The 56,883-nt window shown below is 50.2% G+C and carries 62 protein-coding genes (2 of these 62 only partly in view); 45 read left to right on the top strand and 17 right to left on the bottom strand.

The window, feature by feature from the left end; translation table 11 throughout:
- Both mdoH and JK154_RS04720 read left to right on the top strand, forming a co-directional pair.
- On the top strand, window positions 1-603 hold the end of the coding sequence (mdoH, locus tag JK154_RS04725) for a glucans biosynthesis glucosyltransferase MdoH (protein WP_211991330.1). The gene continues 1,929 nt to the left of window position 1, outside the view; only the last 603 of its 2,532 coding nucleotides appear in the window; its start codon lies off the left edge, out of view; its stop codon occupies window positions 601-603.
- Between the two features lie 118 nt (window positions 604-721).
- Window positions 722-952, top strand: a complete 231-nt coding sequence (locus tag JK154_RS04720; protein WP_211991329.1) for a YceK/YidQ family lipoprotein — start codon at window positions 722-724, stop codon at window positions 950-952.
- A gap of 10 nt (window positions 953-962) precedes the next feature.
- On the opposite strand, the gene JK154_RS04715 is transcribed toward JK154_RS04720, so the two are convergent.
- Entirely contained in the window at window positions 963-1,334 is a 372-nt protein-coding gene (locus tag JK154_RS04715; protein WP_211991328.1) for a MysB family protein, read from the bottom strand.
- Between the two features lie 223 nt (window positions 1,335-1,557).
- Window positions 1,558-2,481: a Kdo(2)-lipid IV(A) acyltransferase gene (locus tag JK154_RS04710; protein ID WP_211991327.1), complete on the bottom strand. Its 924-nt coding sequence runs from the start codon at window positions 2,479-2,481 to the stop codon at window positions 1,558-1,560.
- A 208-nt stretch (window positions 2,482-2,689) separates the two neighbouring features.
- Between JK154_RS04710 and JK154_RS04705 the strand changes: the two genes are divergently transcribed.
- On the top strand, window positions 2,690-3,739 hold the full coding sequence (locus tag JK154_RS04705) for a rhodanese-related sulfurtransferase (RefSeq protein ID WP_211991326.1): 1,050 nt from the start codon (window positions 2,690-2,692) through the stop codon (window positions 3,737-3,739).
- A 39-nt stretch (window positions 3,740-3,778) separates the two neighbouring features.
- Here the strand turns inward: JK154_RS04705 and JK154_RS04700 are convergent, their stop codons facing one another.
- From JK154_RS04700 to mdtH, 8 genes are all read right to left on the bottom strand, one after another.
- Window positions 3,779-4,351 (bottom strand): YceI family protein, encoded by a 573-nt coding sequence (locus JK154_RS04700; RefSeq protein ID WP_211991325.1) that lies wholly within the window; start codon window positions 4,349-4,351, stop codon window positions 3,779-3,781.
- A gap of 18 nt (window positions 4,352-4,369) precedes the next feature.
- On the bottom strand, window positions 4,370-4,924 hold the full coding sequence (locus JK154_RS04695) for a cytochrome b (protein WP_211991324.1): 555 nt from the start codon (window positions 4,922-4,924) through the stop codon (window positions 4,370-4,372).
- A 371-nt stretch (window positions 4,925-5,295) separates the two neighbouring features.
- Window positions 5,296-6,411, bottom strand: coding sequence for an N-methyl-L-tryptophan oxidase (gene solA, locus JK154_RS04690; protein WP_211991323.1), 1,116 nt, complete (start codon window positions 6,409-6,411; stop codon window positions 5,296-5,298).
- 302 nt (window positions 6,412-6,713) lie between these two features.
- On the bottom strand, window positions 6,714-6,968 hold the full coding sequence (gene bssS / locus JK154_RS04685) for a biofilm formation regulator BssS (protein ID WP_211991375.1): 255 nt from the start codon (window positions 6,966-6,968) through the stop codon (window positions 6,714-6,716).
- Between the two features lie 338 nt (window positions 6,969-7,306).
- A complete protein-coding gene (gene dinI / locus JK154_RS04680) occupies window positions 7,307-7,552 on the bottom strand; it encodes a DNA damage-inducible protein I (protein ID WP_211991322.1) in 246 nt (81 codons plus the stop codon).
- A 72-nt stretch (window positions 7,553-7,624) separates the two neighbouring features.
- Window positions 7,625-8,671, bottom strand: coding sequence for a dihydroorotase (gene pyrC / locus JK154_RS04675; RefSeq protein WP_211991321.1), 1,047 nt, complete (start codon window positions 8,669-8,671; stop codon window positions 7,625-7,627).
- A 219-nt stretch (window positions 8,672-8,890) separates the two neighbouring features.
- Complete coding sequence (locus JK154_RS04670) at window positions 8,891-9,451, bottom strand: lipoprotein (RefSeq protein WP_211991320.1); 561 nt, start codon at window positions 9,449-9,451, stop codon at window positions 8,891-8,893.
- A gap of 274 nt (window positions 9,452-9,725) precedes the next feature.
- Window positions 9,726-10,940: a multidrug efflux MFS transporter MdtH gene (gene mdtH, locus JK154_RS04665; RefSeq protein ID WP_211991319.1), complete on the bottom strand. Its 1,215-nt coding sequence runs from the start codon at window positions 10,938-10,940 to the stop codon at window positions 9,726-9,728.
- Window positions 10,941-11,168: 228 nt separating this feature from the next.
- Here mdtH and rimJ point away from each other — a divergent pair, with 228 nt between their 5' ends.
- The 5 genes from rimJ to JK154_RS04640 all read left to right on the top strand — a co-directional run bounded on the left by rimJ (window position 11,169) and on the right by JK154_RS04640 (window position 15,651).
- Window positions 11,169-11,753, top strand: coding sequence for a ribosomal protein S5-alanine N-acetyltransferase (gene rimJ, locus JK154_RS04660; RefSeq protein WP_211991374.1), 585 nt, complete (start codon window positions 11,169-11,171; stop codon window positions 11,751-11,753).
- A gap of 9 nt (window positions 11,754-11,762) precedes the next feature.
- Window positions 11,763-12,416: a YceH family protein gene (locus JK154_RS04655; RefSeq protein ID WP_211991318.1), complete on the top strand. Its 654-nt coding sequence runs from the start codon at window positions 11,763-11,765 to the stop codon at window positions 12,414-12,416.
- Window positions 12,417-12,418: 2 nt separating this feature from the next.
- The gene (locus JK154_RS04650) at window positions 12,419-13,342 is read left to right on the top strand and encodes a Gfo/Idh/MocA family oxidoreductase (RefSeq protein WP_211991317.1); all 924 of its coding nucleotides are present in this window, start codon (window positions 12,419-12,421) and stop codon (window positions 13,340-13,342) included.
- A 199-nt stretch (window positions 13,343-13,541) separates the two neighbouring features.
- Window positions 13,542-15,077, top strand: coding sequence for a murein biosynthesis integral membrane protein MurJ (gene murJ / locus JK154_RS04645; protein WP_211991316.1), 1,536 nt, complete (start codon window positions 13,542-13,544; stop codon window positions 15,075-15,077).
- 94 nt (window positions 15,078-15,171) lie between these two features.
- Window positions 15,172-15,651 (top strand): cold shock domain-containing protein, encoded by a 480-nt coding sequence (locus JK154_RS04640; protein ID WP_211991315.1) that lies wholly within the window; start codon window positions 15,172-15,174, stop codon window positions 15,649-15,651.
- Window positions 15,652-15,709: 58 nt separating this feature from the next.
- Here JK154_RS04640 and flgN read toward each other — a convergent pair whose 3' ends face one another.
- The 3 genes from flgN to flgA form a co-directional block, all read right to left on the bottom strand.
- Window positions 15,710-16,135 carry a flagellar export chaperone FlgN gene (gene flgN / locus JK154_RS04635; protein WP_211991314.1) on the bottom strand — a complete coding sequence of 142 codons (426 nt, stop codon included), beginning with the start codon at window positions 16,133-16,135 and terminating at the stop codon, window positions 15,710-15,712.
- 2 nt (window positions 16,136-16,137) lie between these two features.
- Window positions 16,138-16,431 (bottom strand): flagellar biosynthesis anti-sigma factor FlgM, encoded by a 294-nt coding sequence (gene flgM, locus JK154_RS04630; RefSeq protein WP_211991313.1) that lies wholly within the window; start codon window positions 16,429-16,431, stop codon window positions 16,138-16,140.
- Between the two features lie 93 nt (window positions 16,432-16,524).
- Complete coding sequence (flgA, locus tag JK154_RS04625; protein ID WP_211991312.1) at window positions 16,525-17,184, bottom strand: flagellar basal body P-ring formation chaperone FlgA; 660 nt, start codon at window positions 17,182-17,184, stop codon at window positions 16,525-16,527.
- Between the two features lie 157 nt (window positions 17,185-17,341).
- Here flgA and flgB point away from each other — a divergent pair, with 157 nt between their 5' ends.
- The 11 genes from flgB to flgL all read left to right on the top strand — a co-directional run bounded on the left by flgB (window position 17,342) and on the right by flgL (window position 27,181).
- The gene (gene flgB, locus JK154_RS04620; protein WP_211991311.1) at window positions 17,342-17,755 is read left to right on the top strand and encodes a flagellar basal body rod protein FlgB; all 414 of its coding nucleotides are present in this window, start codon (window positions 17,342-17,344) and stop codon (window positions 17,753-17,755) included.
- Between the two features lie 3 nt (window positions 17,756-17,758).
- Window positions 17,759-18,163, top strand: a complete 405-nt coding sequence (gene flgC / locus JK154_RS04615; RefSeq protein WP_211991310.1) for a flagellar basal body rod protein FlgC — start codon at window positions 17,759-17,761, stop codon at window positions 18,161-18,163.
- A gap of 11 nt (window positions 18,164-18,174) precedes the next feature.
- Window positions 18,175-18,852 (top strand): flagellar hook assembly protein FlgD, encoded by a 678-nt coding sequence (gene flgD, locus JK154_RS04610; protein WP_211991309.1) that lies wholly within the window; start codon window positions 18,175-18,177, stop codon window positions 18,850-18,852.
- Window positions 18,853-18,878: 26 nt separating this feature from the next.
- Window positions 18,879-20,090 carry a flagellar hook protein FlgE gene (gene flgE, locus JK154_RS04605; protein ID WP_211991308.1) on the top strand — a complete coding sequence of 404 codons (1,212 nt, stop codon included), beginning with the start codon at window positions 18,879-18,881 and terminating at the stop codon, window positions 20,088-20,090.
- Between the two features lie 20 nt (window positions 20,091-20,110).
- Window positions 20,111-20,866 carry a flagellar basal body rod protein FlgF gene (locus JK154_RS04600; RefSeq protein ID WP_211991307.1) on the top strand — a complete coding sequence of 252 codons (756 nt, stop codon included), beginning with the start codon at window positions 20,111-20,113 and terminating at the stop codon, window positions 20,864-20,866.
- A gap of 27 nt (window positions 20,867-20,893) precedes the next feature.
- Entirely contained in the window at window positions 20,894-21,676 is a 783-nt protein-coding gene (gene flgG / locus JK154_RS04595; protein ID WP_211991306.1) for a flagellar basal-body rod protein FlgG, read from the top strand.
- A 53-nt stretch (window positions 21,677-21,729) separates the two neighbouring features.
- Window positions 21,730-22,422: a flagellar basal body L-ring protein FlgH gene (gene flgH, locus JK154_RS04590; protein ID WP_211991305.1), complete on the top strand. Its 693-nt coding sequence runs from the start codon at window positions 21,730-21,732 to the stop codon at window positions 22,420-22,422.
- Between the two features lie 12 nt (window positions 22,423-22,434).
- Window positions 22,435-23,532, top strand: coding sequence for a flagellar basal body P-ring protein FlgI (locus JK154_RS04585; protein WP_211991304.1), 1,098 nt, complete (start codon window positions 22,435-22,437; stop codon window positions 23,530-23,532).
- Window positions 23,532-24,497: a flagellar assembly peptidoglycan hydrolase FlgJ gene (flgJ, locus tag JK154_RS04580; protein ID WP_211991303.1), complete on the top strand. Its 966-nt coding sequence runs from the start codon at window positions 23,532-23,534 to the stop codon at window positions 24,495-24,497. The genes JK154_RS04585 and flgJ overlap by 1 nt, the downstream gene beginning before the upstream one ends.
- Window positions 24,498-24,571: 74 nt before the next feature.
- Window positions 24,572-26,224, top strand: a complete 1,653-nt coding sequence (flgK, locus tag JK154_RS04575; RefSeq protein WP_211991302.1) for a flagellar hook-associated protein FlgK — start codon at window positions 24,572-24,574, stop codon at window positions 26,222-26,224.
- Window positions 26,225-26,239: 15 nt separating this feature from the next.
- The gene (flgL, locus tag JK154_RS04570; RefSeq protein ID WP_211991301.1) at window positions 26,240-27,181 is read left to right on the top strand and encodes a flagellar hook-associated protein FlgL; all 942 of its coding nucleotides are present in this window, start codon (window positions 26,240-26,242) and stop codon (window positions 27,179-27,181) included.
- Between the two features lie 59 nt (window positions 27,182-27,240).
- Here flgL and JK154_RS04565 read toward each other — a convergent pair whose 3' ends face one another.
- Window positions 27,241-28,131: a fumarylacetoacetate hydrolase family protein gene (locus JK154_RS04565; RefSeq protein WP_211991300.1), complete on the bottom strand. Its 891-nt coding sequence runs from the start codon at window positions 28,129-28,131 to the stop codon at window positions 27,241-27,243.
- A gap of 305 nt (window positions 28,132-28,436) precedes the next feature.
- Here JK154_RS04565 and fepB point away from each other — a divergent pair, with 305 nt between their 5' ends.
- From fepB to fepC, 4 genes are all read left to right on the top strand, one after another.
- A complete protein-coding gene (gene fepB / locus JK154_RS04560) occupies window positions 28,437-29,345 on the top strand; it encodes a Fe2+-enterobactin ABC transporter substrate-binding protein (protein ID WP_249215781.1) in 909 nt (302 codons plus the stop codon).
- 95 nt (window positions 29,346-29,440) lie between these two features.
- The gene (gene fepD / locus JK154_RS04555; RefSeq protein ID WP_211991298.1) at window positions 29,441-30,448 is read left to right on the top strand and encodes a Fe(3+)-siderophore ABC transporter permease; all 1,008 of its coding nucleotides are present in this window, start codon (window positions 29,441-29,443) and stop codon (window positions 30,446-30,448) included.
- Window positions 30,442-31,440 carry an iron-enterobactin ABC transporter permease gene (fepG, locus tag JK154_RS04550; RefSeq protein WP_211991297.1) on the top strand — a complete coding sequence of 333 codons (999 nt, stop codon included), beginning with the start codon at window positions 30,442-30,444 and terminating at the stop codon, window positions 31,438-31,440. The genes fepD and fepG overlap by 7 nt, the downstream gene beginning before the upstream one ends.
- Window positions 31,430-32,233 carry an iron-enterobactin ABC transporter ATP-binding protein gene (fepC, locus tag JK154_RS04545; RefSeq protein WP_211991296.1) on the top strand — a complete coding sequence of 268 codons (804 nt, stop codon included), beginning with the start codon at window positions 31,430-31,432 and terminating at the stop codon, window positions 32,231-32,233. Before fepG ends, fepC begins: the two co-directional genes overlap by 11 nt.
- A 33-nt stretch (window positions 32,234-32,266) precedes the next feature.
- Here the strand turns inward: fepC and fes are convergent, their stop codons facing one another.
- Entirely contained in the window at window positions 32,267-33,529 is a 1,263-nt protein-coding gene (gene fes / locus JK154_RS04540; protein ID WP_211991373.1) for an enterochelin esterase, read from the bottom strand.
- Window positions 33,530-33,829: 300 nt separating this feature from the next.
- On the bottom strand, window positions 33,830-37,102 hold the full coding sequence (gene rne, locus JK154_RS04535) for a ribonuclease E (protein WP_211991295.1): 3,273 nt from the start codon (window positions 37,100-37,102) through the stop codon (window positions 33,830-33,832).
- A gap of 570 nt (window positions 37,103-37,672) precedes the next feature.
- Between rne and rluC the strand changes: the two genes are divergently transcribed.
- Window positions 37,673-38,626, top strand: a complete 954-nt coding sequence (rluC, locus tag JK154_RS04530) for a 23S rRNA pseudouridine(955/2504/2580) synthase RluC (RefSeq protein ID WP_211991372.1) — start codon at window positions 37,673-37,675, stop codon at window positions 38,624-38,626.
- Window positions 38,627-38,697: 71 nt separating this feature from the next.
- On the opposite strand, the gene JK154_RS04525 is transcribed toward rluC, so the two are convergent.
- Complete coding sequence (locus JK154_RS04525) at window positions 38,698-39,294, bottom strand: nucleoside triphosphate pyrophosphatase (RefSeq protein WP_211991294.1); 597 nt, start codon at window positions 39,292-39,294, stop codon at window positions 38,698-38,700.
- Between the two features lie 141 nt (window positions 39,295-39,435).
- On the opposite strand from JK154_RS04525, the gene yceD reads away from it, so the two are divergent.
- From yceD to JK154_RS04420, 21 genes are all read left to right on the top strand, one after another.
- Window positions 39,436-39,957, top strand: coding sequence for a 23S rRNA accumulation protein YceD (gene yceD, locus JK154_RS04520; RefSeq protein ID WP_211991293.1), 522 nt, complete (start codon window positions 39,436-39,438; stop codon window positions 39,955-39,957).
- 16 nt (window positions 39,958-39,973) lie between these two features.
- The gene (gene rpmF, locus JK154_RS04515; protein ID WP_073980962.1) at window positions 39,974-40,144 is read left to right on the top strand and encodes a 50S ribosomal protein L32; all 171 of its coding nucleotides are present in this window, start codon (window positions 39,974-39,976) and stop codon (window positions 40,142-40,144) included.
- A gap of 12 nt (window positions 40,145-40,156) precedes the next feature.
- Window positions 40,157-41,191, top strand: coding sequence for a phosphate acyltransferase PlsX (gene plsX, locus JK154_RS04510; protein ID WP_211991292.1), 1,035 nt, complete (start codon window positions 40,157-40,159; stop codon window positions 41,189-41,191).
- 6 nt (window positions 41,192-41,197) lie between these two features.
- On the top strand, window positions 41,198-42,151 hold the full coding sequence (locus JK154_RS04505) for a beta-ketoacyl-ACP synthase III (protein WP_211991291.1): 954 nt from the start codon (window positions 41,198-41,200) through the stop codon (window positions 42,149-42,151).
- Between the two features lie 16 nt (window positions 42,152-42,167).
- On the top strand, window positions 42,168-43,097 hold the full coding sequence (fabD, locus tag JK154_RS04500; protein ID WP_211991290.1) for an ACP S-malonyltransferase: 930 nt from the start codon (window positions 42,168-42,170) through the stop codon (window positions 43,095-43,097).
- Between the two features lie 13 nt (window positions 43,098-43,110).
- Window positions 43,111-43,845 carry a 3-oxoacyl-ACP reductase FabG gene (gene fabG / locus JK154_RS04495; protein WP_211991289.1) on the top strand — a complete coding sequence of 245 codons (735 nt, stop codon included), beginning with the start codon at window positions 43,111-43,113 and terminating at the stop codon, window positions 43,843-43,845.
- A gap of 154 nt (window positions 43,846-43,999) precedes the next feature.
- Complete coding sequence (gene acpP, locus JK154_RS04490) at window positions 44,000-44,236, top strand: acyl carrier protein (protein WP_003857954.1); 237 nt, start codon at window positions 44,000-44,002, stop codon at window positions 44,234-44,236.
- A gap of 85 nt (window positions 44,237-44,321) precedes the next feature.
- Window positions 44,322-45,563: a beta-ketoacyl-ACP synthase II gene (gene fabF, locus JK154_RS04485; protein ID WP_211991288.1), complete on the top strand. Its 1,242-nt coding sequence runs from the start codon at window positions 44,322-44,324 to the stop codon at window positions 45,561-45,563.
- A gap of 96 nt (window positions 45,564-45,659) precedes the next feature.
- On the top strand, window positions 45,660-46,460 hold the full coding sequence (gene pabC / locus JK154_RS04480) for an aminodeoxychorismate lyase (protein ID WP_211991287.1): 801 nt from the start codon (window positions 45,660-45,662) through the stop codon (window positions 46,458-46,460).
- Between the two features lie 10 nt (window positions 46,461-46,470).
- Entirely contained in the window at window positions 46,471-47,493 is a 1,023-nt protein-coding gene (yceG, locus tag JK154_RS04475; protein ID WP_211991286.1) for a cell division protein YceG, read from the top strand.
- Window positions 47,483-48,121 carry a dTMP kinase gene (gene tmk, locus JK154_RS04470; protein ID WP_211991285.1) on the top strand — a complete coding sequence of 213 codons (639 nt, stop codon included), beginning with the start codon at window positions 47,483-47,485 and terminating at the stop codon, window positions 48,119-48,121. Before yceG ends, tmk begins: the two co-directional genes overlap by 11 nt.
- Window positions 48,121-49,128, top strand: a complete 1,008-nt coding sequence (gene holB / locus JK154_RS04465) for a DNA polymerase III subunit delta' (RefSeq protein WP_211991284.1) — start codon at window positions 48,121-48,123, stop codon at window positions 49,126-49,128. The genes tmk and holB overlap by 1 nt, the downstream gene beginning before the upstream one ends.
- A gap of 10 nt (window positions 49,129-49,138) precedes the next feature.
- Window positions 49,139-49,933, top strand: a complete 795-nt coding sequence (locus JK154_RS04460) for a metal-dependent hydrolase (RefSeq protein WP_211991283.1) — start codon at window positions 49,139-49,141, stop codon at window positions 49,931-49,933.
- A 296-nt stretch (window positions 49,934-50,229) separates the two neighbouring features.
- A complete protein-coding gene (ptsG, locus tag JK154_RS04455) occupies window positions 50,230-51,663 on the top strand; it encodes a PTS glucose transporter subunit IIBC (RefSeq protein ID WP_211991371.1) in 1,434 nt (477 codons plus the stop codon).
- 229 nt (window positions 51,664-51,892) lie between these two features.
- Entirely contained in the window at window positions 51,893-52,249 is a 357-nt protein-coding gene (gene hinT, locus JK154_RS04450) for a purine nucleoside phosphoramidase (RefSeq protein WP_211991282.1), read from the top strand.
- Window positions 52,250-52,256: 7 nt separating this feature from the next.
- On the top strand, window positions 52,257-52,640 hold the full coding sequence (locus JK154_RS04445) for a DUF1425 domain-containing protein (RefSeq protein ID WP_211991281.1): 384 nt from the start codon (window positions 52,257-52,259) through the stop codon (window positions 52,638-52,640).
- Window positions 52,640-53,266, top strand: coding sequence for a penicillin-binding protein activator LpoB (lpoB, locus tag JK154_RS04440; RefSeq protein ID WP_211991370.1), 627 nt, complete (start codon window positions 52,640-52,642; stop codon window positions 53,264-53,266). The genes JK154_RS04445 and lpoB overlap by 1 nt, the downstream gene beginning before the upstream one ends.
- Window positions 53,220-54,113, top strand: a complete 894-nt coding sequence (gene thiK, locus JK154_RS04435) for a thiamine kinase (protein WP_349291092.1) — start codon at window positions 53,220-53,222, stop codon at window positions 54,111-54,113. The genes lpoB and thiK overlap by 47 nt, the downstream gene beginning before the upstream one ends.
- Entirely contained in the window at window positions 54,101-55,126 is a 1,026-nt protein-coding gene (gene nagZ, locus JK154_RS04430) for a beta-N-acetylhexosaminidase (RefSeq protein ID WP_211991280.1), read from the top strand. The genes thiK and nagZ overlap by 13 nt, the downstream gene beginning before the upstream one ends.
- Window positions 55,127-55,166: 40 nt before the next feature.
- The gene (ycfP, locus tag JK154_RS04425; protein ID WP_211991368.1) at window positions 55,167-55,709 is read left to right on the top strand and encodes an alpha/beta hydrolase YcfP; all 543 of its coding nucleotides are present in this window, start codon (window positions 55,167-55,169) and stop codon (window positions 55,707-55,709) included.
- A 234-nt stretch (window positions 55,710-55,943) separates the two neighbouring features.
- On the top strand, window positions 55,944-56,883 hold the 5' portion of the coding sequence (locus JK154_RS04420) for an NAD(P)/FAD-dependent oxidoreductase (RefSeq protein ID WP_211991279.1). It continues 365 nt past the right edge of the window; 940 of the gene's 1,305 nt are visible here — the first part of the coding sequence; the start codon lies at window positions 55,944-55,946; its stop codon lies off the right edge, out of view.

Here is a 56,883-nt window from a genome sequence, read left to right as displayed (position 1 = left end):
CAACGTGATGATGACTCCACGCCCTGGAGCGAAGCCTTTATGCGGCACGGTTCACAGCTTCTACTGGGGCTGGTTTGGGCAGTAGGCATGGCATGGCTGGATTTACGCTTCCTCTTCTGGCTGGCTCCTATCGTCTTCTCGTTGATTCTGTCGCCCTTTGTGTCCGTATTCTCCAGCCGTACCAGTATTGGCCTGCGTACAAGACGCTGGAAGTTGTTCCTGATACCGGAAGAGTACTCACCGCCACAAGTGTTGGTTGATACGGATAAATACTTGCAGCTGAATCGTCGTCAGGCGTTAAGCGACGGTTTTATGCACGCTGTATTTAACCCGGCGTTGAATGCCCTGGCATCGGCAATGGCGACCGCAAGACATCGGGAAAGTCATGTGCTGGAAATCGCTCGTGATCGTCATGTTGAACAGGCATTAAATGAAAACCCTGAAAAACTGACCCGCGATCGGCGTTTGGTATTGTTAAGCGACCCCGTTACAATGTCGCGTATGCACTACCGTATCTGGGCTAATCCGGAACGCTATTCATCCTGGGTGTCACAATATCAGCAGGTTGAGCTTAACCCGCTGGCGTTGTCGGCGAAGGAATAGCAGGGCGCAGGTTGGGGCGAGGTTCTGTCCTGAAACACCGCAAAAATACCGACTGACAAGTCGGTATTTTTTTGTCGGTAACCTGTAACAATACCAATAAAGTCAGCAGGATATAAACATGGTAAGAATTATTGTGGTTCTACTGCTCACCGGCGCATTAACCGGATGTGGCAGTATTATCAGCCGGACTGTTTCTGGACAAGGACAGGGTAATCAGTATTACCCCGGTGTTCAGTGGGATATGCGTGACAGCGCATGGCGTTATCTCAGGGTGCTGGATTTACCATTTTCTTTAGTCTTTGATACTCTGCTATTACCGATTGATATCAGTCATGGGCCATACGAATAATGCTTAAGGGTTAGTCCTCCCACTCGTCGGCGGCGCTTTGCCCCTCTTCCGTATCCAGGGGGGGCTCAAGCTGAAATTCGCCCTCATCCCATTCATGCAGCGTATTTTCCTCCTGCCACTCCTGGCTAATTTCCACTTCATCATAGTCGCCGTCAAACACACTCTGTGCTGCTTCACCACTGAGTAATGGCAGACATTCACCCTGTTCGTCATCACTGGCAAAAAACTCGGCCTGCCACATGATTTCACCCTCCTGCATCACATATTTCTGCAGACTGAATTGCTCAATGTCAGCACTCTCTTCATCAAGAGACGGGTTATCGGCAAGAAACAGTTCACGGGCAGCCTCAATGGCCTCCTCAAGGTTGGCATATAATGTCATTACTCTCTCCATATTTGGGGGCTATTAACCAATCATAGACCAGAATTTTGACCCGGCAGGTTTCAGACAGAAAAAGTTATCCACGGTGATTATTTGCTACGGGACCAGTGGCAGATGAATGACATTACTCTGTGATTGGGGAGCGACTTGAAGAGGTTCACCGACCGTCAGTAGCCAAATACCAGCCAGGCCTGTTTGACGGTCAGCGATAATTTTCGATGATTTACTGATAACGATCCGGCATTCCTTCCGGGCGGGTTTTAAAGCGCCGGTGCAACCACATATACTGTTCAGGTGCCATATTGATACATTGTTCAACAATGGTATTCATCCAGCGGGCCGTCTCTTCCGGGCTTTCAAGGGGAGGAGTGCGTTCAGGATGCAGGATGATTAATTCATAGCCTTTACCCTGTGGCAGGCGGCGCGGAACAAAAGGCACAATACTGGCCCCTGATAGTTTTGCCAGGGTATAGGTACCTGTGGTGGTCGCTGCCTGTTCAACGGCGAAGAAGGGCATAAAGACACTGCCACGCGGGCCATAGTCATGGTCCGGTGCATACCAGATGATATTACCCTGCTTCAGGGCACGGATCATTCCCTTCAGATCTTTACGATCCAGCATGCTCTTATTAGAGCGCATTCGCCCTTTGGTCTGTATCCAGTCAATTAACGGATTATTATTGGGACGATAGACACCGATCCCGGGTGTTTTAATCCCAAAGATACGTGCCCCCAGCTCCAGGGTCAGAAAGTGTATACCTATCAGAAGTACCCCCTGGCCTGAATTGATAATTTCCTTCACTTTATCCGCGCCTTCATAGTGGCACCAGCGGTTAATCCGTGAATCAGGCCAAAACCACGCCATACCGGTCTCAATCAGTCCCATGCCGACAGACTCAAAATTGGCCGTCACCAGTTGCTCACGCTTATCCAGGGACATCTCCGGGAAACAGAGTTCAAGATTGCGGCGTACAATATTAACGCGACGCTTCATCAAACGTTTTGCGAGACGACCTAATCCACAGCCGATGGGGAAAAGAACGGGATAGGGCAGCTGTACCAGAAGGTACAATAAGCCAATGCCAAACCAGGTTCCCCAATAGCGGGGATGCAATAGAGCGCGTGAAAATTGGGGTAAGTTCGTCATTTCAAACCTTTCAGACGTCAGTTGGTATTCTGTTTCGTCATCTATTGTGACATTTTTTGCTCTGAAGCCAAAATTTGCCGTGAAAAATGTCTTACGGAACATGTTCTTTCCAGCTATTACATAAAATGTAGTGCAAAAGGCATGGATGTAAATTGTCGCTTTTTACTTTATTATGCAGTCCCTTTTTTATGATTGCCGAGCGAACACCATGCCAGTGTTACACAACCGCATATCGAATGAGGCACTCCGTGAGCGCATGCTGGCCGAAACTGAGCCGCGCACCACAGTCTCATTCTACAAATATTTTACCCTTGAAGAGCCCCAAATTGTGCGTGATGCCCTGTATTTGGCGTTTACGCAACTCAATGTTTTTGGGCGTGTCTACCTGGCTCATGAAGGGATTAACGCACAGATTAGCGTCCCCCAGAGTCAGTTTGAAGCGTTTAAGGCCCTGTTGTACCGTTTTCACCCTGCGCTTAATCAGTTGCGTCTCAATATTGCCCTGGATGATGACGGTAAGTCGTTCTGGGTGCTCCGTATGAAAGTGCGCGAACGTATCGTGGCCGATGGTATTGATGATCCCACTTTTGATGCCAGCGATGTGGGTGAGTATCTCAGTGCGGCACAAGTCAATACCATGCTTGATGACCCGGACGCTGTATTTGTGGATATGCGTAACCACTACGAGTACGAAGTCGGTCATTTTGATAACGCTATGGAGATTCCGGCAGATACCTTCCGGGATCAACTACCGAAAGCGGTTGAAATGCTGCAGGACGATAAAGATAAGAAAATTGTTATGTACTGCACTGGGGGCATTCGTTGTGAAAAAGCGAGCGCCTTTATGCGTCATAACGGTTTTGAAAATGTTTATCATATCGAAGGGGGGATTATTGAGTATGCGCGCCGGGCGCGTGAACAAGATTTGCCCGTTCGTTTTATTGGTAAAAACTTTGTATTTGACGAACGCATGGGCGAACGCATATCTGATGATGTTATTGCCCATTGTCATCAGTGTGGCACGCCTTGTGATAGTCATACTAACTGTAAAAATGATGGCTGCCATTTGCTGTTTATCCAGTGTCCGGCTTGTGCTGAGAAATTTTCTGGTTGCTGCAGTGAGCTCTGTCGGGAAGAGCTGGTGCTCTCACCGGAAGAACAGCGTCGTCGCAGGGCGGGAAGGGAAAATGGTAATAAAATCTTTAATAAATCACGAGGGGCGCTGAATACCACATTAGGTATCCCGGACCCGGAGTGATCAGGAGTGCTCTCACATTTACGTGAGAGCACGGCTGGATTACTGCTGAATGCCTTCCACGGAGATGATGATTTCCACCTCTTCTGATTTCGGTCCCAGGTCGCTGTTGATGGCAAAATCCTTCAGCTTAAAGTGACCTGTTGCCTCAAATCCGGCGCGTTTATTGCCCCATGGGTCATCACCCTGGCCAATCAGCTTCGCTGTCAAGGCGACGGGTTTCGTCACACCATTAAGCGTCAAATCACCGGCTATTTTCAGGGCATCACCTTCTTTTGTTACCCCAGTTGACACGTAGGTTGCCTCAGGGAACTTGCTGGTGTTCAGGAAGTCTTTGCTGCGTAAATGTTTATCACGGTCAGCATGATTCGTGTCGAGACTGCCAGTTTTAATAGTGACATTAATTTTATCTTTTGCTGGATCTTGTTCGTCGTAGCTGAATGTACCGCCAAAATCACGGAACGTACCGTATAACCAGCTATAGCCTAAATGCTGAATACGGAAATTAACAAAGGCGTGCTGGCCCTGATCATCAATTTTATAATCTGCTGCAACAGCAGAACCCGTAGTAAATAACAGAGCAGCTAAGGTTGCACCCAACAGGCTTTTTTTCATTGCAGTATGACTCCATAGTTAATTTGATGCTTTACCCAACATACGTTTGAGGGTGGCATCTTTATCAATAAAGTGATGTTTTAACGCTGCCAGGCCATGCAACAGAGAAATAATCACCAGGCTCCAGGCAAGCCACAGGTGAATATCTCCAGCAAAATCAGCCTGAGTGGCACCATCACTTAATAATGCCGGTATTTCGGCGAAACCAAACAGACTGATACCTTTTCCGTCCGCAGTGGAAATAAAATAACCACTGAGCAGAATGCTAAATAACAACACATACAACAGGACATGCGCGGTTACCGCGGCAATACGGGTTAGTGGTGAATAGCTTTTTAATGACGGTGGTGGGGGGGAAATAAAACGCCAGATGACACGAATCACCATGACCATCATCAACGTGATACCAATACTCTTATGTAAATCAGGTGCCTTATGATACCAGTCGCTGTAATAACTCAGCGTCACCATCCATAAGCCTAATGCAAACATACCATAGACGGTTATTGCCACTGACCAGTGTATTAACACTGATAGTGAGCCATAGCGTTGTGGTGAGTTTCGCCATTGCATAATATCGTACCCAGTTTGTCGATGATTAAACGAACCATAGACTATCCGTATTATTTAAAGCAACTTAAAATGAATGTTAATTAAATATAAATATTTTTTTTCATAAAATTTGACTGAGAGACCATATTGTCTTTCTGTTTTATAGAGAAAGTGTAGTTGTTTATTGTATTTAATGGGTTTATTACTGTTTTTATTAATCTTATTTTTTGTACATATTTATATTTATTTGTATTTTATTGTCAATTTGCGGCTATACAACAATACTGAATTTTCACAGATAAAATTGTCATATGAATAGTTTTTTATAGTAAAAGACAGTACTCATATTTATTAAAAGTGGCGAAAGAATCGCCACCTCAAAAAATTCTGTATTATTTAAAACGGGACAAGGAAAAGGGGGACTGATCGTAATCAGAAGTTTTGCCGAGTGCGAACTGACAGGCAATTTCCCCCAGGACACTGGCAAATTTAAAACCATGCCCACTGAGTCCGGAAATAATTAAGGTATTATCCTGTCCTGGCAGCGTGTCAATAATAAAGTCTTCATCGGGAGTATTGTCATAAGTGCATGACGCACCATGCAAACAGCAGCCAATACCGGGCAAAAATTCACGCAAGAAAGGAAAAACTTCCAGCCCGTCTCCTGCAACATGACCAAAGGGAAGGCGCTGCTCTGGCTGACTAATGACTTGCCCGCCATTATGCCTGGCCACCTTCAGCTCATTATCTTCTGATGGAAAGCCATAGTATTGTTGCCCATCAGGTGTTTCGGCCGTGAATGCCGGGAAGCGATTATTCTCACTGTAGCGGCCGTCAGCCTGATGCCAGGCAAAAATCTTACGTACCGGGGTAATGGGGAGCGTCGGCAGCAATTTTTTCACCCAGGTACCTGCGCTGATCAGCAGCCTGGTACCAGTATAGTTGCCGTCATCCGTAATCACGGTGACATGATCATTCTGATACTGAATATCATTCACCTGGCAGTTAAACCGCTGTGTTGCCCCACCTTGTTTTGCCAGACGAATATACGTCTCGACAGCAATCTCACTCTTAAGAACACCAGAATCAGGCTCAAAAAGACCGATGTAATCTTCAGGGATGACAAGTTCTGGCCAGCGAGCCTTAACGTCTGAGGCACGCATTTCTTCAAGGGGTAAGTCGTATTTCAATGCGCTATTTTTTATATTTTTAATAAACGACGAATCAGTCGGGCCGACATTAATCACCCCAGTCCGATGGAACAGCTTTGCACCACTGATCTCTGCCAGAGCATTCCACAGGGTTTGAGCCCGTAAAACGAGTGGCACGTACTTTTCCCCTTCACCATAAGCATGGCGTATCAGGCGTGTATCACCATGATGGCTGCCCTGGGTATGAGGAGGATGTGCGCTGTCAATCATCAGTACTTTCAGGCCAGAGTTGGCCGCATAACATCCTGCAGCAGCTCCCACGGAACCGCTACCAACGATGATAAGATCATATGTCATGGTGTTCTCTCATATTTAGGGTAATGCCTGTCATGCTTGACGTTATCAAGGGGACTCTTCGTCAGGTTCAGCACACCGCCGTGACGGGATGTCGGGCAAGCGTCACGAAGAACTTGATTTCTTTAAGGGACAGAGGGTAATTAATTCATCAGGCGCATGCAATTTATGCAAGGATAAAATAGCAAAGGAAGATAAAAATGATGCGGGTATGAGGGGACGGTCAACGCCCCCTCAAGGGACGAGTAAAGTGAGTTTTTACTTAATGGGGACTCTGATACTTAGCGTAATCGGCATGGTAAACATCAGTGCTTACGATAGTCACTAACCTGATAATCACTGGACTCAATCTTTGCTATCCCTGCTTCAAGGATAGAGATAAATTGCCTGGCGACATCAGTAGTCAGCCATAATGTTTGCCCGATTTCTGTTTCATCTTGCTTTTGATTATCAGATGTCAGGTAGTGCAGGCGTAGCATCATAGCGTCATAGCTGTCTACCGTACTGATATCCCATCCGATAAGAGGATGAGTTTGAATCACATCTTTATTCTTTTCCATCATAACCCCTTATAACGTGTAAAAAGACAACGACTAGTGAGGTTCATGCAAGATAAAAGTAAACGTACTAAGTATATCTCTTCTCGAAAATAACCGCAGGATAAATAAATTCCCGACAATACTTTCTAACATTATTCACGGCCTGCATACAAATTAATTTATGCCACCTGGCTGTTTTTTATACTAAAAATAAAGGAGAGGAGAATAATAAAAAACGCGGGAAAACAGGGCGGGCATAGCCGCAATGGATAATTTAAATTCAATAGAATAGCGTGAAGACAAACACAGGGAGAGGCAGCCCCCCCCTGAGAAATAACCCAGTGCCACTGGACGCGGTGCTATTCGGCACTGAACCAGTCATCAGCACTTTCCCATGTTTCCTGAAGGATTTCGCTAATACGGGTTTTATCTTCTTTCGCGCCACCAAGCACGGATAACTGATTGCTGGTGGCAAGGCGTACCTGTACCTCGGTTGGGACATCCGGGTAAGCATGTTGGATCCGCCGGGATAATTCCCCTGCCAGCGCTTCAACAGCACCAGAAGGTAAAGGGGTAGTTTTGGCAATGGTGACGTCAATATGCATAATGGCCTCCAATAATGATACTGTATATGTATACAGTATCATTATTCATGGCACAATAGGCACAAGAAAAAATTACGCGTTGACCGACCAGCGCACCGTTTCTCCCGCCAGGAAAGGCACAATATCACCGTCAGGGCTGCTGATTTTTTCGGGTATTTTCTCAGCGGTACGAACTAACTCGATGGTGCCCTCATTAACAGGCAGGCCGTAGAATGCCGGGCCATTCAGTGAGCAGAACGCTTCCAAATGAGCCAATGCATTCATGTCCTCGAATACTGTCGCATAAGCGCCCAGGGCGGAAGGGGCATTAAAACAACCGGCACAACCACAACTTGATTCTTTACGTCCTTGAGTATGCGGGGCAGAATCCGTACCAAGGAATACACGTGAGCATCCACTGGCGACCAGCTCGCGTAACGCCTCCTGATGAATGCTGCGCTTCAAAATAGGCAAGCAATAAAGATGCGGGCGAATACCGCCCACGAGCATATGGTTGCGGTTAAACATCAAATGCTGTGGCGTTATTGTGGCACCAATCAGCGAGTTTCCCTCTTTAACATACTGGGCCGCATCTTTAGTGGTGATATGCTCGAAGACGACTTTAAGAGCCGGGAGTTGCTGGCGTAATGGCTCCAGCACAGTCTCAATAAAGCGCGCTTCGCGGTCGAAGATATCAATATCAGCATGGGTCACTTCCCCATGAATCAGGAGTGGCATACCGATTTTCTGCATTCTTTCTAGGACCGGCATGATGGCTGCGGTACTGGTTACTCCGTGGCTTGAGTTGGTTGTCGCATTGGCCGGATAAAGCTTGGCGGCGGTGAAGACCCCTTGTCTGAACCCTTGCTCGAGCACATCCGGCTCCAGCGTATCGGTCAAATAACAGGTCATCAGTGGCTCAAATTTATGCCCGGCAGGTACAGCATCGAGAATACGCTGGCGATAATGTATTGCGGCTTCAACGCTCGTGATGGGGGGCATCAGATTGGGCATCACAATTGCGCGGCCATAAACCTGGCTGGTATAAGGCACCACGGTTTTTAGCATATCACTGTCGCGTAAATGGATATGCCAGTCATCGGGACGGCGAATTTTTAATACCTGGGGAAATACAGTCATGAATGTGCTCCGGCGCAAGAGGGGGGAATATCAGACATTTACAGGGTTTTCTGCCGGGATATAAGGATAAGGGAAAACGTTTCCGTTTGCATCAACTATACACGTCATAGTTCAAGCCGCAGGTGCGTTGGCTGTCCTCGCTCACCCCGGTCACTGACTGATGTCAGCTCCCGGGGATTTGCTGCGTTGCCGCCTGCCTGCAATGGCAGGGCGTTGAATTTAATCAGTAAATGGAATGATAATTTCCCCCGGTCGAACCTCAATGCCTTTCGCCAGTTTTTTGGCCAGAGACTCAGCCTTGCTGCGATCATTACTGAGCTCATAAGCGGGATTCTGATTAAAGTAACTGCGTAATGACTGGCTCAGATAAGGCATCACCATTTGCAGAATATTTTGCATCTTTTCAGGTTCTATCTGGCTGTCAACAATCTCTATTTCCCGCAGATAAATCGCCCCGGTTTCTTTATCAAAAGCGGGCTTAGTTTTCATCTTCAACTGAATCGTTGCTTTCTGGGAGCCGAAAAGAGAGGAAATATCCAGGTTAGCCTTACCGCTTAATATCACCGTATTCGGTTCTTCACGCCCTATCTGACTGACGAGATCAGTGAGTGTAACCTGGGCATCAGCGACGCCGGGGATCCCGATACTTTTTGCAAAGTGGTTGTGTTTTTCCAGCGCCTGATTGATAGTGTTTTCACTGACCTGGTACTGAGTGAGTGGGTTACATCCGACAAGTAAAGATCCCAATGCCAATATGGCGGTTAAAAAAAACGTTTTCATCTACATCCTCGTTGACTGCATCACCATGAAAAGGCTTTATGCAAGACTTTCATGACCCAGATAACTGGTATTATCCATCGTTGTTAACGCTAAAATACCCTACCTTAACAGACCATCTCCCCGATGTTTTGTTCAGCTTTGGCATTTTTATCCGATACCCGTGATGATTTCGCGAATCTGCGCATCACCGGCACCTGTGGCAACGCAGCATCGACAACCCATTCAAATTATTCTGAAGCGCGGGGCCCCAGAAAAAGAAAGGGGAATGACAGGATTATCCAAGTTTATCTGTTTCCGTTACTGGTGACTTTACATGCTCAGGCAAGAATTGCCACCACAGCAGCATTAGCGTCATGGCACCAATGATCCCGAGTATCGCCCAGGGCAGTTCGGGTTGGTTAAAATCGTGGCCCACATCAAATAACCAGCCGCCACCGGCATAGCCCAGCGCACCACCAAAGGCAAGGCCAAGACGGCTAAAGCCCATGTAGCTCCCCCTGGCGCGGGAGTCAGCCAGTGAGGCGCTGAGTGTCTCACGTGCAGGCTCTGCAATAATAGCCCCAAAATAGAAAACACAAATCAGGGAAAACAGTTGCTGCAGTGAACTGCTTAAGCCCATTGGTACCATGCTGACGGTCATCAGCAATAATCCTGCCATCAGGCGTTGTTCAAGACTAAAACGTTGCTCACTATAACGGGCAATGGGATAAAGCAGCGTGAGGGAAAGGGTAGCTTCAATAGCATACATCCATTTTACCGCCGCAGGGGTGCCGGCGATATTATTCACCATAATTGGCAGCATCAACATCACCTGCACCGCCAGCATATAGTAGCCTGTGAGTGTCAGAACATAGGTAACGAAACGTTTATCTTTCAGTACGATAGCCATCCCTTCACGTACCGGTGTTCTGATTGTTGACAACTTATATGCGGGAAGTAGCCAAAGGTTGAACAAGGCACAGAGAATAAAAATGACCGCACCGATGGCACACACCAGGGAAAAATTGAACTGCAGTAACCAGCTACCAAGCAGGGCACCTGTTACTGCGCCAGCGCTGTCCTGCATCATTAACAGGGAAAAAAAACGACCGCGCTGGGCCGGGCGTACCAGCTTAATCACCAGTGCTGATCGTGGCGGATCAAACAATGTGCCACCGACCCCCGAAATGATGCAGGACAGCCAGAGCAACCAAGGGGCATCAGCGACAGCCATTGAAGCAAAACCCGCCGCCCGTAGTAGCATCCCTGTTATGATCATTGGTTTTGCACCGAGCCGGTCAGCAATCGCGCCGCCAAAAATTCCCAGCCCCTGCTGGACTAACTGCCGTAAACCAAGGGCGATACCTACCACCAAGGCGGCCCACCCCATCTGATCAACAAAGCGAATCGAAATTAAGGGAAAAACGACGAAAAAGCCAAGCACGACCAGCATGTTATCCATCAAAAGAAAACATTTACCCAAACGCCTGGCTTGCGATATACCCGACATTTCCCCTCCCGGGAATATTCATTATTCAAAGACAGATATTTTCGCGCGAACCCTATGTTTTTAATATGGAACACAAGATAATATTTTTTTATCGTTCGGTGGGATTGATTCAAATTTTTCATCGACAACTCAACGGAAATTGACGGAAGCTTGCTACCATCAAGCGACAGGTTAACGGCAGTATCACGACGTGAGTCCAGGTCAGGTGAAATGAAAGGGTGGAGTAATATGTTTGGCTATCGCAACAACGTGCCTAAAGTGCGTTTATTGACTGAAAGGCTGGTGGTTCGACTCGTGTATGAGCGCGACTCATGGCGGCTGGCGGACTATTATGAGGAAAATCGGCGATTTCTCAAACCCTGGGAACCATATCGTGATGAAAGCTACTACTCGAACTCAGGCTGGCAGGCTCGCCTGGCAATGATAGAAGCGATGCACCAGCAACACAGTGCCTTTTATTTTGCGCTAATGGATACGGATGAGAAAGAGATCCTTGGCGTTGCAAACTATTCCAATGTGTTGCGCGGGGCGTTCAATGCCTGTTATCTCGGTTATTCCCTTGGGGAAAAATATCAGGGGCAGGGATTCATGCATGAAGCGCTTACTGCCACTAACCGTTATATGCAGCAGGCACAGTCATTACATCGTATTATGGCCAGTTACATGCCGCACAATCAGCGTAGCGGAAATGTGCTGGGCAGCCTCGGATTTGAAAAAGAGGGCTACGCCAAAGATTATCTACTGATTGATGGGCAATGGCAGGATCATGTCTTAACCGCACTGACGAATAAAGCGTGGCGTTCAGGTCACTAAGGACAAAAAATGAAACATCAGTTCTCTGCTGTAGAAGCTCGTGTTATTGGCAGTCTGTTAGAAAAACAGGTCACCACACCTGAACAGTACCCTATGTCACTTAACGGCATTGTGATGGCCTGTAATCAGAAGACAAATCGCGAGCCAGTGATGACACTGAGCGAACGAGAGGTTCAGGACACGCTGGATGAACTGGTGAAACGTCACTATTTACGTACGGTGACGGGGTTTGGTAATCGAGTGACCAAATATGAACAACGTTTCTGTAATTCAGAATTCGGTAATTTAAAATTTTCTCCGGCAGACGTTGCCATCATTACCACATTGTTATTGCGCAGTGCCCAGACTCCGGGAGAACTCCGTGGGAGGACTGGCAGAATGTTTGAATTTAATGATATGGCACAACTGGAAGCGTCGCTGGAACAGCTTGCCCATCGGGAAGACGGCCCCTTTGTTGTGCGGCTGGCCCGTGAGCCGGGTAAGCGAGAGAGTCGATACCAGCATCTGTTCAGCGGTGCTGTGGATGTGGAAAACGAGGCCCCGGATACGGGGACAGTACCGCCGCAGACTTCAGAACTGGAAGCACGGGTGATAGCCCTGGAAGCGGATGTTGCTGATTTAAAGCAGCAGATTGAAGCCTTGCTGAACCGCCCGGAGGCGTAATTGTGCGTAAACTGCGGATCGGTATTGTTGGCCTGGGTGGCATTGCACAAAAGGCCTGGTTACCTGTGTTAGCCGCTTCGGGAGAGTGGCAAGTCGTTGCCGCTTTTTCTCCGACAGAAGCCACGGCACGACCTGTCTGTGAAGCGTACCGTATCCCTTATGTCACGTCTTTATCCAGCCTTGCGAGCCAGTGTGATGGGGTATTTGTGCACAGCACCACCGCCTCACACTTTGCGGTAGTACGCGAATTGCTGAACGCAGGGGTGGATGTCTGTGTCGATAAACCCCTTGCGGATAACCTCCAGGATGCAGAACAGCTACTCGCACTGGCCAGGGCGAAAAAGCGGACCCTGATGGTTGCCTTTAATCGCCGCTTCGCCCCTCAGTATCAGCGACTGAAACAGCACATACACTCCGCATCATCCCTGCGAATGGACAAGCATCGGTTAAACAGTGTTGGTCCCCATGATTTACGATTCACCTTGCTGGATGACTACTTACACCTGGTTGATACTGCCTTATGGTTGGGGGGACAGGACGCCAGCCTGCAAAGTGGCGTGATTGAAACCAATGACCAGGGGCAGTTGTTATATGCAGAGCACCATTTTCGGCTGGAAAAATTAATCATAACCACCAGCATGCATCGCTGTGCTGGTAGTCAGCGGGAATGGGTTCAGGCGGTGACCAGGGGGGGGCTGTATGAGGTGGTCGACATGCGCCAGTGGCGAGAAGAGTGTGGGGCGGGCATTCTTGAGCGTCCGACGCCTGCATGGCAAAGCTCTCTGGAACAACGAGGTTTTGTTGCCTGTGCCCGCCATTTTATTGATTGTGTTGCTAATCAAACGGTTCCCGACACGGCGGGTGAGCAGGCTATTCTGGCACAACGGGTAGTTGAGAAACTATGGCGAGACGCAATAAAAGAATAAAACTGTAACATCTCTGGCAGTAGCATTTCAGGCGCGTATCGGTAGACTATGCCGCGATAACGTTATCTGTTCGGAAAACATAAAGAGTATTTGTCCGTTAGCGGCTGGGCATGTCTGTGATGTAAAAGAATCCACGACCTGTTACCAGATTACCCGATGCCTGCGATTCAGGCTGATTGCTTGTGGAATCACAAACTAAATGAATTTATTAAAATCACTGGCGGCGGTCAGTTCGATGACCATGGTTTCTCGCGTACTGGGATTTGCTCGTGATGCCATTGTTGCCAGAGTCTTTGGTGCCGGAATGGCAACCGATGCCTTTTTTGTCGCCTTTAAGCTGCCTAATTTATTGCGGCGTATTTTTGCTGAAGGGGCTTTTTCCCAGGCGTTTGTGCCGATACTGGCGGAGTATAAAAGCCGTCAGGAGATGGAAGATACCCGCCTGTTTGTTTCTTATATTGCCGGGTTACTGACGCTGGTACTGGCGGTCATTACCGTTTTAGGCATGCTGGCTGCGCCCTGGGTGATTATGGTCACAGCCCCGGGGTTTACTGATGACGCGGATAAATTCGCGTTAACCAGTAGCCTGTTGCGAATCACCTTCCCCTATATTTTGCTGATTTCAACGGCATCACTGGTCGGCGCTATATTAAATACCTGGAACCGATTTTCGGTGCCGGCATTTGCCCCGACCCTGCTGAATATCAGTATGATTATATTTGCTCTGCTGGTGGCTCCGCACATGAACCCGCCCATATTAGCGCTGGCCTGGGCGGTCACCGTGGGTGGGGTACTACAACTGGCTTACCAGCTCCCTTATTTAAAGAAAATTGGGATGCTGGTCTTGCCGCGGATCAACTTCCGGGACAGTGGATCGTTACGGGTCGTTAAGCAAATGGGGCCGGCAATTGTGGGGGTCTCCGTTAGCCAGATTTCACTGATAATTAATACTATTTTCGCCTCATTTTTGGCGTCTGGTTCGGTTTCCTGGATGTATTATGCTGACCGTCTGATGGAGTTCCCGGCGGGCGTTCTGGGTGTAGCCCTGGGCACAATACTGCTGCCCTCACTGGCTAAAACATACTCAGCAGGTGACCACGAAGGCTATAACCGTTTGATGGACTGGGGATTGCGACTCTGTTTTTTACTGGCGCTCCCTTGTTCGGTCGCGTTGGGTATCCTGGCTAAACCGCTTGTGATCTCACTGTTTCAGTATGGCAGTTTCAGCGCGTTTGATGCACTGATGACGCAGCGGGCGTTAGTGGCTTATTCCATTGGTCTGTTAGGCCTGATCGCTGTAAAAGTATTAGCCCCGGGGTTTTATTCACGACAAAATATCAAAACACCGGTAAAAATTGCTGTTGCCACTATTATTCTTACTCAGCTGATGAATCTGGCATTTATTGGTCCACTGAAACACGCAGGATTGTCGCTTTCTATCGGGCTGGCGGCGTGCCTCAATGCGGCGTTACTTTACTGGCAGCTACGTAAGCAGGATATTTTCAGACCACAACCAGGCTGGAAGCTGTTCCTGTTACGCCTTATCATCGCCGTGGCGGTGATGTCGGTGGCCCTGATCGGCATGCTGATGCTGTTACCTTCCTGGGATACGGGGTCGATGCTCTATCGTCTGTCGCGCTTAATGCTGGTGGTGGTGGTGGGCGCAGCCTCTTATTTTGCGACCCTGATGTTGCTGGGCTTCAAATTAAAAGATTTTGCTAAACGTACAGTATAATAGTCTGAAAAGCAGGTGGGCATAACCAGGCGGTGTTTGCCCACGATTCATATACAGTAAAGATAAATAAGCGCGTTAATTAGGTGGTAGCACAATGAATGGAACAATCACAACCTGGTTTGAAGATAAAGGGTTCGGATTTATTAAAGACGATGAAGGCAACAACCGTTATTTTCATATTATCAAAGTGACGAATCCTGAATTGGTTAAGAAAGGTGCGGCGGTGACTTTTGAACCGGGCACCAATAATAAAGGGTTATCCGCCTTCGGGGTTAAAGTACTAGCCGCCAGTAAATATATTTTTATTGCAGGTGAACAGATTAAAATTACCGCGATTAAATCCTTTCGGGTTTACAGCGAAGAGGTTCCCGCTGAAGCCAGGATTGACAAAGAAAATACGGTATTATCGGTAGGGTTGCTAATGAATAATATTCGCCCCAAAGAGGGAAATCAGCCTGGCGAAATGCGCAACATGCAAAAACTGTCTGTCACCACGTTTCAGAACCACGAGTTTATCTTTTCAGAAGATGAGATAGATATTGCAGAGACGGTAAAAATCCTTAAAGCACTGTAAGCCAGGTTAACGGAGGCTGGTCGCAGATTGTGACCAGCGCCATAAGGGCGAGGCAGAGTCAGTAGGGGAATTTTTTATTACCGTGATTGACACCCGACTTGGCCTGGCCATCGGCACCATAAAACTGGGGTGCCTGATGCGGTTTGAGAATAGCCAGAGCCTGCTCAGTATGTTCTCGCTGGGATGCAAGTAACCAGCCACTGTGTTGGTTGATATTACTGAGTCGTTTAATTTGTTGCCCCATAGCCAGCCATCTTGTTTCCTGCTCAGGGGGGAGCGTGCCATGGGATTTTTGTTCCTTCTGGCGTAACGTGTCGAGATAGTCGAGCGTCGCCAGGAGCGAGCTTTTATCTTCGGTAATTCGCTGCAGTGTGCTGCCATTAATTTGGCCTGCACAAAGCTGTTGCTGCTCTGCATTCATCACCGTTTCCAGTGAATCCAGTACGCCAGCCATCTGGTTCAGGATCTCTGTCAGACGTGTCACGATTATTTACCTGACAGTGTATTACGAGCTTCCTGCAACAACGCATCGGCAATCTTACCGGTGTCCATCTTGACTTCACCATTACGGATTGCTGTTTTTAAGGCTTCCACACGGGCCAGATTAATATCACTATCACTGGGTTGCATCAGCTTCGCCTGGGCATCGCTAATCTGCACATGGGTACTGTTTGTTGACGTGGACTTCCCCGGACGGTTCTGTAGTGTCGGGTGATCATTGGTTTCACGCTGTTGTACGGTGCTGACCGGATTTAAAGGAGATGTACGATCAATGCTCATTCTATTTTCCTCACCGAGGGTCTTGCGGCTTATAGCCAGTTATTATCTGTACTGGGAATACTATCGGCAACAGCTGTGTAATCTTTAAAAAGATTACAGATTAATCAGAATATTCCCATCAGTATCTACTTTCCCGCTCACAATCTGTCCAGAATCCATGCGCACACGGCCATACTGGCCCACGGCAACATTGTTCAGTGCCCGGCCTTCGCTATTGACACTGAAACCATCACCATTGGCAATAACCCTAACTTGTTGTCCTGCTTTCACCCGCCAGGCCTGACGTATCATTGATCGGGTTAAGGGCATGCCAGGCGTAATATCGCGCAGAGCCACCCCGTTAACGGCTTGCTCTGTGAGGGTAATCGTTTGGTTAGGTAATGTATCGAGACGCCCGCGGTTTAACGTTATGCTCCCGATATCTAATGGCGTGCCGCGCAAAATTGAACGGGTGGCGACCACATACTGACCCATGGCGGTAACCTGAACCTGAATAAAACGTTTTTCACTGCCACAGCGCATCATCACACTCATTAAACCCCACAGTCGGCTATTGCCAGGGGTTGAAAACTCAGGGGATGCACAACTCAGCAGATGGGCCGGGTCCGTTTTGAGCTCAACACGCACGTCATCACTGACACCCGCTAAACGTTGCTGAAAATAAGGTAGCAGTAATGCATTAAGATCAGCTGAAAAACTGATCTGGCTGACCATCATCGTGGCAAAAACAATCCCGAGTTTCAGGTAGCGCATTATCATTCTCCTTTTTCCGACAGAGTGATTTTACCGGGCAGTTGATTTTGCCAATGCAACAAATAGCAGGGTATTTTGCGTCTATTCTTCCCATCGTGTAGGGGGCAGGCGCTTTAAGCTTTGGCATATTCCTTATTCTGTGAAAAATGGAGGGAAAATGCTCGATAAACTAGACGCCGCACTCAGATTCCAACAAGAGGCGCTTAATTTGCGTGCCCAGCGTCAGGAAATTCTCGCCGGGAATATTGCTAATGCCGATACGCCAGGATTCCAGGCGCGTGACATTGATTTTGCCAGTGAGATGAAAAAAGTATTAGCCCGGGGGCGTGTTGAAGGGGGCGGTCTTGCTCTGACAACCACGGCTGTTGGCCACATTCCTGCTCAAGCCCATTCGTCTCCTGCGCTGGATCTTCTCTACCGCATTCCTGACCAGCCCGCACTGGACGGTAATACCGTCGACATGGACCGTGAGCGCACACAGTTTGCAGATAATACAGTGGGTTATCAATCTAACCTGACAGTACTCGGCGGGCAAATTAAAAGCATGATGTCGGTGCTGCAACAAGGATAACCCATGGCCTTACTGAATGTCTTTGATATTGCGGCTTCAGCCATGACCGCACAGTCCAAACGTCTGAACGTGGCGGCGAGTAACCTCGCCAACGCGGACAGTGCGACGGGGCCTGATGGTCAGCCTTATCGCGCAAAACAGGTGGTTTTCCAGGTTGATGGTGCGCCAGGTGCAGCCACCGGTGGGGTTAAAGTGACGCAGGTGGTGGAAAGTAATGCCCCCGATAAGCTTATCTACCAGCCGGGTAACCCATTGGCGGATGCGAATGGGTATGTGCGTATGCCAAATGTGGATGTGGTCGGTGAAATGGTCAACAGCATGTCGGCTTCCCGTAGCTATCAGGCCAACGTAGAAGTGCTTAACACGGCCAAAAGCATGATGCTTAAAACACTGACGCTGGGCCAATAAAGGATACGTAAATGTCTATTTCCGTGAAGGTCAATGATACCGCGGCTAACGGTACCCAAGATGTGACTGGCGCGAGCAGTATGGTTGGAAATAATGCTGCCGATTTACAAGGCAGTTTTTTGACCCTGCTTGTTGCACAGTTAAAGAACCAGGACCCGACCAATCCAATGCAGAACAACGAGCTGACCACCCAGCTGGCGCAAATCAGTACGGTCAGTGGCGTTGAAAAACTCAATACCACCCTTGGCGCTATCTCCGGCCAGCTAAACAATAATCAGTCAGTTCAAGCCAGTAGCCTGATTGGTCACGGGGTGATGATACCCGGTGACAAAGTGCTGGTGGGCAAAAGCACAACCACGCCTTTCGGTGTGGATCTCGTGCAGGCGGCAGATAAAGTCACAGCCACGATTAATGATAAAGATGGAAAAGTGGTTCGCACCATTGAACTGGGCGGCCTCAGTGCGGGGGTCCATACCTTTAACTGGGATGGATCACTGGACGATGGTTCTGCAGCAGCTGACGGGGCTTATACCGTTTCTATCAATGCAACCAATGGTGGCAACCAATTAGTGGCACAGCCACTGAACTTCGCCATGGTCAATGGTGTGGTTCGCAGTGACGGCAATGTCCTATTAGATTTAGGGACTTACGGTAACAGCACGCTAGACCAAATCAGGCAGATTATTTAAACCTTTAACTTTAGCAGGAGCAAGACATGGCGTTTTCTCAAGCGATAAGCGGCCTGAATGCTGCAGCCGCAAATCTCGATGTGATTGGTAACAACATAGCCAACTCCGCCACCTATGGTTTTAAGTCCAGTTCAGTGGCTTTTTCCGATATGTTTGCTGGTTCAAAAACAGGGCTGGGCGTAAAAGTTGCTGATGTCATGCAGGATTTTAATGACGGCATAACGACCAATACCGGCCGGGGCCTGGATGTCGCCATTAGCCAGAATGGTTTCTTCCGTCTGATGGACAGTGCCGGGCAGGCACTCTACAGTCGCAACGGGCAGTTCAAGCTCGATGAGAACCGTAACCTTGTTAACATGCAAGGCTTACAGTTAACTGGCTACCCAGCCACCGGGGTTCCACCGACGATTCAACAGGGGGCGAACCCTGTTGCGCTCTCCGTGCCGAACACCCTGATGCCAGCGCGTTCGACAACAACGGCAGAGATGCAGATTAACCTTAACTCCATGTCCCAAATACCAGACATTGATAAGTTTGATCCGACGAAAACTGACAGCTTTAACAAAAAGACATCCCTTACTGTATTTGACAGTCAGGGTAACGTGCATGATATGAACCTCTTTTTTGTTAAAGATAAAACAGCTAATAGCTGGAATGTTTACGCCCTTGATAGCAGTGTACCGAATAGCGAGCCGCAACTGGCGACAACCCTTAAGTTTGATAATAACGGTAACCTGCAAGATGACGGCAGCATTGGAAACATCACCACGGGCGTTACGGATGGTGCTAATGCAGCAACCTTCACCCTGGATTTCAGAAATTCAATGCAGCAAAACACCGGTGATAACTACGTGCTGGGGGCGAGTCAGAATGGCTACAAGCCGGGCGACCTTGTCTCTTATCACATTAATAATGACGGTTCGTTAGTGGGGCAGTACTCCAACGAACAGAGCCAGTTACTGGGGCAGATTGTTCTGACCAACTTTGCAAACCCGGGTGGTCTGGAGTCCAAAGGGGATAATGTCTGGGCGGAAACACGTGCTTCAGGAACCTCGTTATTGGGCACTGCAGGTAGCGGCAACTTTGGTTTACTGACCAGTGGTGCACTGGAAGCGTCCAACGTTGATCTGAGCAAAGAGCTGGTCAATATGATCGTTGCCCAGCGTAACTACCAGTCTAATGCTCAGACTATCAAAACGCAGGATCAGATCCTCAACAACCTGGTTAACTTACGCTAAGGTTCTGACGGGGAGTCTCAATGGATCACGCTATCTATACAGCCATGGGGGCGGCAAGCCAAACCCTCAATCAACAGGCTGTGACAGCCAGTAATTTAGCGAATGCTTCTACCCCTGGGTTTCGCGCGCAGCTCAATGCATTGCGTGCGGTACCTGTGGAGGGGCAGTCATTACCGACACGAACGCTGGTAGTTGCCTCAACGCCTGGAGCGGACATGACACCAGGACAGCTTGACTATACCTCGCGTGCGCTTGATGTGGCGGTACAGCAGGATGGCTGGCTGGTGGTGCAGGGACAGAATGGCCAGGAGGCTTATACCCGCAACGGTAATATTCAAGTCAGTCCCGGCGGGCAGCTAACCATCGCTGGCCGGCTGGTGATGGGCGATGGAGGCCCTATTGCCGTACCAGAAGGTGCTGCGGTGACAGTTGCTGCGGATGGAACCCTCTCGGTACTGAATGCCGGTGATGGCCCGGAAACAGTAGGTCCTGTGGGCCGGCTGAAACTTGTCAGTGCCAGTGCCCAGGAAGTGGTTCGTGGGGATGATGGGTTATTCCGGCCGAATCAGACAACCCAGGCGACTCGTGGTGCCGTATTGCCAATGGATGAAACGGTACGCGTGCTTTCTGGTGTGCTGGAAGGGAGCAACGTGAAACCCGCGGAAGCCATGACCGATATGATAGCCAATGCCCGGCGCTTTGAGATGCAGATGAAAATCATCTCTGGGGTGGATGAAAACGCCCAGCGTGCCAATACGTTATTGTCTGTGACCTGACATCAGGCTAACTAATACAGGATTACTATGATCAGTTCTTTGTGGATTGCCAAAACAGGGCTTGATGCACAGCAAACCAATATGGATGTGATTGCCAACAACCTGGCAAACGTTTCCACCAATGGTTTTAAACGTCAACGTGCCGTGTTTGAAGATTTGCTTTATCAAACGGTACGTCAGCCAGGGGCGCAGTCTTCTGAGCAGACCACCTTGCCATCCGGCCTGCAGATAGGCACCGGTGTTCGTCCAGTGGCGACCGAGCGTCTGCATAGCCCCGGTAATTTGTCACAAACCAATAACAGCAAAGATGTTGCCATTAAAGGGCAGGGCTTCTTTCAGATTATGATGCCCGATGGCACTGCGGCCTATACCCGGGATGGTTCATTCCAGATGGATCAAAATGGTCAGTTAGTGACGTCCAGCGGTTTTCAGGTTCAGCCCGCGATCACTGTGCCTGCGAATGCGTTGAAACTGACCATTGCACGGGATGGTATCGTGAGTGCGACAGTGCCAGGTCAGACATTGCCGGTGCAGATTGGCCAGCTGAACCTGACGACTTTCGTCAACGATGCCGGGCTTGAAAGTGTCGGTGAGAACTTATATGTGGAAACCCAATCCTCGGGTGCACCGAATGATACTACGCCGGGTTTAAATGGCTCAGGGTTGTTGTATCAGGGCTATGTTGAAACGTCTAATGTCAACGTAGCAGAGGAACTGGTGAACATGATCCAAGTACAGCGTGCTTATGAAATTAACAGCAAGGCGGTCTCCACCACTGACCAAATGCTGCAAAAACTGGCACAACTATAAGCTGTTAGCCAGGGTGAATTTGCCCTGGCTGCCGTGACCTGAAGATGAGAGTAATGCAAAACACGATGGTGTTACGTCCCGCAATATTGAGTCTGCTGCTCGTGGGTGGCTGTGCTTTTATTCCCCAAAAACCACTGGTTGAAGGCGCGACCACTGCACAACCTGCCCCGGGACCCGCCCCGATAGTGAACGGCTCCATCTTCCAGAGTGCGCAGCCCGTCAACTATGGATATCAGCCGCTATTTGAAGACCGTCGCCCACGTAACATTGGCGATACGTTGACGATTCAGCTACAAGAAAATGTCAGTGCCAGTAAGAGCTCTTCAGCGAATGCCAGCCGCGATGGTAAAACGAATTTTGGTTTTGATACCACCCCTCGTTATCTTTCGGGACTGTTTGGCAATGAGCGTGCCGACGTGGATGTCTCCGGGGGGAATACATTCAATGGTAAAGGTGGGGCCAATGCCAGTAATACCTTCAGTGGCACACTGACTGTCACAGTAGACCAGGTGCTGGCGAACGGTAATTTACATGTGGTTGGTGAAAAGCAAATTGCCATCAACCAGGGAACGGAATTTATTCGTTTCTCTGGGGTAGTTAACCCACGCACCATCAGCGGCAGTAATACCGTCGCTTCTACCCAAGTTGCGGATGCACGCATTGAATATGTCGGTAACGGATATATCAATGAGGCTCAGAATATGGGCTGGCTGCAACGTTTCTTCCTTAATGTATCACCGATGTAAGTGAGGATCTCCATGGTTAAATATCTGCTCGGACTCATGCTCTTATTGCTGGCCTCTTGTGCGTTAGCCGACAGAATCCGCGACCTTACCACGGTGCAAGGGGTTCGTGATAATGCCCTGATTGGCTATGGTTTGGTGGTCGGGCTGGATGGCACGGGTGACCAGACAACGCAGACACCTTTTACCACCCAGAGCTTGAATAACATGCTCTCTCAGCTGGGCATCACTGTACCCACCGGCACCAACATGCAGCTAAAAAATGTGGCCGCGGTGATGGTGACAGCAAAATACCCTGCTTTTGCACGTTCGGGACAAAATATTGATGTTGTGGTCTCGTCCCTGGGAAATGCCAAGAGCCTGCGCGGGGGAACCTTACTGATGACCCCATTGAAAGGGGTGGACAGCCAGGTTTATGCCCTGGCCCAGGGTAATGTGCTGGTCGGCGGTGCCGGGGCATCCGCTGGGGGAAGCAGCGTCCAGGTTAACCAACTCAATGGGGGACGTATCACCGGTGGGGCGATTATTGAACGCGAGCTACAGAGCTCCTTTGGTCGCGATAATACCCTGAATCTGCAGTTAAACACGGATGATTTCACCCTAGCACAACAGATAACTGACACCATTAATCAGGCCCGGGGTTATGGCAGTGCGACGGCCCTGGACAGCCGAACAATTCAAATTCGCGTCCCGAGTGGGGGGAGTTCCCAGGTGCGTTTCCTGGCGGATATTCAGAATCTACAAGTGAATATGCCGATTCAGGATGCCCGTGTGATTATCAACTCTCGTACCGGTTCCGTTGTGATGAACCGTGAAGTGACCCTCGATACCTGTGCGGTGGCACAAGGTAATCTGTCGGTGACGGTGAATCGTCAGGATGTGGTCAGCCAGCCGAACACGCCATTCGGTGGTGGACAGACGGTAGTCACCCCCCAAACCCAAATTGATGTGCGTCAGAACGGTGGTTCTGTCCAGCGAGTCAATGCCAGTGCGAACCTGAATAACGTTATCAGGGCGTTGAATGCGTTAGGGGCAACACCCATCGATCTGATGTCGATTCTACAGTCGATGCAAAATGCGGGTTGCCTGCGGGCGAAACTGGAAATTATCTGATGCTAAATGATACCGGGCTGATGACAGGGGCGGCGTTTGATGCCACTGCACTTAATCGCTTAAAAAACCAGGCGGGCCAGGATCCCCAGGGGAACCTGAAAGAGGTTGCCAGGCAGGTTGAGGGGATGTTTGTGCAGATGATGCTGAAAAGTATGCGTGATGCGCTGCCCAAAGAGGGATTATTCAGTAGTGAATCAACACGCATGTACACCAGTATGTACGATCAGCAAATAGCCCAGCAGCTCAGTGAAAAAGGGTTGGGCTTTGCGGATCTTCTGGTGAAGCAAATGTCAGACAGTTCCGGTGACAGTGCTGGTGATAGTACCCCGGGCACCGAAATGGAACAACAGATCCCCCAGCGTTTCGAGCCGCAAAAGGTGAGTAACTATCAGTCACAAGCGCTGGCGCAGATTGTCCGTCAGGCTGTACCGCGCCCGCCGGGTAATGATATGCCACTCAGCGGCACTAGCCGGGACTTTCTGGCACAGCTTTCACTACCGGCGAAATTGGCCAGTGAGGCCAGCGGTATTCCCCACCACCTGATTCTGGCACAAGCCGCGCTGGAGTCCGGTTGGGGCCAGCGTCAGATTCGTACCGAGCAAGGTGCACCAAGCTTTAATATCTTCGGGGTGAAAGCCTCAGGGGAGTGGCGTGGGAAGGTGACGGAGATTACGACGACAGAATTTGAAAATGGTGAGGCGAAGAAAACCAAAGCCCGTTTCCGGGTTTATAACTCATACCTCGAAGCGCTTTCCGATTACGTTAATGTCTTGACTCGTAACCCTCGTTATAGCGCTGTGACCAATGCGGCATCGGCAGAGCAGGGGGCTCATGCCTTGCAAAAAGCCGGTTACGCGACTGACCCGGATTATGCCAAAAAACTGACGGGTATGATCCAACAGTTAAAGTCGATGAGTGACAAGGTGAATAAAGCCTATAGTACGGATTTATCAAATTTATTCTAAAACACTCAAGAACAGCATTTATCTGCCGATAATTGTCGTCAGAACCTGTGACACTCCGCGCGTAAGGAATTTTCATGTCCGGCTTAATTAACAGTGCCATGAGTGGCCTGAATGCTGCCCAGGCGGCGCTGAATACGGTAGGTAATAACATTTCCAACTATAACGTGGCTGGCTATAACCGCCAGACAACGCTTCTTTCCCAGGCCAAAAGCTCCCTGACTGCGGGTGGCTATGTGGGGAACGGCGTATACGTTAATGGTGTACAGCGGGAGTATGATGCGTTTATCACAAACCAGTTGCGTGCGGCACAGACGCAAAGTGCAGGGCTGACAACCCAGTACCAGCAAATGTCTAAAATTGACAATATTCTGTCTGGCACCACGAGTTCCCTGGCAACAAATATTCAGGACTTCTTCAAAAGTATTCAAACACTGACCAGTAATGCGGAAGATCCAGCAGCCCGTCAGACCCTGCTGGGTAAGTCTGAAGGCCTGGCGAATCAGTTTAAAGTTAACGACCAGTTCCTGCGTGATCTTGATAAACAAGTCAATATTTCAGTCACCAGTAGTGTGGATCAAATTAATTCCTACGCCAGCCAGATAGCTAATCTGAACGATCATATTTCTCGCCTGACGGGGATTGGGGCTGGCTCCCAGCCAAATGACCTGATGGATCAACGAGACAAACTCGTCAGTGATTTAAACAAAGTCGTCGGTGTTGAAGTCAGCCTTCAGGATAGCGGGACTTATAACGTTTCTATGGGAAATGGCGTGAGCCTGGTGCAGGGCAGCTCCGCGTTTAAGCTTGCTGCTGTGGGTTCCAGTGCGGATCCGAATCGTCTTACCCTGGCCTATGTTGACGCAGGAGCCGGTAACGTTGAAATCCCTGAGAGCCAGGTCACCAAAGGATCACTGAGTGGTTTGCTGAAGTTTCGCTCCGAAGATCTGGATAATGCCCGTAATCGCCTGGGGCAAATGGCTCAGGCATTCGCCACCTCTTTTAATGACCAGCACACGAAGGGTTTCGACGCGAACGGGGAAGAGGGGAAGGACTTTTTTGCAGTCGGGCCGGTAACGGTATTGAGCAACAGTAAGAATACGTCACAGGCGACGATGACGGCATCCCGAATAGACAGCACGGCGGTTCAGGCCAGTGACTATAAAGTCGAATTTAACGATGGTGACTGGACAGTGACCCGTCTGTCTGACAATGCCAAAATCCCATCCGGTAAAGTGACCGGGGATAATGGCAGCGTGAGCCTTAAATTTGATGGCTTAAAAGTCGATGTCAGTGGCGAGCCCCAACAGAATGACAGCTTCACTGTGAAACCTGTCGCTGATGTGATTGCGACGATGGGGGTACGGATTAAGGATGAGAGTCAAATTGCCTTAGCCAGTGACCCGAAAGCCGGTGAGAGTGACAACCGCAACGCCCAGGCTTTGCTTGATTTACAGAGTGCCAAGGTGGTGGGGGGGAATAAAAGCTTTAACGATGCTTACGCCAACCTGATTAGTGATGTGGGCAATAAAACAGCCAGCCTGAAAGTGATCAGTACCACCCAGGATAATGTCACTATTCAGCTCAGTAACCAGCAGCAGTCCATCTCTGGTGTCAACCTCGATGAAGAGTATGGGAATTTGCAACGTTTCCAGCAGTACTACATGGCGAATGCCCAGGTACTGAAGACAGCCTCAACATTGTTTGATGCACTGCTTAACATTCGCTGATAGGGAGCATTAACGATGCGTATTAGTACTCAGATGATGTATGAACAAAATATGCGCGGTGTGACCACCGCCCAAAGTTCCTGGCTGGCCTCCGGTGAGCAGCTTGCCAGCGGTAACCGGGTAAATCGCCCCTCGGATGACCCTATTGTGGCGGCCCAGGCCGTCGTGTTGTCCCAGGCGCAATCGCAAAACAGCCAGTATACGCTGGCCCGCTCATTTGCCACCCAGAAAGTATCACTGGAAGAGAATGTCCTGGGGCAAGTGAGTAGCGCCATTATCAGCGCTCAAGGCAAGATCGTAAACGCCAATAATGCCTCTCTCAGCGACAGTGACCGCGCTTCCATTGCAACGGATCTTGAAGGGGTTCGTAACCAATTACTGAACCTGGCTAACAGCACCGATGGTAATGGACGTTATATTTTTGGTGGATATAAAACCGAAAGTGCGCCATTCGATGACCAGACCGGTGGGGTAAAGTATGTCGGTGGGGATACCTCTATTACTCAGCAAGTCGACAGTGCACGTACCATGACCGTCGGTCACACTGGGGATAAAATTTTTACCGTCACGGACAAATCGAGTGACGATGGTTCCAGGACCGATTCCAGTCTGTTCGACATGCTCGACAGCGCGATTAGCGCCCTCAAAAAACCGCTCGACACACTCAATGATTCTGAGCTCGACGCGGTGAATAAAACCAGCCGTGGCCTGAGCAAGTCCCTGGATAATGTGCTGACAGTACGTGCAGAGTTAGGCACCCAACTGGCCGAACTGAGTAGCCTGGATGACCTGGGGAGTGAGCGTGCACTGGGACAGGATACGCAGATGAAAACCTTGACTGGGGTTGACTGGAATTCGGTAATCTCTGACTACATGATGAAAAAAGATGCCTTGCAGGCCTCTTATAAAGCCTTCAGTGATATGCAAGGCATGTCATTGTTCCAGATGAATAGCTAACGCTATTGCTCAATTGTGGGTTGTTCTGACTGGGAGTGCCCCGAAGAGGGCGTCTCCCGTTAGCCAGCAAGCAAATCACTGATCCTGTTTTCAAGACGGCCTATGCCGGTTATCTCAATCGTCACGAGATCACCGGGCTTGAGGAAACGTGGTGGGGTGAAGCCAATACCCACCCCTTCAGGTGTACCTGTGGCAATGATATCGCCGGGGTGTAGCGTTATCCCTGCTGAAATTGTCTCAATCAGTGTGGGCAGGTCGAAAATCAAATGACGGGTATTTGAACTCTGCCGTAACTCACCGTTGACCCAGCACTTGAGGTCAAGATTATTCCCCTCGATTTCATCGGCGGTAACGGCCACCGGCCCCATCGGGCCGAACGTATCAAAGGACTTGCCCAGGTGCCATTGTTGATGACGTTTTTGCCAGTCCCGGGCTGTGACGTCGTTGATAATGGTGTAACCCCAAATGTGGCTCATGGCTGCTGATTGAGTGATGCCCCGTCCCCCTTTACCGATGATGACAGCCAGTTCAGCCTCATAATCCAGGGCTTCACTCACCCCTGAGGCATTCCAGATAGCGTCCCCATGGGCGATGACGGTCTCGGGTGTTTTGGAAAACACGATAGGGCTGGCTGGGACAGCATTAAGGTCCGTCTGGCCGGCATCGAATCCACTGTGGGTGAATTCCCTGGCATGATCCGTATAGTTCTTACCCACGCAAAAAATATTACGGGCGGGTCTGGGAATAGGGGCGAGCAGTCGTACTGAAGCCAGATTCAATGCCGGGGCAGAGGTTTTGAGTGTGGCTAAAGGCACTTCACTCGCGATGAGTTCAACGAGATCAGACACTTTACGATTGTCCGGGTAGGAGAGGGGGATAACGGTATCTTCACCAGACAGTTGCCCCACACGAGGCAGGCCGGATTTGTCGAGATAAGTCAGTAGTTTCATCTTGGGTCCTGTTTAAGTCTCGTATGACTGAGTCATTCCACCGCAGGCATATATTTGCCTCCGGACTTTCCCTGATGCCGTGTATAACGCAATAACAGTGTATACCGGTTTGTGTCCGCGCCTTCTGTGCGCGGACAGCGGTTTCAAGCCTGCGGGCGATCCCCACCCGATGACCGATGAACTAAATATTTGAACTCTCTCAGCCTTTGATGTAAATAAGAATCATTATATAAATGAATGAAAGGGATTCTGTGAATTACGCCTCTGTCACTCGTCGTCTGACGCTGCTGTTTTTTAGTTTCGTTATGGTTGCAGGTTCGCAGGCCAGTGGAGCAGACTGGCCACGTAGTATTACCGACAGCCGGGGCGTTCACCAGCTGGAAAGTCAGCCTGAACGTATTGTCTCCACCAGCGTGACGTTAACAGGCTCATTATTAGCCCTGGGGGCACCGGTGGTTGCAAGTGGTGCCACAATGCCGAATAACCGCTTTGCTGATGGGCAGGGGTTCCTGCGTCAGTGGGGGGAAGTCGCCAGGTCTCGGGATCTCACTCGTCTTTATATCGGTGAGCCCAATGCAGAAGCCATCATGGCGGAAATGCCGGATCTTATTCTGATCAGCGCTACAGGTGGCGATTCGGCATTAGCACTGTATGACCAGCTTTCCGCCATCGCTCCGACCCTTATCGTCAATTATGATGATAAAAGCTGGCAAACTTTACTGACTGAACTGGGTGAAATTACGGGCTATGAAGCCCAGGCCGCGCAGAGGATCCATGAATTCGACCTTGAGCTGGCCAGGCTTAAACAACATATTAAGCTACCTCCTCAGCCAGTTAATGCCCTGGTCTACAGTCCGGGGTCCCACCGGGCGAATTTATGGACTTCGGAATCAGCTCAGGGTCAGCTTCTTGAGCAGATAGGCTTCACTTTAGCCCGGCTTCCAGAGGGTATTCCAGTACTGAAAAGTCAGGGAAAACGACAGGATATTATTCAGCTAGGGGGAGAACAGCTGGCCTCGGGGTTAAACGGGCAAAGCATGTTACTGTTTGCCGGGGATGATAAAGACGTGGCGGCCATCTACAGTAATGCGTTGTTGTCCCAGTTACCGTCAGTGGAGAATAAACGAGTATGGGCCCTGGGCGTGGAAACTTTCCGCCTTGATTATTATAGCGTCATGCTGATACTGCAGCGCCTCAATGCGTTATTTGGTTAGTGTTCTGCCAGCCCGGAGCTGGTCTACTTTTGTCATGTAATACGTGGTAGCATAACTAAAGAAACAATTATCATTATCGAATACTGGACCGTGCTATGTCTACGCCAGCTCCGTCAGGTCGTCCTTTGGCTATAGCCGGATTACTGTTGTTGTTTGTGATTGCCGTTGCATTAAGTTTACTGGTGGGGGCCCGGCAGCTCCCTCCTTCAGTGGTGCTGGACGCCTTGTTCAGCCAATGTCATAGCCCGGACTGCACGATTGTGCTGGATGCCCGTTTACCCCGGACTTTAGCTGGCATCCTGGCCGGGTCTGCGTTGGGCGTCTCCGGGACGCTCATGCAAACGCTGACGCGTAACCCCCTGGCTGATCCTGGTCTTTTGGGGGTAAATGCGGGGGCCAGTTTTGCTATTGTATTAGGGGCTGCGGTATTTGGTTTTGCTACCCCACTGACCCAGCTTGCGATGGCGCTATGTGGGGCTTTGGTGGCAGCCGTACTGGTGACGTTTACCGGTAGTCAGGGGGGCGGGCAATTGAGTCCGGTACGCCTGACCTTAGCTGGGGTAGCGCTGGCCGCGGTACTCGAGGGGCTATCCAGTGGTGTTGCTTTACTCAATCCGGATGTTTACGACATTCTACGTTTTTGGCAGGCCGGTTCCCTGGACATTCGGACGTTTACTACCCTGTACATTGTCACTTTACCCATTGTTTTATCCTTAATTATTGCTTTACTGCTGTGTCGTTCACTGAATAATTTGAGCCTCGGTGTTGATACGGCCAGTGCGCTTGGAAGTGGGGTATTACGTACCCAGCTCTTTGGCCTGCTGACCATTACGCTATTATGTGGCAGTGCCACCGCATTGGTCGGACCGATTGCCTTTGTTGGCCTTATGGTGCCCCATGTTTCCCGCTGGCTGGTGGGGGCTGATCATCGGTGGAATTTACCGGTGACGTTGATTGCCACCCCGGTTTTGCTGTTGTTTGCCGATATTATTGGACGAATACTGGTTCCCGGGGAGTTAAGAGTCTCCGTCGTCAGTGCTTTTATCGGTGCTCCCGCGCTAATCTTTCTGGTTCGTCGACGTAACAAGGCCCTGTCATGTTAACCCCTTCATCCCGTCTGCTGCTTAAATCCCTGTCACTGGGGATGATGGGGTTGCTGCTTGCCCTGTGGAGCTTACGCAGTGGCACGGTCACTCTGAGTTTTGAACAGGTTTTTCAGGCTCTCGAGGGAGAGGGGTCCCGCAATATTACGATGCTGGTGACGCAATGGCGTCTGCCCCGAGTGACCATGGCCATTGTTATTGGCGCAGCCCTTGGGATCAGTGGCGCGATTTTTCAATCCTTGATGCGTAACCCCTTAGGGAGCCCCGACGTCATGGGATTTAATACCGCGGCCTGGAGTGGCGTGCTCGTGGCCATGGTCTTTTTTAATCAGCAAGTGACGGCGGTATCTCTTGCAGCCATGGCAGGAGGGATAATCAGTGCATTGCTGGTATGGATGCTGGCATGGCGCAATGGTATTGATACATTTCGGCTGATTATTATTGGTATTGGTATCCGTGCCATGCTGGTCTCATTTAATACTTGGCTACTGCTATACGCCTCTCTGGAAACCGCACTTTCCGCCGGGTTATGGAATGCAGGTTCGTTGAATGGCATTACCTGGGGCAAAACATTGCCAGCTGTTCCTGTGATTCTGGTGGCGATGATTGCCGGGGCCTTGATGGTAAGGCGCATGCGGTTACTTGAAATGGGAGATGATAGCGCGACAGCTTTGGGGGTGGGGGTTGAGCGTTCACGGATGGTGCTGATGCTTATCGGGGTTGTTTTAACCGCTGCCGCCACGGCGATAGCGGGCCCTATCTCATTTATAGCTCTGGTTGCACCTCATATCGCAAGGCGGGTCAGTGGCACCGGGCGGTTTGGGCTGACGCACTCAGCCTTGTGGGGGGCCTTGCTACTGCTGGCCGCGGATCTCTGTGGTCAGCGACTGTTCATGCCTTACCAGCTTCCTGTCGGGGTTATTACGGTGAGCCTTGGCGGGATCTATCTCATTGTTTTGTTGATTAGGGAGTCACGTAAAAATGCCCCATAGTACCGCACGTTTAACGGGGGAAAACCTGAGATTAGGTTATGGGAAGAGCATCATCGTCAACGGATTAACGGTGACGATCCCTGACGGGCATTTTACCGCTATCATCGGCCCCAACGGGTGTGGTAAATCCACCCTGCTGCGGGCCTTAAGCCGCCTGATGAAGCCCCTGGCAGGACAGGTGTTACTGGATGGCACCTTAATCTCCAGGCTCCCGGGTAAGGAAGTCGCGCGACGGGTGGGGATACTTGCCCAAAGTGCTACCGCCCCGGGCGATATTACGGTTCAGGAGCTGGTGGCCCGGGGACGTTACCCCCATCAGCCGCTGTTTAGCCGCTGGCGGCAGTCTGATGAAGACGCAGTAGTACGTGCAATGCAGGCCACGGGGATCCAACAACTGGCCAGCCAGTCTGTTGATACCCTTTCGGGTGGGCAACGGCAGCGTGCATGGATAGCCATGATCCTTGCCCAGGAAACGGGGATTATGTTACTGGATGAGCCCACCACATGGCTCGATATCAGTCATCAGATTGATTTGATGGAACTGCTCTCGGACCTTAATCAGACGAAGGGTTATACCATAGCGGCGGTACTCCATGATTTAAATCAGGCCTGCCGTTATGCCAGCCATTTGATCGCGCTACGTGACGGGAAGATTGTTGCTGAGGGTGCGCCTGAGGAAATAGTCACCTCACAGCTGATTGAGCAAATTTATGGTGTTAAGAGCATGATAATTGACGATCCTGTTGCCGGCACTCCCCTGGTTGTCCCCCTGGGCAGGCCAAGGGGAGAATAGATTTTGCTCATGTGGGAAGCGTCAGCCCCATTTTCAGCGGGATGATAAACTGGCAGCCTGTACCCCCGAGGATTGCCAGAGGGTCATTAACCCTGCGGTTAGCCCCCCACGCCAGCACAGGGCATCATGCCCGCCTTCGATCTCGCAGCTGATCCGTTGTTTAGCGTGTGCCAGTAGCGGATATAGCTGTCGGTTCACGTGTAGAATAAGGGGTTCACGCCTGCCTGCCTGGAGGACAATTCGTAATCCTGAGGCAGAAAGTTTCCCCTGACTGAGCGCCTCGATAAGCTGCCCCTGATGCTTCCCTTGCCGGTCTGGCCACCAGAATGATCCAGACTGGCTCAGTACACAACCAAAACGTTCAGGCCAGTTCAGGCCTGCATACAAGGCCGCTAACCCCCCGAAACTTTGTCCGGCGACCAGGGTCTGCTCTGGTTTATCCGTAAAGGCGACTGAGGATTTCACCAAGGGGAGCAATTCTTCCTGTACAGCCAGCCAAAAATCGGCATAGCAAGGGAGCTCAAGACTACGATGGGCTTCATCAATCACATCAATGAGGATATATACCGCGGGTGGCAGATGCCCCGTTTGTGTCAGGGTGGTAATGGGCTGCCATATGGGCATTGACTCAGCCCAAAACTGGCCATCCAACAGAATAGCGAGGGGTTTATCCTGTCCTGTATCTTCCCCCGTGGTGTAGACCCAAATACGCCGATGATTCTCCAGGCGCTGGCTATGCCATACAAAACACGCTGGGGGCTGACAGGAGGGGGCATTATCGTCCCAGCCGGGCTGGGGAGGGGCATCGGGTAAGGAAAGGCCACTAAAAGGATGTCCCCGACCGCCTGACCAGCTGAGGGAATTCAGGGGATCGGCAATCGCCTGCGGAAGCAGTTTTTTCCAGCCTTGCCTGATGGCCAGCGGGTTAATATGTGGATCACCGGGCACGTATTGACCAAAGTCAGAGGCCTGTGATGACGGTATAAAGCAATAGCTTCCCCGCCACTCAGCAGGGAGTATGGTTTCCCACCGCCACACATCAGTACCGCTCACCCTTTGCATACACTGGGGTGGCGTGTCGTGATGATGGTCTGTTACCCCGGTGATATAAAGCCATACTCGTATGGTATCCGAAGTTTTTTCAGAACCTTGAGGATCTCGCCACAAAAAGGTGACTCGATAACCCTGCTCTTCCCGCACCCAGGCTGGCCCTTGTTGTTTTTTCCACCATAATTCGCTGCCGAATTCACCTGCTGTCACTGTCCTCTCCTGATGATGGGATACGGTATAAAATATAAATATCGGCTGTGGTTCCCTGCATATTTTGCCGGGCAGGTCTCAGTCAGTGGGCGTTATACCCTCACTATTTATTGCATCTGTCCCCACTCGGGTCAATCAAACAGCCTGCTGCATTGTGTGGGGTAACAATACATCAGGTGCTGGAACATGGTACACAGAGGCCCGCCGGTGATCATTATCGCCGTAGCGGATAGTATCATCATGTCAGAGCACAGATCAGGTTGTGGTGATACGGCTATTTCAGAAATAAAAAAAACCGGTCACTTAACATGACCGGTTTATCAGGAGGATTAAAAATTAATCCACTTTTTGAGGGCGGGTTGCCGGTGCAGTAGCCTGATGGGTTGCGCTATTACCACCGGCGGCACCTTTACCGTTAAAGATAAATGCTGGTCGCACCCAATCACTTTGCTGTACTGCATCCGAAGTGTAAGCCGGGGCAGGGGCACGAGTCATAGGCGCTGTTGCATGGTTCGTTGCTGCGCTTGTCACTTGCTGTGCTGCTGGTGCCACTACGATGGCAGACTCTGGCTCAGGTAATTGAACGGGTTCTTCAATCGGTTCCGGGCGAGTGGCTGGCGCAACAGCGACAACGCGCTCTGTCACCTGCACAGTTTCTGTTGCCACAGGTGCCGGTTCTGCTGTTTCAGCCACGGGCAGTTCAGTGGTTGCTTCAACAGCAACGGGTACTGGTACTGCTTCATGTGCGATTGTCGCCACTTCAACTGGAACAGGTTCAGCGACGACATCAACAGGTGTGGCTTCACTTGATACGGTGGTCACGTCAACAGCATCTGGCTCAACAGGGGCAGATACGTGAGCCTCGGTTGTCTCGCTGGTAACACTGACCGGTGCCGCGGCTTCCACTGCGACTACTTCAGTGGCCACTGGCAGAACGTCAGCTTCTACAACAGGTGTCTCTGTGCTCACTGGTGCTTCATTAACAACCGGAGCAACCGATGTTACCACGGGTTGTTCAACGGCTTCCGGTCGTGCTTCTTCAACCTGTGGTACGTGATTTTCAAGTTGATCACGGCCCCGGTTGATCGGGTAATGAATACATACCTTGCCTGACGCCAGCTCTGGAGAGGCGCAAGCCATCGCTAAAGGCATCGGTGAAACAGTAGGATAACGCTCATCACGATAACGGCGACGACGCTGGCCACTCACTCGCAGATGGCGAGGAGAACGGCGTGAACGGCGTGGCATATTATTGTTTTCACGGTTATCACTGTTTTCTTCTGCTACAGGCGACGTCACAGGGGCAGGGGTATTAACGACTGCCGGCAACGGTGCCTCAACAGCAGCCGGGGTGGCTACGGCTTCAGCAGGAGACTCTGGCGATTCATAACGAACCTTCTGAGCCAACTGACGTGGCTGGCGGCGGGTAAGAACAACCGGGGTACGTTCTTCTTGCTCGGTCTCCGCTTCACTCACTTCCACATCGCGTTGCAGTGATTTGACTTCTTGCTGGGCCTGACGTTTATCATCCGCACGACGACGGTTACGGTCATTGCGGCGTGGTGCTTGCCCTTCCCGTGGTTTAGTCTGTTTTTCCGTCTCGTCAGTTACTGCGTCACGAACAACATCCTGGACTTCCTGCGGAGCATTGGCACGACGATTATTACGACGGTTGTCCTCACGGCTTTCACGAGGCTCACGTGTATCATTATTATTACGGTCTTCCCGGGTACGGTTATTACGTTCCCCACGATCCCGGCGATTGTTAGGGCGACGAGCATTGCGGCGATCGTTACGAGGCTCACGTACTGCTGTGGTTTTCTCTTCTGGCTGCACTTCTTCAACCACGGCTTCTTTATCAGCGGAGAAGAATTTTTTCAGTGCCCCCATCAGGCGAGAGAGTAGACCAGGTTCCGCATTGGTTGCTGAAGCCACTGGTGCAGGTTCAGTTTTGAGCGTCGCTGTTGCTGGTGTTGTGGCAGCCAATGGCATTGGCGGAACTTCCGGCATGGCAAAAGTCGCCAGCGCAGGTTGCTCAGGGCGTTTACGTTCAGCGTATTCCTCTTCAGATGGCAGGGCCATCTCCTCTTCATGCAGTTTGGGCAGCATGTAACTGAGGGTTTTTGTTTCTTCGCCTTTACGTACACGCAGAACAGAATAGTGCGGTGTCTGCATCTGATCGTTTGGCACGATAATGGTACGCACCCCACCTTGACGAGTCTCAATGGCGTGAACGGCTTCGCGTTTCTCATTCAGCAGGTAAGAAGCAATGGGAACGGGAACAATGGCATGAACTTCCTGGGTGTTCTCTTTCAGGGCTTCTTCTTCTATCAGACGTAAAATCGACAGAGAGAGGGATTCGTTATCCCGAATCGTCCCGGTACCGCTACAGCGTGGGCACACATGGTGACTGGATTCACCCAAAGATGGGCTCAGGCGCTGGCGTGACATCTCCAGCAGACCAAAGCGTGAAATATGGCTGATCTGAATGCGAGCACGATCCTGGCGAACGGCTTCACGCAGGCGGTTTTCAACCGCACGCTGGTGGCGTACCGGGGTCATATCAATAAAGTCGATGACAATCAGACCACCCAAGTCACGCAGGCGCAACTGGCGGGCAATTTCATCCGCCGCTTCGAGGTTGGTATTGAACGCTGTCTCTTCAATATCGCCGCCACGTGTGGCACGTGCTGAGTTAATATCGATGGCAGTCAGAGCTTCGGTGGTGTCGATAACAATCGATCCCCCTGAAGGCAGGCGGACTTCACGCTGGAATGCTGACTCAATCTGGGATTCAATCTGATAGTGGCTGAATAACGGGATTTCGCCCGTATAGAGTTTAATTTTACTGCTGAAATCCGGGCGACCGAGGGCGGAGATATGCTGACGTGCCAGTTCAAGAACTTGTGGGTTGTCGATCAGAATCTCACCAATATCCTGGCGCAGGTAGTCGCGAAATGCGCGAACAATGACGTTACTTTCCTGATGAATCAGGAACGGGGCAGCGCGGTTTTCAGCCGCTTTTTGGATAGCTTCCCAGTGTTTCAAACGGAAGCTTAAGTCCCACTGCAGTGCTTCGGCGGATTTACCCACACCAGCGGTGCGAACAATCAGACCCATGCCATCGGGTAATTCCAGAGATGACAGCGCTTCTTTTAATTCAGTACGGTCATCACCTTCGATACGACGAGAGATGCCGCCGGCACGTGGGTTATTGGGCATCAAAACCAGGTAACTGCCCGCCAGACTAATAAATGTGGTCAGCGCAGCGCCTTTGTTACCGCGTTCTTCTTTGTCAATCTGGACGATAACTTCCTGACCTTCACGAAGTACATCTTTGATATTAGGACGACCGTGTGAGGCGTAACTGGCTGGGAAATATTCGCGGGCAATCTCTTTGAGGGGAAGGAAACCGTGTCTTTCTGCGCCGTAATCAACAAAAGCCGCTTCCAGACTGGGTTCAATACGGGTAATTTTGCCTTTATAGATGTTTGCTTTTTTCTGCTCGTGTCCCGGGCTTTCAATATCCAGGTCATACAGACGTTGCCCATCTACAAGGGCGACACGCAACTCTTCTTGCTGAGTGGCGTTGATTAGCATTCTTTTCATCGTAACTTACTCATTATTCTTACATTAGTATTAGTGCTGTGGGCAAAAGTAACGCTAACCGGGAATGAACCGATGGCCTCGTGACTGATCGCGTAGTCGTCAACCTCACGGTTGTCGCCGGCTGAGAGGCGCAAAGTGTCGGTAGCCTGTATTTTCATACGGAAATACAGCGCAATTATCGTGGGAATAACCTTAGAAAATTAATTAAAAGTTAACTCCATTTACCGGTCAGGCTGCAACCCGCAGCCCGCTAACTGCCTGAAAATACGATACGTCTTATGCCATTGCTGCGCAGGTGAACGTTCAGGCAAAACAGGTGTTCCGTAAATTTCTTGTAAATCCAAGTTTCAACAACGGAAAACAGACACATTATTCCATTGCTACCCTGGTTATAGCAAGATGACTTTTTCCAATACTGGTCAGTTTGTTGCCGTTTTAACTGACTTTTTTCTCTTCGTGTGGAAACGACAAAATAAAGTGCTGTTAAGCTGCCCCAAACAGATCAGATAATAAGTTAAGCACATAAAAATGAGTGGCGCTATGCGTCCGGGCTATTTAGAATCGCCGATCATGAAAACAGAGACTCCAGCAGTAAAAATTGTTGCTATTTCAGCCGATGAGGCGGGGCAACGTATCGATAACTTTTTGCGTACCTACTTAAAAGGGGTTCCGAAAAGTATGATTTACCGCATCTTGCGTAAAGGTGAAGTGCGGGTGAATAAAAAACGTATCAAGCCTGAGTATAAACTGGCTGATGGTGATGAAGTGCGTATCCCCCCGGTACGGGTTGCAGAACGGGAAGAGGATGCAGTTTCACCGCACTTGCAGAAGGTCGCTGCACTGGAACAGGTCATTTTGTATGAAGATGACCATATTCTGGTACTGAACAAGCCTTCGGGCACTGCCGTGCATGGTGGCAGTGGTTTGAGCTTCGGTGTGATTGAAGGTTTACGCGCCTTGCGTCCGGAAGCCCGCTTCCTGGAGCTGGTTCACCGCCTGGACAGGGACACGTCAGGCGTGCTCCTGGTTGCCAAAAAACGCTCGGCATTACGTTCCCTGCATGAGCAATTGCGGGAAAAGGGCATGCAGAAAGACTATCTTGCTTTGGTACGTGGTCAGTGGCCGTCACACATTAAAAGCATCCAGGCACCGTTACTGAAAAATATTCTGCAAAGTGGTGAGCGCATCGTCCGGGTAAACAGTGAAGGTAAGCCCTCTGAGACCCGTTTTAAAGTTGAAGAGCGGTATCAGGTCGCCACGTTAATGCGCTGTAGCCCGATAACGGGACGCACACATCAAATCCGTGTTCATACCCTGCATGCCGGACACCCCATCGCTTATGATGATCGTTATGGTGAGCGAGAATTCGACAAACAACTGGCTGGTACCGGACTTAACCGCCTGTTTTTACACGCAGCGGCTCTGCGTTTCACCCATCCGAATACCGGTGAAGTATTACGCATTGAAGCACCGCTGGATAACCAGCTGAAGCATTGTTTAAAAGTCCTGCGTAATACAAAGTGAGTTTACCTCCTGTCGCTAACCCGCCTGGCGCTGGTTAGCGTCTTTTTTGTGGTTTACCCGCAAGCCACAGATTATTGAGAAAGCGAATCCTGTAGTGGGTTACACCCTTCATTGCGAAGCATCGTGCAAAGACGGATTAACGGCAGCCCGATTAGCGTATTGGGGTCCTTTCCGCTCAGTGAGTCAAATAAGGTTATTCCCAGCCCTTCACTTTTAAAACTTCCCGCACACTGTAATGGCTGCTCTTTCTCAATGTAGTTGCGGATTTCTTGTTCGGTGAGCTGACGAAAATCAACGCTGAAGGTTTCACAACAGCTCTGACACGTTCCCGTTGCGCTATTCAGCAGCGCGAGGCCAGTATAAAAAGTTATCCGTTTTCCCCTGGCCGCCAACAATTGTGTGACCGCGTTTTCGACCGTGTGGGGTTTGCCCACGATCTCTTTATCCATGATGCAGACTTGATCAGAGCCAATAATCAGGTGCTGTGGATAGGCGATGGCCAGAGCCCGGGCTTTTGCTTGCGCCAACCGTATCACCAATGCTTCAGCTGCTTCACCCGCAATAGCGGTTTCATCAATATCCGGTGCGACGGCAATAAAGGGCAGGGCGAGTTTTTGTAATAAGCTTTGACGTGCGGCTGAACCGGATGCAAGAACAAGAGATTTCATATTTTTTTCATTAAAGATAGCGAATTGGATAAAGGCATTTTAAACTGTGTCACCGCGAAGTGTGCGAATAAATAGCAAAGGCTTCCCTGAAAAGCCTTTTTCTTTGACTCTATGGCATTACAAAGTTAATATGCGCGCCCTATGCAAAACGTAAAATTACCCCTGACGCTTGATCCGGTTCGTACCGCCCAAAAACGCCTTGATTACCAGGGTATTTATACCCCCGATCAGGTTGAGCGTATAACTGAGTCTGTTGTCAGCGTGGACAGTGATGTAGAATGTACGATGAGATTCGAGATCGATAACCAACGCCTTGCCGTTTTAACCGGTGATGTGAAAGTGACGGTCACGCTCGAATGTCAACGATGCGGGAAACCGTTTGTTCACCACGTTCACACAACGTATTGTTTTAGTCCTGTACGTTCTGACGAACAGGCTGAAGCACTCCCGGAAGCGTATGAACCAGTTCAAGTTAATGAATTTGGTGAAATCGATCTGCTGGCGTTGGTTGAGGATGAAGTTATCCTCTCTTTGCCTGTGGTTCCGGTGCATGATTCTGAACACTGTGAAGTGTCCGAGGCGGACATGGTGTTTGGTAAACTGCCTGCAGAGGCAGAGAAACCAAATCCATTTGCCGTATTAGCCAGTTTAAAGCGTAAGTAATTGAGGAGTAAGGTCCATGGCCGTACAACAGAATAAACCAACCCGTTCCAAACGTGGCATGCGTCGTTCACATGACGCTCTGACCACCGCTACACTGTCCGTAGATAAAGTTTCTGGTGAAACTCATCTGCGTCACCACATCACTGCCGACGGTTACTACCGCGGTCGCAAGGTTATTGCTAAGTAATCTGGCAATATCTTGAGACGTCTAACCCTTGCGTTAGATGCCATGGGTGGGGACTTTGGTCCCTCCGTGACAGTGCCTGCAGCATTGCAGGCACTGGACTTCGACCCTACGCTCGAACTTCTTCTGGTCGGTTCTCCCGACGCAATAAACCCATTACTTGCAAAAACTGATTTTGAGCAACGTTCGCGTTTGCAGGTTATCCCTGCTGAGTCAGTTATTGCCAGTGATGCCAGACCCGCACAGGCGATCCGCCACAGTCGCGGTTCTTCAATGCGTATCGCACTGGAGCTGGTAAAAGAGGGGCGGGCAAGTGCCTGTGTCAGTGCCGGGAATACAGGGGCACTGATGGGGCTGGCAAAATTGTTGCTTAAGCCCATTGACGGTATTGAACGGCCCGCACTGATGACGCTACTCCCGCATCAGCAGAAAGGCAAAACGGTGGTGCTGGATTTAGGCGCTAATGTGGATTGCAGCAGCACGATGTTGGTTCAGTTTGCCATTATGGGTTCTGTGATGGCAGAGGAGTTACTGGAAATTGCCCACCCGCGGGTGGCATTACTTAACATTGGCGAAGAAGAAACAAAGGGGCTTGCGAGTATTCGGGATGCCTCAGCAGAATTAAAGACGATGCCTTCTGTTAACTACATCGGTTATCTTGAAGCGAATGAATTGCTAACGGGAAAAACGGATGTTCTGGTCTGTGACGGTTTTGTAGGAAATGTCACATTGAAGACAATGGAAGGTGTGGTCAGAATGTTTCTCACTTTGCTTAGATCACAGAGCGAAGGGAAAAAACGATCGTGGTGGCTTATTTTATTGAAGCATTGGCTGCAGAAACGCCTTTCCAGGCGATTTAGCCATCTTAACCCCGATCAGTATAATGGCGCCTGCCTGTTAGGATTGCGCGGCACGGTCATTAAAAGCCATGGTGCCGCTAATCAGCGAGCGTTTGCTGTTGCGATTGAACAGGCAGTGCAGGCGGTGCGGCGGCAAGTTCCTGGCAGAATTGCTGCCCGCCTGAAATCTGTATTACCCAAGAGTGACTGAACAGACATGTATACGAAGATTATTGGTACTGGCAGTTTTCTGCCTGAACAGGTACGGACTAACGCTTGTCTGGAAAAGATGGTTGATACCTCTGACGAATGGATTGTCTCCCGGACAGGAATTCGCGAACGTCGTATCGCCGGGCCAGACGAAACCGTTGCCACTATGGGCTATGCTGCGGCCACCCGCGCGCTCGAGATGGCAGGTATCGATAAAAACGATATCGGTCTGATTATTGTTGCAACCACGTCTGCGGCCTATGCTTTTCCGAGTGCGGCTTGTCAGATTCAGGCTATGCTGGGCATCAAAGGCTGTCCGGCATTTGATGTGGCGGCAGCTTGTGCAGGTTTCACCTATGCCCTTAGTATTGCGGATCAGTATGTGAAATCCGGGGCGGTAAAGCATGCCCTGGTGATCGGTTCGGACGTATTAGCCCGCACCTGTGATCCCACTGACCGTGGCACCATTATTATTTTTGGTGATGCCGCAGGCGCGGTTGTTCTTGGACAATCCCAGGAGCCTGGCATCATTTCAACACATTTACATGCAGACGGCAGCTACGGCGAATTGCTGACTTTACCCAATGCTTCTCGTGTCGATCCTGAAAGTCCGATTTATCTGACAATGGCGGGCAACGAAGTCTTTAAAGTTGCCGTGACTGAACTGGCGCATATTGTTGACGAAACGCTGGCCGCCAATAACCTCGATCGTGCAGCAATTGACTGGCTGGTTCCTCATCAGGCTAATCTGCGCATCATTTCCGCAACGGCGAAAAAGTTGGGGATGCCGATGGATAATGTTGTCGTAACGCTTGACCGACACGGGAACACTTCTGCGGCTTCCGTTCCCGCAGCGCTTGATGAAGCGGTGCGTGATGGCCGCATTAAAGCGGGACAGTTGGTTCTGCTTGAAGCCTTCGGTGGTGGTTTTACCTGGGGTTCTGCACTGGTTCGTTTTTGATTAAAGGAATGACACGATGACTCAATTTGCAATGGTGTTTCCAGGACAGGGTTCTCAGGCGGTTGGTATGCTTTCTGAACTGGCAGCCAGCAACCCGATTATTGAACAGACATTCCAGGAAGCGTCTGACGCGCTGGGCTACGATTTATGGGCATTAGTCCAGAATGGCCCGGCAGAAGAGCTGAATAAAACCTGGCAGACGCAACCGGCGCTATTAACCGCATCGGTAGCTTTGTGGCGTCTTTGGCAGCTGCAGGGTGGAAAAAAACCTGCATTAATGGCTGGACATAGCCTTGGTGAGTACTCTGCACTGGTTTGTGCCGGTGTTATCGATTTTGCGGATGCCGTTCGTCTGGTAGAATTACGTGGCAAACTGATGCAGGATGCCGTTCCGGAAGGTACTGGCGCGATGTCTGCGATTATTGGTCTGGATGACGAGTCAATAGCCCAGGCTTGTATTGCGTCAGCACAGGGGCAGGTCGTTTCCCCGGTTAACTTTAACTCACCAGGGCAGGTCGTGATTGCCGGCAATAAAGAAGCCGTAGAACGTGCCGGCGCTGCTTGTAAGGCGGCGGGGGCCAAACGTGCACTGCCGTTACCCGTGAGTGTGCCATCCCATTGTGCACTAATGAAACCGGCGGCTGACAAACTGGCTATTGCGCTTGAAAATATTACCTTCAGTGCGCCCGCCATACCGGTGGTGAACAATGTTGATGTAAAATGCGAAACCTCCCCGGAAGCGATTCGTAGTGCTTTAGTTCGTCAGCTTTATAGCCCGGTACAGTGGACCAAGTCCGTGGAATTTATCGCCACTCAGGGCGTTGACCGCTTAGTGGAAGCGGGACCTGGTAAAGTATTGACTGGATTAACAAAACGTATTGTTGATACGCTAACGGCAACGGCAATTAACGAGCCGGCGACTTTGTCAGCGGCGCTTTTGCAATAACACGAGGAATACCATGAGTTTTGAAGGAAAAATTGCGCTAGTGACGGGTGCAAGCCGCGGTATAGGCCGGGCTATCGCTGAAACACTGGTTGCACGGGGTGCAAAAGTGATCGGCACTGCAACCAGCGAGAGCGGTGCACAGGCCATCAGCGACTATTTGGGTGACAAGGGTAAAGGCTATATGCTGAACGTTGTCGACCCGGCCTCTGTGGACTCGGTACTGGAAAGTATTCGTAAAGAATTTGGTGAAGTGGATATTTTGGTGAATAATGCCGGTATCACTCGCGACAACCTCCTGATGCGTATGAAAGACGATGAGTGGAACGATATTATCGAAACCAATTTGTCATCGGTCTTCAGACTGTCAAAAGCGGTACTGCGCGCTATGATGAAAAAACGTCATGGCCGTATTATCACTATCGGTTCTGTGGTGGGTACCATGGGAAATGCGGGTCAGGCCAACTACGCTGCGGCGAAGGCTGGTCTGATCGGCTTCAGTAAGTCGCTGGCGCGTGAAGTGGCGTCACGCGGTATTACAGTGAATGTCGTTGCTCCGGGCTTTATTGAGACGGACATGACACGTGCGCTATCTGATGATCAGCGTGCGGGTATTCTGGCGCAAGTTCCTGCGAGTCGCTTAGGTGACGCAAAAGAAATCGCCAGCGCTGTTGCATTTTTAGCCTCTGACGAGGCCGGGTACATCACTGGTGAGACCCTGCACGTCAATGGTGGAATGTATATGGTTTAACCAGGATGAAAAATATTTGCGTTATTTGGGCGAAAAGCCACAAAATAGCGTAAAATCATGGTTTGACCAGCAGAGATTTGGTTGCATCTTTTTCAACATTTTATACACTACGAAAACCATCGCGTAAGCGAGTTTTGATAGGAAATTTAAGAGTATGAGCACTATCGAAGAACGTGTTAAGAAAATCATTGGTGAGCAGCTGGGCGTTAAGCAGGAAGAAGTCGTTAACTCAGCTTCTTTCGTTGAGGACCTGGGCGCTGATTCTCTTGACACCGTTGAGCTGGTAATGGCTCTGGAAGAAGAGTTTGACACTGAGATTCCAGACGAAGAAGCAGAGAAAATCACCACCGTTCAGGCTGCCATTGATTACATCAACGGTCACCAGGCGTAAGTGAGCATCTCCAGGCGGTCATTCGACCGCCTGTATTTTATCTGAATTATCTCACTAGTCATTAATCCCTCCCTGGAGGACAACCGTGTCTAAGCGTCGTGTAGTTGTGACCGGACTGGGCATGTTGTCTCCTGTCGGCAATACCGTAGAGTCTACCTGGAAAGCTCTCCTTGCCGGTCAGAGTGGCATCAGCCTGATCGACCATTTTGATACTAGCGCCTATGCAACGAAATTTGCTGGCTTAGTAAAGGACTTTAACTGTGATGACATCATCTCACGCAAAGAACAGCGTAAGATGGATGCCTTCATTCAATATGGAATTGTTGCGGGCTGGCAGGCCATGCAGGATTCTGGCCTTGTAGTAACGGAAGAAAATGCATCCCGTATCGGTGCCGCTATTGGCTCGGGTATTGGTGGCTTAGGCCTTATCGAAGAAAACCACACGGCATTAGTTAAGGGTGGTCCACGTAAGATTAGTCCGTTTTTCGTTCCCTCTACCATCGTTAATATGGTAGCTGGCCATCTGACAATTATGCTTGGTCTGCGTGGGCCGAGTATCTCTATTGCAACCGCTTGTACCTCTGGGGTGCATAATATTGGTCAGGCTGCTCGGATCATCGCTTATGGTGATGCTGATGCGATGCTGGCCGGTGGCGCAGAAAAAGCCAGTACGCCTTTAGGTGTTGGCGGTTTCGGTGCGGCTCGTGCGCTGTCTACGCGTAACGATGATCCGCAAGCTGCCAGCCGTCCCTGGGATAAAGACCGTGATGGTTTTGTCCTGGGTGATGGTGCCGGTGTTGTGGTCATAGAAGAGTATGAACACGCGAAAAAACGTGGTGCAAAAATTTATGCTGAAATCGTCGGTTTTGGCATGAGTAGTGATGCTTACCATATGACTTCACCACCGGAAGACGGTGCTGGCGCAGCATTAGCAATGGAAAATGCATTGCGTGATGCGGGTATCGATGCCGGAAAAGTGGGTTATGTGAATGCACATGGCACCTCAACTCCAGCAGGCGACAAAGCAGAAGCCCAGGCCGTTAAGCGCGTCTTTGGTTCTGATGCCAGTCGTATTCTGGTGAGTTCAACCAAATCGATGACCGGACACCTGTTAGGTGCCGCAGGGGCGGTAGAGTCTATCTTCACTGTCCTGGCCTTGCGTGATCAAGTGGTTCCGCCAACAATCAATCTCGATAACCAGGATGTCGGTTACGATTTAGATTTTGTTCCACATGAAGCACGTCAGGTCAACGGTCTGGAGTACACCCTGTGTAACTCCTTTGGCTTTGGTGGTACCAACGGTTCCCTTATCTTTAAAAAGATATAAACCGTATCAAATAAAAGAGTCCGGGTGCGGACTCTTTTATTCCAACGCTCCCTTCTTTGCCCCCGCGGTATTCTCACCCTCGACTAAAGGTCATGTATGCATCTCATTAATGGTCAGTGGCAGAGCAGAATTGATGTCAACGATCGCGCGGTCCAGTTCGGCGACGGGTGCTTTACTACCGCACGGGTTGTGGCAGGAAAGGTTCGTTACCCTCAGGCGCATTTGGAACGTTTACAGCATGCCTGTGAAGCATTGCTGATAACCCTGACGGACTGGCAGGCCCTTGAGCAAGAGATGGCCCAGCTTGCCCGCGAAGTGACTGACGGAGTTCTGAAAATCATTCTTTCCCGTGGTGCCGGTGGACGGGGCTATAACCCCCTGACTTGTACTGCCCCAACGCGCATACTTTCTCTTTCCCCGCGGCCAACGTTTTATGACGCGTGGCGGGAGCAAGGGATTTGCCTGGCCCTGAGCCCGATTCGGCTCGGGTACAATCCAATGCTTGCTGGAATTAAGCACCTTAACCGGCTCGAACAGGTGCTGATCCGCTCCCGGCTTGAACAGACGGATGCCCAGGAAGCACTGGTTCTTGGCAGTGATGGGCGGCTGGTAGAATGTTGTGCGGCAAACCTATTCTGGCGTAAGGGGCGGCAGGTTTTTACTCCTTATGTGGATCAAGCCGGGGTCAATGGTACTATGCGCCAGCATATTATGGCCTGTCTTGAAAAAAGTCCCTGGCATTGTGAAGAGGTGGCTGAAGGTCCGGAAACCCTCGCGAATGCGGATGAGGTTATTATTTGCAATGCCCTGATGCCGGTGATCCCTGTCAGGCAAGCCCAGGCATGGCACTATGATATCGGTGCGTTGTACCATTATTTAGCCCCATTATGTGAGTAACTGATTATCTATGAAAAAAATCTTTCTCGTCTTTGTGCTTATCCTGATTGTGCTGGGAATAGTCGCAGGCACAGGCATAATGAAAGTTCGCCAATTGGCTAACAGCCCGATAGGTATTCAGCAAGAGATCCTGTTCACCCTGAAGCCGGGTACTGGGCGGCAGGCCCTGGGCACTCAACTCTATGAAGAGAAACTGATTACACGTCCACGGGTATTCCAGTGGTTATTACGTGCTGAACCAGAACTGGCGCAATTTAAAGCCGGGACATACCGCTTGACGCCTGGTATGACTGTCAGCACCATGATGCAATTGCTGGCCAGCGGCAAAGAAGCCCAACTCCCGATTCGCTTTGTTGAAGGTATGCGGTTAAGTGATTTGCTAAAGCAAATACGTGACACCCCCTATATTCAGCACACGCTAAAAGATGATAGCTATGAGACCGTTGCCAGCGCGCTGAACATTGAAAACCCGGATCAGATAGAGGGCTGGTTCTATCCCGATACTTGGATGTATACCGCCAATACGACTGATCTGGCACTCTTAAAACGAGCCCACCAAAAAATGGTCAATACGGTGGCGGAGACCTGGAATACGCGAGCGAAGGGGCTACCCTACAAGAACGAAAATGAACTCGTGACTATGGCCTCGATTATTGAAAAAGAGACCGCCCTGGCGCAAGAGCGGAAGAATGTGGCTTCGGTATTTATGAACCGTTTGCGTGCAGGTATGCGGTTGCAGACCGACCCGACGGTTATTTATGGGTTAGGGGAAGGGTATAACGGCAGGCTGACACGTAAAGACCTCGATACACCCACACCTTACAATACCTATGTGATTAGTGGCATGCCACCAGGGCCGATAGCCTTGCCGGGTAAGGCTTCATTACAGGCTGCCGCGCATCCGAATGAATCACCTTACTACTATTTTGTGGCGGACGGAAAAGGCGGTCACACCTTCAGTACCGATCTGACGAACCATAACAGGGCCGTTCAGGTTTATATCAAATCACTCAAGGATAAAAATGGACAGTAAATTTGTTGTTATCGAAGGGCTGGAAGGCGCAGGTAAAACTAATGCCCATAATGTGGTGGTAGCGACCTTACAAGAACTCGGTATTAACTGTCTGGCGTTTACGCGTGAGCCGGGGGGGACACCATTGGCAGAACGCCTGCGTGAGCTGACACTGAACAATCGTGGGATTGGTGATGAGAAGGTCACCGATAAAGCCGAGCTGTTAATGTTTTATGCGGCCCGTGTTCAGTTAGTGGAAACGGTGATTAAACCCGCCCTCGAAAAAGGCCAGTGGGTCATTGGTGACCGCCACGATCTTTCAACCCAGGCTTACCAAGGTGGCGGTCGCGGTATTGATAAAAACTTACTCACCGCATTACGGAATACGGTACTGGGGGACTTTTACCCGGATTTGACCCTCTATCTGGATGTGACACCAGAAGTTGGGCTGAAACGTGCCCGTGTTCGTGGAGAACTGGACCGGATCGAACAAGAGTCTCTGGATTTCTTTAACCGTACACGCAAGCGTTATCTGGAGCTTGCAGAAGCAGATAGCAAGATTCGAGTGATTGACGCCACCCAGTCGCTGGAACAGGTTTCACAACAGGTTCGTCAGACAGTGATTGACTGGTATCAGGAGCAAATCTGATGAAATGGTATCCCTGGCTACGTGCGCCTTTTGAACAGTTGATCAACCAGTACAAGTCAGGGCGTGGGCACCATGCCTTGCTGGTTTATGGACTGCCAGACATGGGGGATGATGCCCTGGTGTACGGGATCTGCCGCTGGCTTATGTGTCAGCATCCCCAGGGGTATAAAAGTTGTGGCGAGTGCCATAGTTGCCAGTTAATGCAGGCGGGCACCCACCCCGACAGCTACTTTATTGAACTGGAAAAAGGGAAATCGACCCTGGGTGTGGATGCCATTCGTGAGATAACAGAAAAACTGTACAGTCATTCACAGCAGGGGGGCAGTAAAGTGGTGCGTATTGCTCAGGCCGATAAACTGACAGAAGCGGCAGCAAATGCATTACTGAAAACCCTTGAAGAGCCTCCTGCCAATACATGGTTTTTTCTGAACTGCCGTGAACCGGCGCATCTCCCGGCGACGTTACGTAGCCGCTGTTTAACCTGGCACCTGGCGATACCGGATGAGTCATTTTCCCGTGCCTGGCTGGCCCGGGAAAGTAAGCGTTCTCCTGAGGAGCTAACGGCGGCGCTACGCTTGAGTAGTGGCTCCCCGGCGGCTGCATTGAAGTTACTGGAACCAGTATGGTGGACGCAACGAGAAAAGCTCTGTAGCAGCCTGGAAAAGGCCTGTGATTCAGGCGATATGCTGTCACTATTGACGGAGCTGAATCATGATGATGCCCCCCGGACAGTGCAATGGCTCTGCTTTTTGCTAATGGATGCCGCTAAATACCAACAAGGTGTCAGGGAAGGGCTAAGTCATAGTGATAAACTCCCCCTGGTAATAAAGCTGGCCCGGCAGGTATCTCCCGCCATACTTCACAGCCTGCTGTACACCTGGTTCCACTGTCGGGATACCTTACTTAACGTGGTCGGGGTTAACCGTGAACTGATCCTGACAGAGACACTACTCACCTGGGAGCGTCTGATGCAACCCGGCACGCCGCTTCCTTCACATTCTATTTAAGAGTAAATATATGTTTTTGGTCGACTCACATTGTCATCTCGATAGTCTTGATTATCAAACACTGCATAAAAACGTGGATGAGGTGCTGGAAAAGGCCGCTGCCAGAGAGGTTAAATTCTGCCTTGCAGTGGCGACGACGCTGGAAGGATACCAGGCCATGCGTCAGCAAATAGGGGATCGCGATAATGTGGCTTTTTCCTGTGGAGTACATCCACTCAATCAGGATAACGCATACCCGATAGCGGATCTGCGTCGTTTAGCTGCCGAACCCGGCGTGGTGGCCATGGGGGAGACCGGGCTGGATTATTTCTATACGCCAGAGACTAAAGCCCAGCAGCAGACCTCATTTCGCTACCATATTCAGGTTGGCCGCGAGCTCAAGAAGCCGGTAATCGTCCATACCCGTGATGCCCGTGCAGACACATTGTCTATCTTAAAAGAGGAAAAAGTGTGGGACTGTGGTGGGGTGTTACACTGTTTTACCGAAGATAAAACCACGGCGGAAGCCTTGCTGGATATGGGGTTTTATATCTCTTTTTCTGGAATTATCACGTTCAGGAATGCTGAGGCACTGCGTGAAGTGGCCCGTTATGTACCACTCGACAGACTATTAATTGAAACGGATTCACCGTATCTGGCACCGGTTCCGCATCGGGGGAAAGAGAACCAACCAGCAATGGTGCGGGATATTGCAGAGTATGTGGCCGTCCTCAAGGGGGTATCCACGGAGCAACTGGCTGAAGCGACGACGCATAACTTTAGCCGCCTGTTCGGTGTCTCTATGGCGCATTTGCAGTCAGCCTGATAATGAATTATTTTACGCAGCGTAATAATTAATAAGTGTACTGAGCAGGCTGATCGCTGTTTCACCCGCGGGCTTTGCTCGGTTTTTCGTCAGTTTAGCCTCTAATCTATTCATTTATGGTTGTTTTTATCTGGCCTTAAGAAAAAGTGTGACGCCCATCAAACAATGACGCCGCTATTTATTTTACCCTTCGTAATAAATACAGGGGCACACAGATGCCCTGCAAAAAAAAGCAGTTATATCCTGCTTTTTTGCATTTCTATACTAAAAAAGTTCACTCAGGAGCACTCTCAATGATGTTTAAACATGCATTTGCCAACCTGCAAAAGGTGGGTAAATCGCTTATGCTGCCCGTTTCCGTGCTACCCATCGCCGGGATATTGTTAGGCGTAGGTTCTGCAAATTTCACGTGGTTACCGCTTGTTGTCTCCCATGTTATGGCAGAGGCCGGGGGATCTGTCTTTGCCAATATGCCCCTTATCTTCGCTATAGGTGTGGCATTAGGCTTCACCAATAATGATGGGGTTGCTGCCCTGGCTGCGGTCGTCGCCTATGGCATTATGGTGAAAACGATGACTGTCGTTGCGCCGCTGGTCATGCATATGCCCACCCATGAAATCGAATCTATGCATCTGGCGGATACCGGGGTGCTTGGGGGGATCATTTCGGGGTCGATTGCCGCGTACATGTTCAATCGTTTCTACCGCATTAAGTTGCCAGAATATCTGGGCTTCTTTGCGGGCAAACGCTTTGTGCCGATCATCTCCGGTCTGGCTGCCATCTTTATGGGGGTCGTGCTCTCCTTCATCTGGCCACCGATTGGTACTGCTATTCAGAAGTTTTCTGAGTGGGCGGCTTACCAGAATCCGGTTGTAGCATTTGGTATTTATGGCTTTGTTGAACGCTGCCTGGTGCCTTTTGGCCTGCATCACATTTGGAATGTACCTTTCCAGATGCAGATTGGTGAATATACCAATGCGGCGGGGCAGGTGTTCCACGGTGATATCCCACGCTATATGGCGGGTGATCCTAAAGCCGGCATGTTGTCCGGTGGATTCTTGTTTAAGATGTATGGTTTACCGGCAGCAGCTATTGCTATTTGGCACTCCGCCAAGCCTGAAAACCGTGCCAAAGTTGGCGGCATCATGATCTCTGCGGCACTGACCGCATTCCTGACAGGGATAACTGAGCCGATTGAATTCTCGTTCATGTTTGTCGCCCCAATCCTGTACTTCATTCATGCGGTGCTGGCAGGACTGGCATTCCCTATCTGTATTCTGTTAGGCATGCGTGACGGGACTTCATTCTCACATGGTTTAATTGACTTTATTATCCTGTCTGGTAACAGCAGCAGACTGTGGTTGTTCCCGATTGTGGGCGCCGGTTATGCGGTGGTTTATTACACCTTGTTCCGGGTATTGATCAAGGCCTTTGACCTGAAAACTCCGGGTCGTGAAGATGCGACGGCAGAAAGCAAGGTTGCTATGACCGGTGAAATGGCACCGGGCCTGGTGGCCGCATTTGGGGGGAAAGACAATATTACTAACCTGGATGCCTGCATAACCCGTTTACGTGTAAGCGTCGCGGACGTGGCTAAAGTGGACCAGGCTGAACTCAAAACATTAGGGGCAGCAGGGGTTGTGATTGCAGGGTCGGGAGTGCAGGCAATTTTCGGCACCAAATCTGATAACCTGAAAACTGAAATGGATGAGTGGATCCGTAATAATTAATCCACCATGATGCTCAGGAGGGGGTAACCTCTCCTGAATCAATCCCCATATTTGACCTTTCTCGCACACGTATTATCTCTCTCCTTTAACGCTCAGTGTTATCTGCGCCATAACTGATATTTTTTATACGGAAACGGCGCTTCAGCTAAAGAAAATGTGACTGGAGGTTGAGTCATTACTCGCCCTCGCTCATACTCTTGGCATCGCTCTTTTAATTCAGGAACCTCCCATGGCCGAAGAAACTATTTTCAGTAAAATTATTCGCGGTGAGATCCCCGCAAATATTCTTTATCAGGATGACCTGGTGACAGCATTTCGTGATATAGCCCCCCAGGCTCCAAGCCATATTCTTATTATTCCCAACGTGCTGATTCCAACGGTGAATGAGGTAACGGTTGAGCATGAGGCTGCTCTGGGGCGGATGATCACGGTCGCGGCGAAAATAGCTGAACAAGAAGGGATAGCCGAAGACGGATATCGTTTGATAATCAACTGTAATCGTCACGGGGGGCAGGAAGTTTATCATATTCACATGCACCTGTTGGGTGGGCGGCCACTGGGCCCGATACTTGCGGCAACAGCGTGATACCCGCATGCGTAAAACTCTGGGTATTTTATTGCTTGCATTACTGATGAGTGGTTGCTCCTCGCGTCCCGGTATTCCGGTGAGTGATTCACAATCCCTGGTGATGGAAGGCGCTGTTCTGGCAGGCGGTATCCGTGCCAGTAATCCATCATTGTCATATCAGGATGGGGCCACGGTTGCTTATAGCTCATTGTTTAATGAGCAGTCACATCCAGTGACCCTGTACTACCGTTTTTACTGGTATGACGAAAAGGGGCTTGAGATCCATCCCACGGATAACGTTCGGGCGTTAACGCTCGAACCACAGTCGGGGAAACGCGTTCAGTCCACAGTATTTTATCCTAATGCCAGCAAAGTCCGCCTTTTTCTCTCGTTAAGGAGTGAATTTTGATAATCGGAAGATATCGTTATCTGACTGTTGCCGTCATGGCTCTGGTGCTTAGTGGCTGTTTGAGCACCCAACCCCCGGCCCCCGTTGATGAAACTCATCCCACGGTGGAACAACCACCGGTAACGCCGCCACCAACCGTGCCACCTTTACCGGATATTTCAACGGGTCCTGAGGCTGAACCGACTATTCCGGCCGTGCCGAGAGTACGCACCTACGCCTGGAGCAGCGCGGTGAATCCTTTAATCAGTAAAATGCTCCTGACGGATGGCGTCACTGCAGGCGGGGTATTGCTGGTTGATAGCGTAAATAACCAGACTAATGGTAGCCTCAACGCCAACAGTGCCACTGAAGCCCTGGTTGATGCGTTGTCCCATAATCGCACTTTCGTCCTGGTTTCTGCCCAGCAACTGGCTGTTGCGAAACAACAACTTGGGCTTTCTCCTCAGGATAGCCTCGGGAGCCGCAGTAAAGCTATCGGCATTGCCCGCAATGTTGGGGCGCAGTTCGTGTTGTATAGTAATCTGAGTGGCAATGTGACAACCCCCACCCTTAAGATGCAACTCATGCTGGTGCAGACGGGTGAGATTATCTGGTCCGGTCAAAGTGTTGTTCAGCAAACCGACTAGTACGCCACTTGATGTGGTAATTGGACGATACCTTCCGGCGGCTGATGTCGCCGGTTCTCTTTCTGCTCTCAAAGGACTTAGCGGGACCAGTTTTCGGCTGGATACTGAGCAAGGGCGGTTTAACGCTCGAAAGTTACCTGAACAACGCCTGCCGGGGTTGTCCCTTCACCGCTATCACAAGATCCTGAAACAGCTCCCTGCCCATATGGGGCCACAACCTTATGCCCTGGTTGAAGGCTGGCTGCTCAGTCACTGGCTGGTGGGGGAAACGTGGTCTGGGCCATTGCCCACCAGTGAGCTGGCGGTATTATTGTCTCGTTTGCATCGACAGCCCCTGTTTGGCTGGCGGGTGAGAATCGCGCCACTACTCAGCTATTACTGGCAGCACAGCGCCCCTGATCGGCGTACGCCATACTGGCTCAGAATGCTGAAGCGACTACTGGCGCGGGGAGAACCTTCCCCTTTACGTTTGGCACCACTGCACATGGATGTACATGCCGGGAATATTATCCGGCAAGGGCAAGGGCAAGGGCAAGGGCAAGGGCAAGGGTTAGGGCTGATTGACTGGGAGTATGCAGGGGATGGTGATATTGGCCTCGAACTGGCGACCTTACTGGCGGGTAATGAGTTTGATAGCCCCGATTTTTTACCCTGCTATGCCCGCTGTGCCCATATTGGTATTGGCGAACTGTCTCGTCAGGTAGCCCACTGGCAGCCCTGGGTTACACTTTTAATGGCCTCATGGTACGAGTGCCGCTGGCAACAAACACATCAACCACACTTTGTCACGCTGGCCAGTCAGGCGTGGAAGAAGATGAAACATCAGGAGAACATATGGGTCCGGTAATGTTGGACGTGGCAGGTTTTGAACTGGATGCGGAAGAGCGTGATATTCTTGATCATCCATCAGTGGGTGGGTTGATTCTGTTCACCAGAAACTATCATGATCCTGAACAACTACGTGAATTAGTGCGCCAGATTCGTGCCGCATCACGACAGTCACTGGTCATTGGGGTGGACCAGGAAGGAGGGCGCGTCCAGCGTTTTCGGGATGGTTTTACACGTTTACCTGCCGCCCAGTCATTTGCTGCCTTATTAGGCGTGGAGGCGGGAACTCAGCTTGCCACCGAAGCCGGCTGGTTAATGGCCAGTGAAATGATTGCCATGGATATTGATATCAGCTTTGCTCCGGTGCTGGACATCGGTCATATTAGCGCGGCCATCGGGGAACGATCCTACCATGCTGATCCACAGAAAGCCCTGCAAGTTGCGACGGGTTTTATTGATGGCATGCATGCTGCAGGTATGTGTTCTACCGGTAAACACTTTCCCGGGCATGGCGCGGTGAGTGCTGACTCCCACAAAGAGACCCCCCGTGATCTGCGTCCAGAAACGGCGATCCGCCAACATGACATGGGCATTTTTTCTGCTTTAATTAACGCGAATAAGCTGGATGCGATCATGCCGGCACATGTTATCTACCCGGAAGTGGATGACAAGCCCGCCAGTGGTTCAGCCCACTGGTTAAAGACGGTTTTGCGGGGGGAACTCGGCTTCAAGGGGATCATTTTCTCAGACGATTTGTCCATGGAAGGGGCTGCCGTTATGGGCAGCTATGCTGAACGGGCCCGGGCCTCTTTGGATGCGGGGTGCGATATGGTACTGGTCTGCAATAACCGAAAAGGTGCGGTGAGTGTGTTAGATAACCTGTCGGTGGTCAAAGTAGAGCGTCTTGCAAATTTGTATCATAAGGGTTCACTTTCGCGTCAGGCGTTACGATCATCCGCGCGCTGGAAGCACGTGAGCCAGCAGCTGGAAGCCCTGAATGAACAGTGGCAAACAGCGAAAACAAGCGCCTGATTGCCTGATCAACGGTCTGTCATTATGCGGTGGAGATGCAATGATTATTTATTTACACGGTTTTGACTCAAACAGTCCTGATAACCATGAAAAAGTAATGCAACTGCAATTTATCGATCCCGATGTGCGACTGATTAGCTACAGCACACTGCATCCAAAACATGATATGCAGCATCTGTTAAAAGAAGTGCATAAAATGCATCAGTTAACGGATGATGAGTGCCCATTAATCTGTGGCGTTGGTTTAGGGGGGTTCTGGGCTGAACGTATCGGCTTTCTTTGTGACATGCGCCAGGTGGTGCTTAATCCTAATCTCTATCCCCATGAAAATATGGAAGGGAAAATAGATCGCCCGGAAGAGTATGCGGATATTGCGACTAAATGCGTGAATAACTTCCGGGAGAAGAATCGTGATCGCTGCCTGGTCATTTTGTCCAGGGAAGATGAGTTACTTGATAACACGCGTTCAGCACAGGCTCTCCAGCCTTTTTATGAAATCATCTGGAATATAGATCAAGGGCATAAATTTAAGCATATCTCACAGCATCTGCAACGCATCAAGGCTTTTAAAACACTCGGATAATCTGGTAAGTCAGGGTTGTTTTTTAACCTGAAAAAATACCTCAGGGCTCGTTGATTACGAGCCCTTTTTTTATTTTCAGCAATAATAATTTGATAAAGATCAATTTTGGTGTGACCATTTTCCCCTTCGTGTTATTCTTCTGTCGACAGGGTAATAACCATTATAACCCATTGTTAAATAAGGGCTATTACGATAACTTTTAATTAACAATTGGTTAATCTTTTGGGGGTCAAATTGACTACTTCATTGAAAAAAATAGTGATTGTTGGTGGTGGGGCGGGAGGCCTTGAGTTAGCGACACAGTTAGGTAAAAAATTAGGCCGTTCCAAGAAAGCTGAGATCACGCTGGTTGATCGTAACCATAGCCATTTATGGAAACCTTTGTTGCATGAAGTGGCCACCGGGTCGCTGGATGAAGGCGTGGATGCGCTGAGTTATCTGGCTCATGCGCGTAATAATCACTTCCATTTCCAGTTAGGTTCAGTCACGGACCTGGATCGGGAAGCGAAGATGCTGACGATTGCGGAACTGCGTGATGAGAAAGGTGATCTCCTGGTCGGCGAACGCCAGCTACCTTATGACACTCTGGTCATGGCGCTTGGAAGTACCTCTAATGACTTTAATACTCCGGGTGTTAAAGAAAACTGTATTTTCCTTGATAATCCACACCAGGCACGACGTTTCCACACAGAGATGCTGAATCTGTTCCTGAAATATTCAGCGCAGGGAAATACGAGTGAAACCGTGAATATCGCGATTGTGGGTGGCGGGGCCACTGGGGTTGAACTCTCAGCAGAGCTGCACAATGCGGTTAAACAGCTACACAGTTATGGCTATAAAGGGCTGACCCGTGATGCACTCAACGTCACCCTGGTTGAAGCGGGTGAGCGTATTTTGCCTGCTCTGCCGCCGCGTATTTCAGCTGCCGCACACAGTGAGCTCACTAAACTGGGTGTGAACGTATTGACACAAACCATGGTCACCAGCGCCCAGGCGGATGGTTTGAACACCAAAGACGGTCAATTTATCAAAGCGGATCTCATGGTCTGGGCTGCGGGTATCAAAGCACCTGACTTTATGAAGGAGCTGGCAGGGCTGGAAACCAATCGCATTAATCAGCTGGTAGTTGAGCCCACCCTGCAAACAACCCGTGATCCGAATATCTATGCGATTG

Origin of the sequence: Citrobacter sp. JGM124 (genome assembly GCF_018257795.1) — a bacterium.
Classification (GTDB): Bacteria; Pseudomonadota; Gammaproteobacteria; order Enterobacterales; family Enterobacteriaceae; genus JGM124.
Note: the sequence above shows the minus strand (reverse complement) of the source record. Positions and strands in the feature narration are given on the sequence as shown.

Bases quoted from the DNA above. Each gene is read 5' to 3' on its own strand.
- JK154_RS04695 (WP_211991324.1), bottom strand. From the start codon at position 4,924: ATGCAATGGCGAAACTCACCACAACGCTATGGCTCACTATCAGTGTTA.
- JK154_RS04700 (WP_211991325.1), bottom strand. From the start codon at position 4,351: ATGAAAAAAAGCCTGTTGGGTGCAACCTTAGCTGCTCTGTTATTTACT.
- fepC (WP_211991296.1), top strand. From the start codon at position 31,430: ATGCCCCATAGTACCGCACGTTTAACGGGGGAAAACCTGAGATTAGGT.
- flgA (WP_211991312.1), bottom strand. From the start codon at position 17,184: ATGCGCTACCTGAAACTCGGGATTGTTTTTGCCACGATGATGGTCAGC.
- JK154_RS04585 (WP_211991304.1), top strand. From the start codon at position 22,435: ATGGTTAAATATCTGCTCGGACTCATGCTCTTATTGCTGGCCTCTTGT.
- rimJ (WP_211991374.1), top strand. From the start codon at position 11,169: ATGTTTGGCTATCGCAACAACGTGCCTAAAGTGCGTTTATTGACTGAA.
- fepD (WP_211991298.1), top strand. From the start codon at position 29,441: ATGTCTACGCCAGCTCCGTCAGGTCGTCCTTTGGCTATAGCCGGATTA.
- flgM (WP_211991313.1), bottom strand. From the start codon at position 16,431: ATGAGCATTGATCGTACATCTCCTTTAAATCCGGTCAGCACCGTACAA.
- flgB (WP_211991311.1), top strand. From the start codon at position 17,342: ATGCTCGATAAACTAGACGCCGCACTCAGATTCCAACAAGAGGCGCTT.
- fepB (WP_249215781.1), top strand. From the start codon at position 28,437: ATGGTTGCAGGTTCGCAGGCCAGTGGAGCAGACTGGCCACGTAGTATT.
- nagZ (WP_211991280.1), top strand. From the start codon at position 54,101: ATGGGTCCGGTAATGTTGGACGTGGCAGGTTTTGAACTGGATGCGGAA.
- JK154_RS04565 (WP_211991300.1), bottom strand. From the start codon at position 28,131: ATGAAACTACTGACTTATCTCGACAAATCCGGCCTGCCTCGTGTGGGG.
- pyrC (WP_211991321.1), bottom strand. From the start codon at position 8,671: ATGACTGTATTTCCCCAGGTATTAAAAATTCGCCGTCCCGATGACTGG.
- JK154_RS04715 (WP_211991328.1), bottom strand. From the start codon at position 1,334: ATGACATTATATGCCAACCTTGAGGAGGCCATTGAGGCTGCCCGTGAA.
- fabD (WP_211991290.1), top strand. From the start codon at position 42,168: ATGACTCAATTTGCAATGGTGTTTCCAGGACAGGGTTCTCAGGCGGTT.
- acpP (WP_003857954.1), top strand. From the start codon at position 44,000: ATGAGCACTATCGAAGAACGTGTTAAGAAAATCATTGGTGAGCAGCTG.
- rne (WP_211991295.1), bottom strand. From the start codon at position 37,102: ATGAAAAGAATGCTAATCAACGCCACTCAGCAAGAAGAGTTGCGTGTC.
- ycfP (WP_211991368.1), top strand. From the start codon at position 55,167: ATGATTATTTATTTACACGGTTTTGACTCAAACAGTCCTGATAACCAT.
- JK154_RS04670 (WP_211991320.1), bottom strand. From the start codon at position 9,451: ATGAAAACGTTTTTTTTAACCGCCATATTGGCATTGGGATCTTTACTT.
- holB (WP_211991284.1), top strand. From the start codon at position 48,121: ATGAAATGGTATCCCTGGCTACGTGCGCCTTTTGAACAGTTGATCAAC.
- JK154_RS04445 (WP_211991281.1), top strand. From the start codon at position 52,257: ATGCGTAAAACTCTGGGTATTTTATTGCTTGCATTACTGATGAGTGGT.
- JK154_RS04600 (WP_211991307.1), top strand. From the start codon at position 20,111: ATGGATCACGCTATCTATACAGCCATGGGGGCGGCAAGCCAAACCCTC.
- flgD (WP_211991309.1), top strand. From the start codon at position 18,175: ATGTCTATTTCCGTGAAGGTCAATGATACCGCGGCTAACGGTACCCAA.
- yceG (WP_211991286.1), top strand. From the start codon at position 46,471: ATGAAAAAAATCTTTCTCGTCTTTGTGCTTATCCTGATTGTGCTGGGA.
- flgL (WP_211991301.1), top strand. From the start codon at position 26,240: ATGCGTATTAGTACTCAGATGATGTATGAACAAAATATGCGCGGTGTG.
- flgE (WP_211991308.1), top strand. From the start codon at position 18,879: ATGGCGTTTTCTCAAGCGATAAGCGGCCTGAATGCTGCAGCCGCAAAT.
- flgJ (WP_211991303.1), top strand. From the start codon at position 23,532: ATGCTAAATGATACCGGGCTGATGACAGGGGCGGCGTTTGATGCCACT.
- tmk (WP_211991285.1), top strand. From the start codon at position 47,483: ATGGACAGTAAATTTGTTGTTATCGAAGGGCTGGAAGGCGCAGGTAAA.
- fepG (WP_211991297.1), top strand. From the start codon at position 30,442: ATGTTAACCCCTTCATCCCGTCTGCTGCTTAAATCCCTGTCACTGGGG.
- fabG (WP_211991289.1), top strand. From the start codon at position 43,111: ATGAGTTTTGAAGGAAAAATTGCGCTAGTGACGGGTGCAAGCCGCGGT.
- mdtH (WP_211991319.1), bottom strand. From the start codon at position 10,940: ATGTCGGGTATATCGCAAGCCAGGCGTTTGGGTAAATGTTTTCTTTTG.
- pabC (WP_211991287.1), top strand. From the start codon at position 45,660: ATGCATCTCATTAATGGTCAGTGGCAGAGCAGAATTGATGTCAACGAT.
- ptsG (WP_211991371.1), top strand. From the start codon at position 50,230: ATGTTTAAACATGCATTTGCCAACCTGCAAAAGGTGGGTAAATCGCTT.
- JK154_RS04525 (WP_211991294.1), bottom strand. From the start codon at position 39,294: ATGAAATCTCTTGTTCTTGCATCCGGTTCAGCCGCACGTCAAAGCTTA.
- JK154_RS04705 (WP_211991326.1), top strand. From the start codon at position 2,690: ATGCCAGTGTTACACAACCGCATATCGAATGAGGCACTCCGTGAGCGC.
- yceD (WP_211991293.1), top strand. From the start codon at position 39,436: ATGCAAAACGTAAAATTACCCCTGACGCTTGATCCGGTTCGTACCGCC.
- dinI (WP_211991322.1), bottom strand. From the start codon at position 7,552: ATGCATATTGACGTCACCATTGCCAAAACTACCCCTTTACCTTCTGGT.
- JK154_RS04720 (WP_211991329.1), top strand. From the start codon at position 722: ATGGTAAGAATTATTGTGGTTCTACTGCTCACCGGCGCATTAACCGGA.
- murJ (WP_211991316.1), top strand. From the start codon at position 13,542: ATGAATTTATTAAAATCACTGGCGGCGGTCAGTTCGATGACCATGGTT.
- JK154_RS04640 (WP_211991315.1), top strand. From the start codon at position 15,172: ATGAATGGAACAATCACAACCTGGTTTGAAGATAAAGGGTTCGGATTT.
- JK154_RS04710 (WP_211991327.1), bottom strand. From the start codon at position 2,481: ATGACGAACTTACCCCAATTTTCACGCGCTCTATTGCATCCCCGCTAT.
- rpmF (WP_073980962.1), top strand. From the start codon at position 39,974: ATGGCCGTACAACAGAATAAACCAACCCGTTCCAAACGTGGCATGCGT.
- hinT (WP_211991282.1), top strand. From the start codon at position 51,893: ATGGCCGAAGAAACTATTTTCAGTAAAATTATTCGCGGTGAGATCCCC.
- JK154_RS04655 (WP_211991318.1), top strand. From the start codon at position 11,763: ATGAAACATCAGTTCTCTGCTGTAGAAGCTCGTGTTATTGGCAGTCTG.
- bssS (WP_211991375.1), bottom strand. From the start codon at position 6,968: ATGGAAAAGAATAAAGATGTGATTCAAACTCATCCTCTTATCGGATGG.
- solA (WP_211991323.1), bottom strand. From the start codon at position 6,411: ATGACATATGATCTTATCATCGTTGGTAGCGGTTCCGTGGGAGCTGCT.
- flgH (WP_211991305.1), top strand. From the start codon at position 21,730: ATGCAAAACACGATGGTGTTACGTCCCGCAATATTGAGTCTGCTGCTC.
- flgG (WP_211991306.1), top strand. From the start codon at position 20,894: ATGATCAGTTCTTTGTGGATTGCCAAAACAGGGCTTGATGCACAGCAA.
- flgC (WP_211991310.1), top strand. From the start codon at position 17,759: ATGGCCTTACTGAATGTCTTTGATATTGCGGCTTCAGCCATGACCGCA.
- JK154_RS04460 (WP_211991283.1), top strand. From the start codon at position 49,139: ATGTTTTTGGTCGACTCACATTGTCATCTCGATAGTCTTGATTATCAA.
- rluC (WP_211991372.1), top strand. From the start codon at position 37,673: ATGAAAACAGAGACTCCAGCAGTAAAAATTGTTGCTATTTCAGCCGAT.
- JK154_RS04505 (WP_211991291.1), top strand. From the start codon at position 41,198: ATGTATACGAAGATTATTGGTACTGGCAGTTTTCTGCCTGAACAGGTA.
- flgK (WP_211991302.1), top strand. From the start codon at position 24,572: ATGTCCGGCTTAATTAACAGTGCCATGAGTGGCCTGAATGCTGCCCAG.